The organism is Achromobacter ruhlandii (assembly GCF_002082135.1).
Taxonomy (GTDB): Bacteria; Pseudomonadota; Gammaproteobacteria; order Burkholderiales; family Burkholderiaceae_B; genus Achromobacter; species Achromobacter ruhlandii.
In genome coordinates this window covers 346916-403752 of record NZ_CP017433.1, presented here as the reverse complement: position 1 = coordinate 403752, position 56837 = coordinate 346916, and the positions used below count along the sequence as shown (strand labels likewise).

At 68.5% G+C, this 56837-nt stretch carries 50 protein-coding genes (1 of these 50 cut by a window edge); 22 read left to right on the top strand and 28 right to left on the bottom strand.

Annotation, left to right across the window (positions count from 1 at the left end):
* The 3 genes in view from panC to AruCF_RS01800 are tightly spaced (at most 43 nt apart) and all read right to left on the bottom strand, a layout consistent with a single transcriptional unit that may run on beyond the window.
* Positions 1-412, bottom strand: the 5' end (the start) of a protein-coding gene (panC, locus tag AruCF_RS01810; protein WP_049071004.1) for a pantoate--beta-alanine ligase. It extends 443 nt beyond the left edge of the window; only the first 412 of its 855 coding nucleotides appear in the window; its start codon is at positions 410-412; its stop codon lies beyond the left edge, outside the window.
* 43 nt (positions 413-455) lie between these two features.
* Positions 456-1346, bottom strand: coding sequence for a segregation and condensation protein A (locus tag AruCF_RS01805; RefSeq protein ID WP_049071003.1), 891 nt, complete (start codon positions 1344-1346; stop codon positions 456-458).
* Between the two features lie 16 nt (positions 1347-1362).
* Positions 1363-1551: a DUF3460 family protein gene (locus AruCF_RS01800; protein ID WP_006386935.1), complete on the bottom strand. Its 189-nt coding sequence runs from the start codon at positions 1549-1551 to the stop codon at positions 1363-1365.
* A 98-nt stretch (positions 1552-1649) separates the two neighbouring features.
* On the opposite strand from AruCF_RS01800, the gene AruCF_RS01795 reads away from it, so the two are divergent.
* Both AruCF_RS01795 and glpK read left to right on the top strand, forming a co-directional pair.
* Positions 1650-3104: a DHA2 family efflux MFS transporter permease subunit gene (locus AruCF_RS01795; RefSeq protein WP_049071001.1), complete on the top strand. Its 1455-nt coding sequence runs from the start codon at positions 1650-1652 to the stop codon at positions 3102-3104.
* Positions 3091-4614: a glycerol kinase GlpK gene (gene glpK / locus AruCF_RS01790; protein ID WP_049071000.1), complete on the top strand. Its 1524-nt coding sequence runs from the start codon at positions 3091-3093 to the stop codon at positions 4612-4614. Before AruCF_RS01795 ends, glpK begins: the two co-directional genes overlap by 14 nt.
* 107 nt (positions 4615-4721) lie before the next feature.
* On the opposite strand, the gene AruCF_RS01785 is transcribed toward glpK, so the two are convergent.
* Both AruCF_RS01785 and AruCF_RS01780 read right to left on the bottom strand, forming a co-directional pair.
* Complete coding sequence (locus AruCF_RS01785) at positions 4722-5279, bottom strand: hypothetical protein (RefSeq protein ID WP_049070999.1); 558 nt, start codon at positions 5277-5279, stop codon at positions 4722-4724.
* On the bottom strand, positions 5279-6214 hold the full coding sequence (locus tag AruCF_RS01780) for a LysR family transcriptional regulator (RefSeq protein WP_049070997.1): 936 nt from the start codon (positions 6212-6214) through the stop codon (positions 5279-5281). The genes AruCF_RS01785 and AruCF_RS01780 overlap by 1 nt, the downstream gene beginning before the upstream one ends.
* Before the next feature lie 169 nt (positions 6215-6383).
* Between AruCF_RS01780 and gtdA the strand changes: the two genes are divergently transcribed.
* The 8 genes from gtdA to AruCF_RS01740 all read left to right on the top strand — a co-directional run bounded on the left by gtdA (position 6384) and on the right by AruCF_RS01740 (position 14137).
* On the top strand, positions 6384-7436 hold the full coding sequence (gene gtdA, locus AruCF_RS01775) for a gentisate 1,2-dioxygenase (protein ID WP_049070994.1): 1053 nt from the start codon (positions 6384-6386) through the stop codon (positions 7434-7436).
* A 77-nt stretch (positions 7437-7513) separates the two neighbouring features.
* Complete coding sequence (locus AruCF_RS01770; RefSeq protein WP_049070992.1) at positions 7514-8212, top strand: fumarylacetoacetate hydrolase family protein; 699 nt, start codon at positions 7514-7516, stop codon at positions 8210-8212.
* A gap of 12 nt (positions 8213-8224) precedes the next feature.
* Positions 8225-8863: a maleylacetoacetate isomerase gene (maiA, locus tag AruCF_RS01765; protein WP_049070989.1), complete on the top strand. Its 639-nt coding sequence runs from the start codon at positions 8225-8227 to the stop codon at positions 8861-8863.
* The gene (locus AruCF_RS01760; protein ID WP_049070987.1) at positions 8860-9258 is read left to right on the top strand and encodes a chorismate mutase; all 399 of its coding nucleotides are present in this window, start codon (positions 8860-8862) and stop codon (positions 9256-9258) included. Before maiA ends, AruCF_RS01760 begins: the two co-directional genes overlap by 4 nt.
* The gene (locus AruCF_RS01755) at positions 9251-10255 is read left to right on the top strand and encodes a Bug family tripartite tricarboxylate transporter substrate binding protein (protein ID WP_049070985.1); all 1005 of its coding nucleotides are present in this window, start codon (positions 9251-9253) and stop codon (positions 10253-10255) included. Before AruCF_RS01760 ends, AruCF_RS01755 begins: the two co-directional genes overlap by 8 nt.
* 86 nt (positions 10256-10341) lie before the next feature.
* Positions 10342-11694, top strand: a complete 1353-nt coding sequence (locus AruCF_RS01750) for an FAD-dependent oxidoreductase (protein ID WP_049070983.1) — start codon at positions 10342-10344, stop codon at positions 11692-11694.
* Positions 11695-11713: 19 nt separating this feature from the next.
* Positions 11714-12934 carry a 3-hydroxybenzoate 6-monooxygenase gene (locus AruCF_RS01745; RefSeq protein WP_049070982.1) on the top strand — a complete coding sequence of 407 codons (1221 nt, stop codon included), beginning with the start codon at positions 11714-11716 and terminating at the stop codon, positions 12932-12934.
* A 27-nt stretch (positions 12935-12961) separates the two neighbouring features.
* Positions 12962-14137: an ABC transporter substrate-binding protein gene (locus tag AruCF_RS01740; protein WP_049070981.1), complete on the top strand. Its 1176-nt coding sequence runs from the start codon at positions 12962-12964 to the stop codon at positions 14135-14137.
* Positions 14138-14238: 101 nt separating this feature from the next.
* Here AruCF_RS01740 and AruCF_RS01735 read toward each other — a convergent pair whose 3' ends face one another.
* On the bottom strand, positions 14239-14601 hold the full coding sequence (locus AruCF_RS01735) for a glyoxalase superfamily protein (protein ID WP_049070980.1): 363 nt from the start codon (positions 14599-14601) through the stop codon (positions 14239-14241).
* Between the two features lie 84 nt (positions 14602-14685).
* Between AruCF_RS01735 and AruCF_RS01730 the strand changes: the two genes are divergently transcribed.
* Positions 14686-15045 (top strand): hypothetical protein, encoded by a 360-nt coding sequence (locus tag AruCF_RS01730; RefSeq protein ID WP_049070978.1) that lies wholly within the window; start codon positions 14686-14688, stop codon positions 15043-15045.
* 122 nt (positions 15046-15167) lie between these two features.
* Here AruCF_RS01730 and AruCF_RS01725 read toward each other — a convergent pair whose 3' ends face one another.
* From AruCF_RS01725 to AruCF_RS01705, 5 genes are all read right to left on the bottom strand, one after another.
* Entirely contained in the window at positions 15168-16184 is a 1017-nt protein-coding gene (locus AruCF_RS01725; protein WP_049070977.1) for a Bug family tripartite tricarboxylate transporter substrate binding protein, read from the bottom strand.
* A gap of 265 nt (positions 16185-16449) precedes the next feature.
* Entirely contained in the window at positions 16450-17190 is a 741-nt protein-coding gene (locus tag AruCF_RS01720) for an amino acid ABC transporter ATP-binding protein (protein ID WP_049070976.1), read from the bottom strand.
* 60 nt (positions 17191-17250) lie between these two features.
* Positions 17251-18354 carry an amino acid ABC transporter permease gene (locus tag AruCF_RS01715; protein WP_006386909.1) on the bottom strand — a complete coding sequence of 368 codons (1104 nt, stop codon included), beginning with the start codon at positions 18352-18354 and terminating at the stop codon, positions 17251-17253.
* A gap of 1 nt (position 18355) precedes the next feature.
* Positions 18356-19546: an amino acid ABC transporter permease gene (locus AruCF_RS01710; RefSeq protein ID WP_049070974.1), complete on the bottom strand. Its 1191-nt coding sequence runs from the start codon at positions 19544-19546 to the stop codon at positions 18356-18358.
* 125 nt (positions 19547-19671) lie between these two features.
* Positions 19672-20688 carry an amino acid ABC transporter substrate-binding protein gene (locus AruCF_RS01705; protein WP_006386905.1) on the bottom strand — a complete coding sequence of 339 codons (1017 nt, stop codon included), beginning with the start codon at positions 20686-20688 and terminating at the stop codon, positions 19672-19674.
* A 316-nt stretch (positions 20689-21004) separates the two neighbouring features.
* On the opposite strand from AruCF_RS01705, the gene AruCF_RS01700 reads away from it, so the two are divergent.
* From AruCF_RS01700 to cheD, 3 genes are all read left to right on the top strand, one after another.
* Entirely contained in the window at positions 21005-21718 is a 714-nt protein-coding gene (locus AruCF_RS01700; RefSeq protein WP_049070973.1) for a cell division ATP-binding protein FtsE, read from the top strand.
* Positions 21715-22623, top strand: coding sequence for a cell division protein FtsX (locus AruCF_RS01695; RefSeq protein ID WP_049070971.1), 909 nt, complete (start codon positions 21715-21717; stop codon positions 22621-22623). Before AruCF_RS01700 ends, AruCF_RS01695 begins: the two co-directional genes overlap by 4 nt.
* 414 nt (positions 22624-23037) lie before the next feature.
* A complete protein-coding gene (gene cheD, locus AruCF_RS01690) occupies positions 23038-23814 on the top strand; it encodes a chemoreceptor glutamine deamidase CheD (RefSeq protein ID WP_049070970.1) in 777 nt (258 codons plus the stop codon).
* Between the two features lie 120 nt (positions 23815-23934).
* On the opposite strand, the gene AruCF_RS01685 is transcribed toward cheD, so the two are convergent.
* Positions 23935-27546 carry an indolepyruvate ferredoxin oxidoreductase family protein gene (locus AruCF_RS01685; RefSeq protein WP_049070968.1) on the bottom strand — a complete coding sequence of 1204 codons (3612 nt, stop codon included), beginning with the start codon at positions 27544-27546 and terminating at the stop codon, positions 23935-23937.
* A gap of 161 nt (positions 27547-27707) precedes the next feature.
* Here AruCF_RS01685 and mutY point away from each other — a divergent pair, with 161 nt between their 5' ends.
* A complete protein-coding gene (gene mutY / locus AruCF_RS01680) occupies positions 27708-28793 on the top strand; it encodes an A/G-specific adenine glycosylase (RefSeq protein ID WP_100509300.1) in 1086 nt (361 codons plus the stop codon).
* Positions 28794-29156: 363 nt separating this feature from the next.
* Here the strand turns inward: mutY and AruCF_RS01675 are convergent, their stop codons facing one another.
* Entirely contained in the window at positions 29157-29975 is an 819-nt protein-coding gene (locus AruCF_RS01675) for a helix-turn-helix transcriptional regulator (protein WP_049070965.1), read from the bottom strand.
* A gap of 205 nt (positions 29976-30180) precedes the next feature.
* On the opposite strand from AruCF_RS01675, the gene iaaH reads away from it, so the two are divergent.
* Positions 30181-31626: an indoleacetamide hydrolase gene (gene iaaH / locus AruCF_RS01670; RefSeq protein WP_049070964.1), complete on the top strand. Its 1446-nt coding sequence runs from the start codon at positions 30181-30183 to the stop codon at positions 31624-31626.
* A 13-nt stretch (positions 31627-31639) separates the two neighbouring features.
* Here the strand turns inward: iaaH and AruCF_RS01665 are convergent, their stop codons facing one another.
* The 10 genes from AruCF_RS01665 to metH form a co-directional block, all read right to left on the bottom strand.
* A complete protein-coding gene (locus AruCF_RS01665; RefSeq protein WP_049070962.1) occupies positions 31640-33202 on the bottom strand; it encodes a mannitol dehydrogenase family protein in 1563 nt (520 codons plus the stop codon).
* The gene (gene manD / locus AruCF_RS01660) at positions 33190-34401 is read right to left on the bottom strand and encodes a D-mannonate dehydratase ManD (RefSeq protein WP_049070960.1); all 1212 of its coding nucleotides are present in this window, start codon (positions 34399-34401) and stop codon (positions 33190-33192) included. The genes AruCF_RS01665 and manD overlap by 13 nt, the downstream gene beginning before the upstream one ends.
* 27 nt (positions 34402-34428) lie before the next feature.
* Positions 34429-35160 carry an amino acid ABC transporter ATP-binding protein gene (locus AruCF_RS01655; protein WP_049077414.1) on the bottom strand — a complete coding sequence of 244 codons (732 nt, stop codon included), beginning with the start codon at positions 35158-35160 and terminating at the stop codon, positions 34429-34431.
* Positions 35161-35285: 125 nt separating this feature from the next.
* On the bottom strand, positions 35286-35945 hold the full coding sequence (locus AruCF_RS01650) for an amino acid ABC transporter permease (RefSeq protein ID WP_049070959.1): 660 nt from the start codon (positions 35943-35945) through the stop codon (positions 35286-35288).
* The gene (locus AruCF_RS01645; protein ID WP_006392647.1) at positions 35942-36607 is read right to left on the bottom strand and encodes an amino acid ABC transporter permease; all 666 of its coding nucleotides are present in this window, start codon (positions 36605-36607) and stop codon (positions 35942-35944) included. The genes AruCF_RS01650 and AruCF_RS01645 overlap by 4 nt, the downstream gene beginning before the upstream one ends.
* A 33-nt stretch (positions 36608-36640) precedes the next feature.
* The gene (locus AruCF_RS01640; protein WP_049070958.1) at positions 36641-37678 is read right to left on the bottom strand and encodes an L-idonate 5-dehydrogenase; all 1038 of its coding nucleotides are present in this window, start codon (positions 37676-37678) and stop codon (positions 36641-36643) included.
* 12 nt (positions 37679-37690) lie between these two features.
* Complete coding sequence (locus tag AruCF_RS01635; protein ID WP_049070957.1) at positions 37691-38524, bottom strand: substrate-binding periplasmic protein; 834 nt, start codon at positions 38522-38524, stop codon at positions 37691-37693.
* A gap of 131 nt (positions 38525-38655) precedes the next feature.
* The gene (locus AruCF_RS01630; RefSeq protein WP_049070956.1) at positions 38656-39522 is read right to left on the bottom strand and encodes a substrate-binding periplasmic protein; all 867 of its coding nucleotides are present in this window, start codon (positions 39520-39522) and stop codon (positions 38656-38658) included.
* A gap of 83 nt (positions 39523-39605) precedes the next feature.
* Positions 39606-40334, bottom strand: a complete 729-nt coding sequence (locus AruCF_RS01625; protein ID WP_006386875.1) for a FadR/GntR family transcriptional regulator — start codon at positions 40332-40334, stop codon at positions 39606-39608.
* A gap of 179 nt (positions 40335-40513) precedes the next feature.
* A complete protein-coding gene (gene metH, locus AruCF_RS01620; protein ID WP_049070955.1) occupies positions 40514-44287 on the bottom strand; it encodes a methionine synthase in 3774 nt (1257 codons plus the stop codon).
* A 448-nt stretch (positions 44288-44735) separates the two neighbouring features.
* On the opposite strand from metH, the gene AruCF_RS01615 reads away from it, so the two are divergent.
* The 6 genes from AruCF_RS01615 (at position 44736) to AruCF_RS01590 (ending at position 52073) form a co-directional block, all read left to right on the top strand.
* Positions 44736-46775 carry a TonB-dependent receptor gene (locus AruCF_RS01615; RefSeq protein WP_049070954.1) on the top strand — a complete coding sequence of 680 codons (2040 nt, stop codon included), beginning with the start codon at positions 44736-44738 and terminating at the stop codon, positions 46773-46775.
* 54 nt (positions 46776-46829) lie between these two features.
* A complete protein-coding gene (locus tag AruCF_RS01610) occupies positions 46830-47762 on the top strand; it encodes a cobalamin-binding protein (protein WP_049070953.1) in 933 nt (310 codons plus the stop codon).
* A 305-nt stretch (positions 47763-48067) separates the two neighbouring features.
* Complete coding sequence (locus AruCF_RS01605) at positions 48068-48877, top strand: thiazole synthase (RefSeq protein ID WP_006386872.1); 810 nt, start codon at positions 48068-48070, stop codon at positions 48875-48877.
* Positions 48874-49716, top strand: coding sequence for a bifunctional hydroxymethylpyrimidine kinase/phosphomethylpyrimidine kinase (thiD, locus tag AruCF_RS01600; RefSeq protein WP_049070952.1), 843 nt, complete (start codon positions 48874-48876; stop codon positions 49714-49716). Before AruCF_RS01605 ends, thiD begins: the two co-directional genes overlap by 4 nt.
* Before the next feature lie 243 nt (positions 49717-49959).
* Complete coding sequence (locus AruCF_RS01595) at positions 49960-50640, top strand: protein-L-isoaspartate O-methyltransferase family protein (RefSeq protein ID WP_006386870.1); 681 nt, start codon at positions 49960-49962, stop codon at positions 50638-50640.
* A gap of 101 nt (positions 50641-50741) precedes the next feature.
* Complete coding sequence (locus tag AruCF_RS01590; RefSeq protein ID WP_083036502.1) at positions 50742-52073, top strand: TolC family outer membrane protein; 1332 nt, start codon at positions 50742-50744, stop codon at positions 52071-52073.
* Positions 52074-52088: 15 nt separating this feature from the next.
* Here the strand turns inward: AruCF_RS01590 and AruCF_RS01585 are convergent, their stop codons facing one another.
* From AruCF_RS01585 to AruCF_RS01565, 5 genes are all read right to left on the bottom strand, one after another.
* The gene (locus AruCF_RS01585) at positions 52089-52577 is read right to left on the bottom strand and encodes an adenylyltransferase/cytidyltransferase family protein (RefSeq protein ID WP_049070948.1); all 489 of its coding nucleotides are present in this window, start codon (positions 52575-52577) and stop codon (positions 52089-52091) included.
* 89 nt (positions 52578-52666) lie between these two features.
* Positions 52667-53545 (bottom strand): ferritin family protein, encoded by an 879-nt coding sequence (locus AruCF_RS01580; protein ID WP_049070947.1) that lies wholly within the window; start codon positions 53543-53545, stop codon positions 52667-52669.
* Between the two features lie 183 nt (positions 53546-53728).
* Complete coding sequence (gene ubiB / locus AruCF_RS01575) at positions 53729-55282, bottom strand: ubiquinone biosynthesis regulatory protein kinase UbiB (protein WP_049070945.1); 1554 nt, start codon at positions 55280-55282, stop codon at positions 53729-53731.
* A 3-nt stretch (positions 55283-55285) separates the two neighbouring features.
* Positions 55286-55924, bottom strand: a complete 639-nt coding sequence (locus tag AruCF_RS01570) for a ubiquinone biosynthesis accessory factor UbiJ (RefSeq protein ID WP_049070944.1) — start codon at positions 55922-55924, stop codon at positions 55286-55288.
* A 195-nt stretch (positions 55925-56119) separates the two neighbouring features.
* Positions 56120-56837: Tim44 domain-containing protein (locus AruCF_RS01565; RefSeq protein ID WP_254431165.1), on the bottom strand; the 718-nt coding region annotated here is incomplete at its 5' end.

The following is a 56837-nucleotide window of genomic DNA, read 5'->3' as shown; positions in this document are numbered from 1 at the left end:
GCACGCAGGAGAACAGCTTGAGCACCACGGTGCTGACGCCGGCGAAGAAGCCCGGTCGGAACTCGCCTTCGAGGATGTCGCCCAGGTCGTCCGGCGGCTGCACGCGGTAGTTCTGCGGTTCGGGGTACATCTCGCGCTCGTTGGGCGCGAACAGCACGTACACGTCGCGCTCGCGTTCGAGCTTCTCGATGTCGGCGGCCAGGGTGCGCGGGTATTGGTCGAAATCCTCGTTCGGCCCGAACTGCAGGCGGTTCACGAAGATGCTGGCGACCACCGGGTCGCCGTGCTGGCGCGCCAGCTTCATCAGCGCCAGGTGGCCTTCGTGCAGGTTGCCCATGGTGGGCACGAACGAGACGCGGTTCTGGCCGCGCAGGTGGTCGCGCAATTCCTGGATGGTGTGGACGACTTTCAAGGGGGATCTCCGGGATTGGGCGCGCAGCCCGGGGGGAATCGGATCAGGCCGCGACCGCCGCGACGCTGGTGTAGGCCAGGCGCACGTAGATGGGCGCGTAAGGCTCGGCCTGCGTTATTTCCAGCAGCGATTCGCGCGCCAGTTCCAGCATGGCGATGAAGTGCACCACCACCACCGCGGCCGGCGCGCCCTCGCGCACGCGTTCCATGAACAGGTCGCCGAACTCCATGAAGCGCACGTCGTTCAGGCGCCGCAGGATGTGCGTCATATGGTCGCGCACCGACAGCTGTTCGCGGGTGATGTGATGGTGCTGGTTGAGCTTGGCCCGCTTCATGATGTCGGCCCACGCGGCGCGCAGGTCGTCGACGCTGACCTCGGGCAGCATGCGTTCGACGCTCAGGTCGGCGACCGCGTGGCTGCTGACGAAGTCGCGGCCCAGCTGCGGCATGGCGTCGAGCTTCTGCGCGGCCAGCTTCATCTGTTCGTATTCGAGCAGGCGGCGCACCAGCTCGGCGCGCGGATCCTCGGGCTCTTCGCCGGTGTCGGTCTTCTTGACCGGCAGCAGCATGCGCGACTTGATCTCGATGAGCATGGCCGCCATCAGCAGATATTCGGCGGCCAGCTCCAGATTGTGGATGCGGATCTGTTCCACATAGGACAGATACTGCCGCGTGACATCCGCCATGGGGATGTCCAGCACGTTGAAGTTCTGCTTGCGGATCAGGTACAGCAGCAGGTCCAGCGGTCCCTCGAAGGCTTCGAGGAACACCTCCAGCGCGTCCGGCGGGATATACAGATCCGTCGGCATCTGGAACAGCGGCTCGCCGTACAGGCGCGCGAACGCGACGCTGTCAACGGTGTCGGGCGTGCTGTCGACGGGGGGTTCCACTAGCGCGGCCAGGGCATCGCCCGGGACGGAGGGGGTGTGGGCCATGGCTGCCGCAACGGTATCAGTCGGCCTGATACACGTACGGCTTTTGCGGCACGCGGGCGGCGCGGAAGCCTTCCAGCAGTTCCGCGTCCTGCGGCTTGTCCCACAGACGGGCGCGGCCCTCGCGCTGGCGCTCTTCGGTGCCAGGGTGCGACTGCTTGTAGTCTTTGAGGAACTTGGTGATCTCGGATTCGTAGTTGGTTGCCATGGCACCAATTTCAGTGGGTTTCGGATACCCGGAGTTTACTGCACGCGGGGCCGGGAGCCGGCGTTACAATCTTCCGGGTCCCACCGCCCCCCTCCGCCATGTCAGCCGAATCCGCAGCCGCAGCCAATCCCGCTCCTCCCTCGACCCCGGACGCGGTGCGCGCGGCGCGCATGATTCCCTTCATCGTCGGCTGTGCGCTGTTCATGCAGATGCTGGACGCCACGGTGGTCGCCACCGCCCTGCCGGCCATGGCGCGGGCCCTGGGATCGACCCCGGTACGGTTGAACGTGGCCATCACCTCCTACCTGCTGTCGGTGGCCGTGTTCGTGCCGGTCAGCGGCTGGGCCGCCGACCGCTACGGCGCGCGCCGCGTCTTTATCGCCGCCATCGGCCTGTTCACCCTCAGTTCCGTGGCCTGCGCCCTGTCGCAGGACCTGCCGCAACTGGTGATCGCCCGGGTGGTGCAGGGCATGGCCGGGGCCATGATGGTGCCGGTGGGCCGCATCATCCTGCTGCGCACGGTGCCCAAGCAGGATCTGTTGAAAGCCATGTCGTTCCTGTCGATCCCGGCGCTGCTGGGGCCGGTGATCGGGCCGCCGCTGGGCGGTTTCATGGTCACGTACATGTCGTGGCACTGGATCTTCCTGATCAACATTCCCATCGGCGTGCTCGGCATCGCGCTGGTGCTGCGCTACGTGGCCGAGATCAAGGAAGAATCGGCGCCGCGCCTGGACTGGCTGGGCTTCCTGCTCAGCGCGGTGTGCCTGGCCACGCTGGTCAGCGGCTTCGAGGCCATCGGCCGCGACGTCATGCCGCTGCCGATGCTGCTGGGCCTGATCGCGGTCGGCATCGTCTGCGGCCTGCTCTACGGCTGGCATGCGCGCCGCACCGAACACCCCATCATCGATCTGGCGCTGATGCGCATCCCGACCTTCGCCATCTCGACGCTGGGCGGCAACCTGTGCCGCTTCGCGGTCGGCGCCACGCCCTTCCTGCTGGCCATGCTGCTGCAGGTGGGCTTCGGCCTGTCGCCGTTCTCGGCCGGCCTGATCACCTTCGCCAGCGCCGCCGGCGCGCTGCTGATGAAATTCGTCGCCACGCCCATCGTCAGGCATTTCGGCTTTCGCCGCGTGCTGACCGTGAACGCGGTGCTGACCGGCGCCTTCATCGTGGTCTGCGCCACGTTCACCCCTACCACCCCGGTCTGGCTGATGATCGCCATCCTGCTGGTCGGCGGCTTCTTCCGCTCGCTGCAGTTCACCGGCGTAAATACGCTAACCTATGCCGACATTCCCCCGGCCAAGATGAGCCGCGCCAGCAGTTTCGCCGCCATGGCGCAGCAGCTCGGCATCAGCCTGGGCGTGGGCGTGGCCGCGGTGACCCTGAACATCAGCATGACCCTGCGCGGGGCGGAAAGCCTGGTGGTGGGCGACGTGATCGTCGGCTTCATCGTCATCGGCCTGCTGTGCGCGGCTTCGGTCTTTTCCTTTAGACGCCTCGACCCGCTGGCCGGGGCACACCTGAACGGCGCCAAGAACAGTGACGACGAATGAATTTGTCCTAGCCCTGGACCAGGGCACCACCAGCTCCCGCGCCATCGTGTTCGATCGCGACGGCGTGGTGCGCGGCATCGGCCAACGTGAATTCCGCCAGCACTATCCGCGGCCGGGCTGGGTCGAACATGATCCCGGCGAGATCTGGCACAGCCAGCTGGACGTGGCGCGCGAGGCCTTGCGCAACGCCGCCGCCAGCGCCGCCGACGTAGCCGCCATCGGCATCACCAACCAGCGCGAAACCACCCTGATCTGGGACCGCGCCAGCGGCCGCCCCCTGGCCCGCGCCATCGTCTGGCAGGACCGCCGCACCGCGCCGATGTGCGACCAGTTGCGCCAGGACGGCCACGCCGACTTCCTGCAATCGCGCACCGGGCTGGTGCTGGACGCCTATTTCTCGGGCACCAAGCTGGCCTGGCTGCTGGATCACGTGCCCGGCGCGCGCCAGAAGGCCGAGCGCGGCGAACTGGCCTTCGGCACCGTCGACACCTGGCTGATCTGGCAGTTGACCGGCGGCGCGGTGCACAGCACCGACCCCAGCAACGCCTCGCGCACCATGCTGTTCGACCTGCACACGCAGGACTGGAACGACGAGATCCTGGCGCTGCTCAACATTCCGCGCAGCGTGCTGCCCTCCATCGCGCCCAGCAGCGCGGTGGTGGGCGAGTCCCTGCCCGAATGGCTGGGCGGCTCGATTCCCATCGCCGGCGTGGCCGGCGACCAGCAGGCCGCCACCTTCGGCCAGGCCTGCTTCAAGCCGGGCATGGCCAAGAACACCTACGGCACCGGCTGCTTCATGCTGATGAACGTGGGCGACAAGCCGGTGCAGTCGCACAACCACCTGCTGTCGACCGTCGGCTGGGGCCTGCCGGCGCAGGGCCAGCCAGGCTGGCGTCCGGCCTACATGCTGGAAGGCGGCGTGTTCGTCGCCGGCGCCGCGGTGCAATGGCTGCGCGACGGCCTGGGCATCATCCAGCGTTCCGAGGAAATCGAATCGCTGGCCGCCAGCGTGGCCGACACCGATGACGTCTTCATGGTGCCGGCCTTCGCCGGCCTGGGCGCGCCGCACTGGGACCCCTACGCCCGCGGCACCCTGGTGGGCCTGACGCGCGGCACCACCCGCGCCCACATCGCCCGCGCCACGCTCGAATCCATCGCCCTGCAGAGCGCCGAACTGCTGACCTGCATGAACGGCGACAGCGGTATCGCGCTGACCGAGCTGCGGGTGGACGGCGGCGCCGCCCGCAACGACCTGCTGATGCAGATGCAGGCCGACCTGTTGGGCGTGCCGGTGGTGCGCCCGCGGGTGCCCGAATCGACCGCGCTGGGCGCGGCCGGCCTGGCGGGCCTGGCGGTCGGCTTCTGGTCGGACCAGGACGAGTTCGCCTCCAAGTGGCAGGCCGAACGCACCTTCGAACCGTCCTGGCCGGACTCGGTGCGCGAGGCCCGCATGCGGCGCTGGCGCCAGGCGGTGGAACTGTCCAAGGGCTGGTCCAACACCGCGAAGTGAACGGAGGCCGCCCGGCGCGCCGCTGACACGCGCCGGTTGCCTGCGCGCGGATCGCCGCGAGGCATCGGCGCTCCCCCGCCGCCCATCAGGCGCACGCAGCCGGCCGCTTACGGCCGCCGCGCCTGCGCCTGCATCACTCGCAACGCCACGCGATAGCCGGCGAACACATAGAACGCATTGCTGTTCATCAGCAGCCACGCGCCGGCGCCGCCCAGCAGCGCGACCACCGGGCCGACCGCGCGCATGTCGCCCTGCGACCAGGCGATCAGGCCCAGCACGCCGGCAGTGGCCAACGCCAGCGCGGTGCGCTTGAGCAGCACCAGCCCCAGGCTGTAGCCGCCCATGAAGGCCACCACGCCGATCGCCAGCGCCAGGGCCGTGACGGCGCAGGCCAGCACCAGCGCAAAGGCCGCCAGCGCCGGGCCGGCCGGCCGCAGCAACAGGCTCAGCAGGCCGATGCCGACGCCGATGCCGCCGACCATGGTCAACACCGCCAGCGCCAGCGGCGACCACAGCCCCGGCGGCGCGGCGCGCGCATCCATCTCGGCAACGAAACGGTGCATGGACGCGGATGCGTCCGGCGCGCCCGCCTCGTCGCGCAGCGCCGCCTCCAGGCGGCGGCATTGCGCGATCAGCGCATTCAGGCCGGGGCCGGACGGCGCCATCACAGCCTCGTCACGCCCGGGGCGTGTTCGGCCACCGTGTTGCGCAGCGCGGCCATCGCCTCCTGCACGGCGGTCGGCCGGAACGCATCCTCGCGCCAGTACATGGCCACCGAACCGAAGCCCGACAGGCGCATCGGAATGATGCGCATCGCCTTCATCTGCGTGAAGCGCAGCGCGGCGCGGTGCGAAGCCACGCCGATCATGTCGCTGTTGTTGATCAGCGTGAGGTTGATGGTGACCGAATTGGATTCGATATGGTCGGCCGGCGGCGCCTGGCCGGCCGCGGCCAGCGCGGCGTCGACCGCGTTGCGGATCGGCGTGCCCTTGGGCCACAGGATCCAGCGGTATGACAGCAGCTCCGGCCAGCCCGGCTGCTCCCGCGCGAACAGCGGATGGCGCGGCCGCGCCACCAGGTGGATCGGCTCCAGGTACAGGGCCTCGAAGCGGATGGCCGGATCGTGATGCTCGGGCGCCGAGCGGCCCACCACGATGTCCAGGTCGCCCTGCGCCAGTTGCGCCAGCAGGCGGTCGGTCGTGCCTTCCACCAGTTTCACGCGGGCCTGCGGCATGCGTTCGAGCAGCTTCATCACCGCCAGCGGCACGGTGTCGGAGGCCGAGGCGCCCGAGGCGCCGATCACCACCCGGCCGCCGCCGCCCTCGCGCAGCGCGGCCATGTCGGCGCTCGCGCGGTCCAGCTGCGCCTCGACCCGCTGCGCGTGCGCGATCAGCACATCGCCGTGCGGCGTCGGCCGCAGGCCGCGCGCATGGCGCTCGAACAGCGGCAGGCCGATGTCGTCCTCCAGATCCTTCAACCACTTCGACAACCCCGGCTGGGTCGTGTTGAGCATCGCGGCCGAGTGGCTGATGTTGCGGGTCTGGGCCAGGCTGAGCAGCATTTTCAGATTGCGCAGGCGTAACCGGTGAGTCCAGTCCATGGAGCCCCCTTTTGTCTCTTATCCATATTGTTATTGGTATGGATAATAAGATAATTTCATTTCAAAACACATAGCTCGTTCCGCATAATCGTCTCCATATCAGGCCCCGCCGCGCCCGCCGCGACGGGCCCACAGAAGCCGGCCCCGACGCCGGCCCCAGGAGACAAACATGCCCGACGGTCACCCCCCCGGCGCGGATCGCGCCGCCTATTACGCCCGCATCGCCCAGAAGCACATGGCCCCGCTGTGGGAGTCGCTGCACAACCTGGTGCCGCGCCAACCCGCGCCGCGCTGCGTGCCCGCCATCTGGAAATACGACGAGGTGCGCGACGACGTGCTGGCCTCCGGCTCGCTCATCAGCGCCGAGGAAGCCGTGCGGCGCGTGCTGATCCTGGAGAACCCGGGCCTGCCCGGCCAGGCCAGCATCACGCAGAGCCTGTACGCCGGCCTGCAGCTGATCCTGCCGGGCGAGATCGCGCCCAGCCACCGCCACACCCAGTCGGCCCTGCGCTTCATCGTCGAAGGCCGCGGCGCCTACACCGCCGTCAACGGCGAGCGCACCACCATGCACCCGGGCGACTTCATCATCACGCCGTCTTGGACCTGGCACGACCACGGCAACGCCGAGACCGTCGACGGCGGCGAACCGGTGGTCTGGCTCGACGGCCTGGACATCCCGCTGCTGCGCTTCCTGGACGCCGGCTTCGCCGAGAACTATCCCTGCGCCACCCAGCCGGTCACGCGCCCGGAAGGCGACAGCATGGCGCGCTACGGCCACAACATGGCGCCGGTGCGGCACCGCGCCACCAGCGGCACCTCGCCGATCTTCAACTATCCCTACGAGCGCAGCCGCGAGGCGCTGGACGCGCTCTACCGCCACGGCGAACTCGACCCCTGGGACGGCGTCAAGCTGCGCTACCTGAACCCGGCCACGGGCGGCTATCCCATGCCCACCATGGCCACCTTCATGCAGCTGCTGCCGGCCGGCTTCCAGGGCAAGCCCTATCGCAGCACCGACTCCACCGTCTACAGCGTGGTGGAAGGCCGTGGCATTGCCCGCATCGGCGACGCCGAATTCCATTTCGGCCCGCGCGACGTGTTCGTGGCGCCGTCGTGGCAGCCGGTGCAGCTGGCGGCGCTGGAAGACGCCACCCTGTTCAGCTATTCCGACCGCCCGGTGCAGGACGCGCTGGGCCTGTGGCGCGAAGAACGCACCGCCTGAAGGCGGCTACCTCCCTTCATTTCCATTCCGGCCAGGGCCCGCGCGGGCCCTGGCGCCGCATTCCAGAAAGGTGACCCATGTCTTTTGTGTTTGATCCCGCCGCCCCCGTTGCCGTGCCCGTCGCCGGCAGCCAGGACAGCTTCCCGGTGCGCCGCGTCTATTGCGTCGGCCGCAACTACGCCGCCCACGCCCGCGAAATGGGCTTCGATCCCGACCGCGAACCGCCCTTCTTCTTCTGCAAGCCGGCCGACGCCGTGGTGCCGGTGGCCGAGGGCAGCACGCTGTCGCTGCCCTACCCGCCCGAGACCGCCAACCTGCACTACGAGATCGAGCTGGTCGCGGCCATCGGCAAGGGCGGGGCCAACATCGCGGTCGAATCCGCGCTGGAACACGTGTGGGGCTACGCCGTCGGCCTGGACATGACGCGCCGCGACCTGCAGATGAAGATGCGCGAGGCCGGCCGCCCCTGGGAACTGGGCAAGGCCTTCGACCAGAGCGCCCCCATCGGCCCCCTGCGCCCGGCCAGCACGGTGAAGGACATCGACCGGGCCGGCATCTGGCTGCAGGTCAACGGCGCCGACAAGCAACGCAGCGACATCGGCAAGCTGATCTGGTCCGTTGCCGAAACCATCGCCTATCTGTCCCGGTACTTCCGCCTGGAAGCGGGCGACCTGATCTATACCGGCACGCCGGAAGGCGTGGGCCCGGTGGTGCGCGGCGACACGATGGTCGGCGGCGTCGACGGCCTGGGCACGCTGAGCGTGCGGATCGCCTGAGGAAACCCGCCCATGCAACTGCACAGCTTCTTCAACAGCTCCACCTCGTACCGCGTGCGCATCGCGCTGGCGCTCAAGGGCCTGCCGTTCGACGTCGTGCCGGTGAACCTGCGCAAGCAGGAACAGCGCGCCGCCGATTACGTCGCGCGGAATCCGTCGGCCGGCGTGCCGCTGCTGACCGACGGCGATTTCCAGCTGTCGCAATCGCTCGCCATCATCGACTACCTGGACGCCACCCACCCCGAGCCGCGCCTGATCCCGGCCGCGCCGCGCGAACGCGCCCGCGTGCTGGAGCTTTCCAACGCCATCGCCTGCGACATCCATCCGGTCAACAACATGCGCATCCTGCGCTACCTGCAGGAAGAGCTGGGCGCCACCGACGCGCAGAAGAATGCCTGGTATCACCACTGGATCCGCGAAGGCCTGACCGCGGTCGAATCCCTGTTGACGCGCCATGGCCACGGCGCCTATTGCTTTGGCGACGCGCCGACGCTGGCGGACTGCTGCGTCGTGCCGCAGGTCGCCAACGCCCAGCGCATGGGCTGCGACCTGTCGGCCTACCCGCGCCTTGTGGGCGTCTACGAACATTGCCTCGCGCAACCCGCCTTCCAGCAGGCCGCGCCCGCCAACCAACCGGACTACATCAAGTGACCTCGCAAGCTTCCCCGGGCCAGGAGCCCGACACCCTGGGCGCGCCGCTGCGCGAATACACCGATCCGGCCTACCGCCCGCTGTGCGCCAACCTGGCCGAGGTGCGCGCCAACATCGACCGGCTCGACGACGAAATCGTGCGCCTGATGGCCGAGCGCGCCATGTACGTCAAGGACGCCGCGCGCTTCAAGCGCGACGCCTTCCAGGTCAGCGCGCCGGCGCGCCAGGCCGAGGTATTCGAGAAAGTGCGGCGCCTGGCCGAGCGCCACAACCAGGGCTTCGAGAACCTGGACCAGGTGGTGGACGCGGCCTACCGCGCCATGGTGGCGGCCTTCATCGCCAATGAGCAGACCTATTTCAACAATATGAAGATCGCGGGAGACAAGCATGCATAAGCCTTCAACCCTGGCGCGGGCGCGCGCTTTGACGGCGCGCGCGCTGGCGCTGGGACTGGTGGCCCTGGCGCCGCTGGGCGCGGCGCAGGCCGCCGACGCCTGGCCGTCGCAGCCGCTCAAGGCGCTGGTGCCGTTCGGTCCGGGCTCCAGCCCCGACCAGGTGGCGCGCATCGTCGGCGAGAAGGCCGGCGCCATCCTCGGCCAGACCGTGGTGGTGGAGAACAAACCGGGCGCCAGCGGCAACATCGGCACCTTCGCCATCGCCAACGCCAAGCCCGACGGCTACACCTTCGGCGTCTCGATCACCGGCCCGCTGGTGAACAACACGCTGCTGTTCGACAAGCTGCCCTACGCGCCGGCCACCGACCTGGCGCCGCTGACGCTGGCGGTGCACCAGCCCAACGTGCTGGTGGTGCCGGCCAACTCCGGCATCGACAACGTCGGCCAGTTGCTGGAGGCGCTCAAGAAGAACCCGGACAAGTACAACTTCCCCTCGCCCGGCGCCGGCACCGTCTCGCACCTGGCGGTGGAACTGCTGCTGCAGCGGATCGGCGCGCGCGCCACGCACGTGCCGTATCCGTCGTCGCCGGCCGCGCTGACTTCGCTGCTGTCGGGCGATACGCAGTTCGCCGCGCTGCCGCCGATCGCGGTCATGAGCATGGTCAAGGACGGCCGCCTGAAGGCGCTGGCCGTGACCTCGTCCAAGCGTTCCACCCTGCTGCCCGAGATCCCCACGCTGGCCGAAGTCGGCGTGCCCGGCATCGAGGGCTCGGCCTGGATCGGTTTCGTGATTTCGTCCAAGGTGCCCGCCGACATCCAGAAGAAGCTGTCGGACGCGCTGATCCAGGCGATCCGCGACCCCGAGGTGGTCAAGCGCCTGCAGGCGCAGTTCATGGATCCGGTGGGCAGCACACCGGCCGAGTTCCGCGCCTACATGGACGATGAGCTCAAGCGCTGGGAACCGCTGATCACCAAGCTCGGCATCAAGAGCCAATAAGCAGGCCTGTGAACGGGCGGCCTCGCCGCCCGGCATTTCGCATTTCGCAACACCAGACAGTCAAGCAGGACAGCAAGGAGACAAGCATGACCCTCACCGAACCCGCCCGCCAGGTACCGCTCTACGGCGAATACGACGTCGTCGTACTGGGTGGCGGCCCCGCCGGCATCCTGGCGGCCGCCAGCGCCGCCCGCAACGGCGCCAGCGTGCTGCTGGTGGAACGCTATGGCTTTCTCGGCGGCATGGGCACGGCGGCGGGCGTCTCCAACTTCTGCGGCCTGCACGCCAATGTGCGCGGCGCCATCCGCCAGGTGGTGCACGGCATGACCGATGAGCTGCTGGACCGCATGCGCGCGCTGGACGGCCTGAACGACCCGCACCTGATCCTGGGCAAGATCCACGCCCAGGCCTACGACATCTCGGCCTTCAAGTGCGCCGCCGACGGCATGGTGCAGGACAGCGGCGCACAGATCCTGTTCCACGCATTGGCCACCGGCCTGGCGCGCGACGCCGCCGGCAATGTCGACGCGCTGTTCCTGGAGACCAAGTCCGGCCGCTGCGCGGTGCGCGGCAAGGTCTTCATCGATTGTTCGGGCGACGCCGACATCGCGCAATGGGGCGGCCTGCCGTTCGAAAAGGGCGACGCGCACGGCCACATGCTCTATCCCACGCTGATGTTCAAGGTCGGCAACGTCGACGGCGTCCGCGCCCAGGAGGCGTGGAAGACCATCCCACAGCTGATGGACCAGGCCGCCGCCAGCGGCGAATTCACTTTCCCGCGACGCGGCGCCATCGTGCGGCCGCAAAAGCATGACTACGAGTGGCGCGTCAACGTGACCCAGCTGGCCAACGCCGATGGCAGCGCGGCCGACGGCACCGACGCCGCCTCGCTCTCGGCCGGCGAGCTGGAAGGCCGCCGCCAGATCACCGAATACCTGAAGTTCCTGCGCGCCAAGGTGCCGGGCTTTGAGAACGCCTATGTGCTCGACATCGCGCCGCAGCTCGGCATCCGCGAAACCCGCCGCATCGTCGGCGAGGCCATGCTGACCAAGGAAGACGTGCTGGGCTGCGCCGACTTCGAGGACAGCATCGGCGTGAACGGCTGGCCGCTGGAAATGCACACCGCCGGCGACGTGCAATGGCTGTGGCCGCCGATTCCCGAATCGCGCGGCTACAACCAGCTGCCGTTCCGCATGATGGTGCCGCGCCGCGGCCCCGGCGTGGCCGGCAACGTGCTGGTGGCCGGCCGCTGCGCCTCGATGACGCACGAAGGCCAGTCGGCCGCCCGCGTCAGCGGCAGCTGCTTCGTCATGGGCGAGGCCGCCGGCACCGCGGCCGCCATGGCGCTGCGCGGCGGCCACGCGCCCGCCGACGTGCCGGTGACGGCGCTGCAGGCGCAGCTGCAACGGCAAGGCGCCTTCCTCGGCCGCCAAGAATGAACACGCAAGGAACCTGGCAATGAATGCAACCCCCGCAAAGAACCCGCCCCAATCCGTCATCGTCGTGGGCGGCGGCATCGGCGGCCTGGCCGCGGCGCTGGCGCTGACGCGCCAGGGCATCGCCGTGCAGTTGCTGGAACAGGCCGCGCACATCGGCGAGATCGGCGCCGGCATCCAGCTCGGCCCCAACGCCTTCGCCGCGCTCGACGCGCTGGGCGTGGGCGCCACGGCGCGCCAGCGCGCGGTGTTCACCGACCACATCATCATGATGGACGCGGTCGACGCGCGCGAAGTGGTGCGCATCGACACCGGCGACGCTTTCCGCGAGCGCTTCGGCGGCCCCTACGCCGTGATCCACCGCGCCGACATCCACCTGTCCATCCTGGAAGCGGTGCAGCAGAACCCGCTGATCCGCTTTCGCACCTCGACCCAGATCGCCAGCGTCGCGCAGGACGGCAAGCGCGTGGACGTCACGGATACCGAAGGCAACCGCTACCAGGCCGACGCGGTGGTGGGCGCCGACGGCGTCAAGTCCGTGATCCGCGAACACCTGATCGGCGATCCGCCGCGCGTGACCGGCCACGTGGTCTACCGCGCCGTGGTCGAGCGCGACAACATGCCCGAGGAACTGCGCATCAACGCGCCAGTGCTGTGGGCCGGCCCGCACTGCCACCTGGTGCACTACCCGCTGCGCGGCGGCCAGCAATACAACCTGGTGGTGACCTTCCACAGTCGCGAGCAGGAACAATGGGGCGTGCGCGAAGGCAGCAAGGAGGAAGTGCTGTCGTACTTCCAGGGCATCCACCCGCGCCCGCACCAGATGCTGGACCGCCCCACGTCGTGGAAACGCTGGGCCACCGCCGACCGCGAGCCGGTCGAACAGTGGGGCCAGGGCCGCCTCACCATCCTGGGCGACGCCGCCCACCCGATGACCCAATACATGGCCCAGGGCGCGTGCATGGCGCTGGAAGACGCGGTGACCTTGGGCGAGGCCGTCAAGCGCTGCGACCACGACCTGGAAGCCGCCTTCCGCCTGTACGAATCGGTGCGCATCCCGCGCAGCGCGCGCGTGGTCTGGTCGACCCGCGAAATGGGGAGGCTCTATCACGCGCGCGGTGTCGAACGCACCGTGCGCAACATGCTGTGGACCGGCCGCGGCCAGTCCCAGTTCTACGACGCGTTGCAGTGGCTCTACGGCTGGAAGGTGGAGAACTGTCTCGCGGGACCCATCCAGCCATAAAAAAAGCAGGCACAGGAGGAGACAACCATGACGACACGCATCACCCGCGGCGGCGCCGCGCTGCTGCTGGCACTGGCCGCCGGCGGCGTCCAGGCCCAGCAGAAACCCGTGGACATCGGCTTCATCGGCACGCTGTCCACGCCCGCCGGCTACATCGGCGAGGACGAGCGCGACGCCTTCATGCTGGCGGTCAAGGAAGGCGGCGGCAAGCTCGGCGGCGTGCCGGTCAACGTGCGCGTGGAGGACGACGCGCTCAAGCCGGCCAACGCCAAGCAGATCGCCGACAAGATGGTGCAGGGCGGCGTGCGCCTGTTCACCGGCGTGAACTTCTCCAACGTCATGGCGGCGGTCGGGCCGACGGTGCTCAACGCCGGCGGCTTTTACGTCAGCCTGAACGCCGGTCCCTCCAACTACGCCGGAAAGGCCTGCAACCCCAACTACTTCGCCGTCGCCTTCCAGAACGACTCGTACGCCGACACCGCCGGCATCGCCGCCAACGAGCTGGGCGCCAAGCGCGTCGTCGTCATGGCGCCGAACTACCAGGCCGGGCGCGACGCCGTCGCCGGCTTCAAGCGCACCTACAAGGGCGAGATCGCCGAGGAGATCTACACCAAGCTCGAACAGGCCGACTTCTCGGTCGAACTGGCGCGCATCCGCGCGCTCAACCCGGACGCCATCTTCCAATTCCACCCGGGCGGCGCCGGCATCAACCTGACCAAGCAATACGCCAACTCCGGCCTGGCCGACAAGATCAAGATGATCACGCCCATCTACTCGATGGACGAACGCATGCTGGCCGCCACCGGCACCGCCGGCAAGGGCTTCTACCTGAGTTCGCTGTGGAGCGCGGACCTGGACAACGCGCAGAACAAGCACTTCGTCGAAGCCTTCACCAAGGCCTACAACCGCGCGCCCACCGCCTATGCGGCGCAGGCCTACGACACCGCCAACCTGATCGCCTCGGGCCTGAAGGCCGTGGACGGCGACATCACCGGCAAGGCCGACGCGTTCCGCGACGCGCTGCGGCGCGCCGACTTCCCCAGCGTGCGCGGCAAGTTCAAGTTCGGCCCCAACCAGCATCCGGTACAGGACTGGTATCTGCTGCACATCGAGGCCGGCGCGGACGGCAAGCTGGTCTACAGGAATCTGAAGGTCATCGCCCGCGACCACACCGACGTGCACGCGGCCGACTGCAAGATGTAGCAGCCAAGGACCTGGCGTCGCGGATCCGCCGGGAACGCTGGAGCGCGCGCGGCGCTACCTGGACGTGTGCGCCACGCGCCCGGGTAGCGCGGCTCACGGACTCAGTCTTGCGATTCGCAGAACGTCAGGCGGTTGCCGAACGGGTCGGTGACCTTCAGCAGCCGGCCCCAGGGCGCGTCCTCGACGCCCGGGCGGGCGTAGCCGTATTGCTTGCCGATCAGCTCGGCCTGGTAATCGTCAACGCCGGTGGTACGCACGAAGATGGCCGCGCCCGGCGTGGCATCGCCGTAGTGCTCGCTCAGGTGCAGCACCAGCTCGCCCCGATGCACCTGCGCGTACAGCGGCAGGCCCGGTTCGAAGCGATGTTCCCAGTCCCACTCGAAGCCGAGGAAATCCAGGTAGAACTCGCGCGCCTTCTCGACCGAAAAGATGCGCAGGATGGGAATGGCAGGGGACAAATGCATGATCAGGCCTTAGTATTCAAGGGGTCGCGCAGGCTGACCATCGTGCATGCGCGCATCTTGCCAGCATAAATCAAACCGCTCGCCATGCCCGACGCCCAAGCCGCATCCTGGAAACACCTGCCCGCGCCGAAGAAGCGCGCCAAGCTGCCGTTCGACGCCGTCTACACGGCCGAGCAATACGCGCGGCTGCGCCAGGGGCGCATCCCCGCGGAGATGGAAGACAAGTGGTTCATCTACCTGGATGATGGCGTGCTGCGTTTTCATCGCAGCTGGACCGGCATCTGGATCTACGCCCTGCGGCTGGACGCCGTGGGCGACCAGTGGCGCGCGCATGACGCGTGGGTGAACCGCGAGGCCGACCAGTACGGCTGCACCGACCTGGAAACCGACCGCAAGCTGCTGGCGCGGCTGGTGGACGGCCTGCTGGCCCCCCCGCGCGGATAACCGCAAGACAGGAACAAAGCGCGAGGGCCGCGATCGCGGCCCCCGGCGGACGCATCGCCCGCTCGCGGCGGGCGTCATACGGACAGGCGCGTTCCCGACGGAACGCGCCAGGCGCGCCGGCCTCAGTTCAGGCTGGCGCCGGAGATCTTCACGATCTCCTGGTACTTGGCCTTCTCGTTCTTGACGAACTCGGCGAAGGCTTCGGGCGTCATGGGCGGCGCTTCCGAACCCATCGTCAGCAGGCGCTGCTTGACGTCGGGCTGCTGCATCGCTTCCGCGTAGGCCTTGTTCAGCTTGGCCACCACCGGCGCCGGCGTGCCGCCGGTCGTGAAGACGCCGAACCAGGTGCCCAGGTCGAAGCCCTTGATGCCCGACTCTTCCACCGTCGGCACGTCGGCCAGCAGCGACGAGCGCTTGGCCGTGGTCACGGCCAGCGCCTTGACCTTGCCGTCCTTGATCAGCGGAGCCGAGGCCGCCAGGTTGTCGAACATGAAGTCCGATTGGCCCGACAGCAGCGCCAGCTGCGCCGGGGCCGCGCCCTGGTAGGGAATGTGCTCGACGTTGATGCCGGCGCGCGCCTTGAGCAGTTCGCCCGACAGGTGGCCGGCGCTGCCGTTGCCGCCGGAACCGTAGTTCAGCTTGCCCGGATTCTTCTTGGCGTACTCGATCAGGTCCGACAGCTTCTCGATCTTGTTCTTGGCGGCGAACTCGACGTTCATCACCAGCACGTTCGGCACCGACGCCACGATGGTAACCGGGGCGAAGTCCTTCACCGGGTCATAGGGCAGGTTGGCGAACAGCCAGGGGTTGATGGCGTGGGTCGCGACGGCGCCCATCACCAGGGTGTAGCCGTCGGCCGGGGCCTTGGCCACCAGGTCGGCGCCGATGTTGCCGCCGGCGCCCGAGCGGTTTTCCACCACGACGGGCTGGCCGAGCGAGCCGCGCACCTTCTCGGCCAGCATGCGGGCCATGGTGTCGAGCGGGCCGCCGGGCGGGTAAGGCACCACGAAGCGCAGCGGCTTGGTGGGGAAATCGGTGTTCTGGGCCAGCGCGGGCGCGCCCAGGGCCAGCGTGGCGGCCAGGGCCGCGGCGCCGCCCAGCAGGACGCGGCGCATCGCGCCGCGGGGGGTCTGTTTCATCTAGTTTGCTCCTCTCATTGCATCGATGGCGGTCGGTAGCATACCGCAGCGGGATGAACGGCGTAACAAAGGGCTACCGGGAGAACCGAGCGCTTTTCCCGTGAACGGCGCGCCCCGGCCGACTGGAAACAACGTGCGCCGGCCACCCCGGCGTGCTCGGCGCCTTCCCTTTCGCGCCGCCTCGCCAACGGCCGGCGCCCAAAGAAAAGCCGCCTTCCAGGGAAGGCGGCTTTGGTCGGGTCGCGGCGCGCGGCGGCGCCCGGCCTCAATGCAGGATCTGGCTCAGGAACAGCTTGGTGCGCTCGTTCTGCGGGTGGTCGAAGAACTCGTCCGGGCTGTTCTGCTCGATGATCTCGCCGCGGTCCATGAAGATGACGCGGTTGGCGACCTTGCGCGCAAAGCCCATTTCGTGGGTCACGCACAGCATCGTCATGCCGCTTTCCTGGGCCAGGTTGACCATCACGTCCAGCACTTCCTTGACCATTTCCGGATCCAGCGCCGAGGTCGGCTCATCGAACAGCATGATCTTGGGGCTCATGCACAGCGAACGGGCGATGGCCACGCGCTGCTGCTGGCCGCCCGAGAGCTGGCCGGGGAATTTCTTGGCCTGGTCCGGGATGCGCACGCGCTCCAGGTATTTCATGGCCGTGGCCTCGGCTTCGGCGCGCGGCTTCTTCAAGACCCACATCGGGCCCAGCGTCAGGTTCTCCAGCACCGTCAGGTGCGGGAACAGGTTGAAGTGCTGGAACACCATGCCGACGTCCTTGCGGATGGTCTCGATGTGTTTGAGGTCATTGGTGAGCTCCGTGCCGTCCACGATGATGTGGCCTTTCTGGTGCTCTTCGAGCCGGTTGATGCAGCGGATCATGGTGGACTTGCCCGAGCCGGACGGCCCGCACACCACGATGCGCTCGCCCGGCGCCACGTCCAGGTTGATGTTGCGCAGCACGTGGAACTGGCCGTACCACTTGTTCACGTCCTGCAGTCGAATGATGGCATCAGACATGCCTGTACTCCCGTAAATATCGCGTTGCGGGCCCGCCCGTGGCGGGCCCGCGGCAAGGTTCTATCGTGCGTGACCGGTGGCCAGGCGTTTTTCCAGCGCCTGGCTGTATTTGGACATGGAGAAGCAGAAGACGAAGTAGATCAGCGAGATGAACAGATACGCCTCCACCCCGAATCCGCGCCATGCCGCGTCGGACAGGGCCGCCTTGGCCGCCAGCGTCAGGTCGAAGATGCCGATGATCACCACCAGCGAGGTGTCCTTGAACAGCGCGATGAAGATGCTGACCAGCGGCGGGATCACGATCTTGAGCGCCTGCGGCAGGATGATCTTGCGCATCTGCTGCCAGTAGTTCAGGCCGAGCGAATCGGCGCCTTCGTACTGGCCCTTGGGGATCGCCTGCAACCCGCCGCGCACCGTTTCGGCGATGTACGCGGCCGCGAACATGATGATCGCGATCTGCGCGCGCAGCAGCTTGTCGATGGAGAAGCCTTCGGGCAGGAACAGCGGCAGCATCACCGACGACATGAACAGCAGGCTGATCAGCGGCACGCCGCGGATCAGCTCGATGTACACGACGCACAGCGCCTTGATGGCCGGCATCTTCGAGCGCCGGCCCAGGGCCAGCAGCACGCCGATCGGGAAGGCGAAGGCGATGCCGAACGTCGACAGGATCAGCGTCAGCGGCAGGCCGCCCCAGCGCGCGTTCTCGACGTAGGTCAGGCCCAGCACGCCGCCCCACATCAGGATCGCCACGGCGGTCAGGCCGACGGTCCAGATGATGGCGAGCTTCCAGTTCCAGAAACGGCGGATGCCGCTGCACACGATCACCGCGACCAGGATGATGGTCGCGATCAGCGGCCGCCATTGTTCGTCGTAGGGATAGGTGCCGAACAGGATCAGCCGGTGCTTCTCGATGATGAAGGCCCAGCAGGCCCCGCCCACCGAGGCGCGGCATTCCTGCGCGTTGGCGGCGGTGAAGTTGGCCTTGATGAAGGCCCACTCGACCAGCGCCGGCACCGACATCAACAGGAACCACGCCAGCAGCACCGTGATCAGGATGTTCAGCGGCGAGGAAAACAGGCGCGAGCGCAGCCACGCCCACGCGCCGACATGGGTCTTGGGCGGCGGCAGCCCTTCGCTGGGGGTATGCGTAGTGCTGCTCATATCAACGCTCCACCAGCGCGATGCGCTTGTTGTACCAGTTCATGAAGATCGAGATCGACAGGCTGACCGTGAGGTACGCGCCCATGATGATGAGAATGCCCTCGATGGCCTGCCCGGTCTGGTTCAGCGTGGTGTTGACCACCGACACGATGTCCGGATAGCCGATGGCCACGGCCAGCGAGCTGTTCTTGGTGAGGTTGAGGAACTGGCTGGTCATCGGCGGGATGATCACGCGCAGCGCCTGCGGCAGCACCACCAGGCGCAGCACCTGCTTGCGGCGCAGGCCCAGGGCCCCGGCCGCTTCCCATTGGCCATTGTTGACCGCCTGGATGCCCGAGCGCACCACTTCGGCGATGAAGGCCGAGGTGTAGATCACCAGGCCCGCCAGCAGCGCGGCGAACTCCGGCGACAGCGTCAGGCCGCCGCTGAAGTTGAAGCCCTTCAGCTCCGGCATGTCCAGCGTCAACGAAGCGCCGCTGACCAGCCAGCCGATCACCGGCAGGCCGATCAACAGGCCGATGGCGGCGCGGCCCAGCGGGAACACGTGGCCGGTGGCTTCCTGGCGCTTCTTGCCCCAGTGGCCCAGGAACAGGATGGCGACGATGGCCAGGCCCAGGCCGGCCAGCATCCAGTCGAGCGAGTTGCCCTCCAGCGCCGGCACCTTCAGGCCCCGGTTGGAGATGAACACGCCCGGCAGCGGGTTGTGCGCCTGGCGCGGACCCGGCATGTTCTCGGTGATCAGCGCATACCAGAAGAACAGCTGCAGCAGCAGCGGCACGTTGCGCATCACTTCGACGTAGACCGAGGTGATCTTGGCCACGAGCCAGTTCTTGGACAGCCGGCCGACGCCGATCAGCGTGCCGAGGATGGTCGCCAGCACGATGCCGAGCACGGCCACGCGCAGCGTGTTGAGCAGGCCCACCCAGATGGCGCGGCCATACGTGTCGGCGGGGGTATAGGCGATGGGCGTTTCGCCGATGGCGAAGCCGGCCTCGCGTTGCAGGAAACCGAAGCCCGTGGCGATGTTGCGCACGGACAGGTTGTGAAGCGTGTTTGAAACCAGGAACCACACCGCCAGCGCGACGGCGGCCAGTGCGATCACTTGATAAACCACGGCGCGCACGCCGGGATCGTTCCAGTTCAGACGCCGGGGGGGTGCCGAAATCGGGGCGTTTTTATTGGGAGTCGTCATGAATGAATCTACAGAAGTCGGACACCGGGCGGCTGGCCCGAAATACCGCGCCGCCCACTCCTGCCGCCCGCTCGAGGGCGGGCTAGGCATGGCGCCACGCGGACGCCATGCCGGGCAGCCGTGTGTTAGCGCACCGGCCAGCCGTACATCAAGCCACCTTGCTTGTAGCTGGCGTTCAGGCCGCGCTCCAGCTTCATCGCGCTGCTCTTGCCGAGCGTGGCTTCGAAGCTTTCACCGTAGTTGCCGACCTGCTTGATGATGTTATACGCCCACTTGTCGTCCACGCCCAGGTTCTTGCCCATGCCCGGGGTCACGCCCAGGATGCGCTGGATGTTGGGATTGGTGCTCTTGGTCATTTCATCGACGTTCTTGGACGTGATGCCGTATTCCTCGGCTTCCAGCATCGCGTTCAGCGACCAGCGGATCACGTTGAACCATTGCTCGTCGCCCTGGCGCACCATGGGGCCCAGCGGCTCCTTGGAGAAGTCTTCCGGCAGGATGATGTACTTGTCCGGATTCTCCAGCGTGGTGCGGGTCGAGGCCAGCTGCGACTTGTCGGTCGTGAAGGCATCGCAACGGCCGGCCGAGAAGGCGCGGATGATTTCGTCGTACTTGTCGATCACGACGGGCTTGAATTCGATCTTCTGGCCACGGAACCAGTCGGCCAGGTTCAGCTCGGTGGTGGTGCCCGGCTGCACGCAGATGGTGGCGCCGTTCAGTTCCTTGGCGCTCTTGACGTTCAGGTCCTTCGAGACCATGACGCCCTGGCTGTCGTAGTAGTTCACGCCCACGCCGATCAGGCCCAGGGTGGTGTCGCGCGTCAGCGTGACGGTGGTGTTGCGGGTCAGCACGTCCACTTCGCCCGATTGCAGGGCGGTGAAACGCTGCTGCGTGTTCAGCGGCGTGACCTTGAACTTGCTGGCGTCGCCGAACATGGTAGCGGCGACGGCGCGGCACAGATCAACGTCCAGGCCCTTGTATTCACCCTTGCTGTCCGCGATCGAGAATCCCGGAATGCCGGTCGAAACGCCGCATTGGACAAACCCTTTTTTCTTGACGTTATCGAAGGTCGCACCCGCATTGGCAGCCGCGGACGCAGCGAACAGGGCGGTGCCAATGGCAGCGAGTTTCAGTACTTTCATCTTGATCTCCGTAGGGGTGTTGCGAAGCCGAACGCAAGGCCGGGTTGGGCTTTACGCATGGGGCGGATGGTAGCGTCCGCAAAGCGGCCTCCGCATCCGGGAATTCCCTTGAAATATAGGGACACTGGATGAAATCAAACGGGGTTTGGCACCAAAAACGGGGACGATCTTAAATCCGCGAAGAACGTGTCCAACTGGTCACCTTTTCCGGCCCGATGCCGTCACATCGGGACACTTTTTCCCGCGTGCGCGCCACGCCGTTTTAGGCCAGCTTACTGTCCCCGAGTTACTATTGCGGCTTCATCCGACAGCCGCCATGATCGAATTCCAGCACGTCTTCAAATCGTATGGCCGCGGCCGCAATATCCTGGCCGACATCAACTTCCGCGTCAGCGCGGGAGAGTTCGTTTTCGTGTCCGGCCCGTCCGGCGCCGGCAAGTCCACCCTGCTCAAGCTGATCGGCGGGCTCGAGCCTGCCAGCCGCGGCTCGATCCAGGTCAACGGCCAGCGGCTCGACAAGCTGCCCGCCCGCGCCCGGCCTTACCTGCGCCGCGCTGTCGGCGTGATCCTGCAGGACACCCACCTGCTGTTCGATCGCAGCGCCTTTGAAAACGTGATGCTGCCGCTGGCGGTCACCGGCCACCCGCGCGACTCGGCCGCCGCGCGCGCCCGCGCCGCGCTGGACAAGGTCGGCCTGTCGGGCAAGGAAGACCTCAACCCCATCGAACTGTCGGGCGGCGAGCAGCAGCGCCTGGCGATCGCGCGCGCCATCGTCAACCGGCCCGCCATCCTGATCGCCGACGAACCCACCGCCAACCTCGACCACGACAACGCCCAACGCATCATGAATGTGTTCCGCGACTTCAACCGCGTCGGCGTCACCACGCTGATCGCCTCGCACGACCAGGAACTCATGGCGCGCTACGCCACCCGCACCTTGCGCATCGACCCGGGCAAGTTCGCCGATTCGCACGGCCCGGCCACGCCGCCGGCCGAGGCCGGCCACGGCATCGCCGGAGAACCGGCATGAACGCCTGGCTGCGGCAGCATCGCTATGCCCTCATGGTCACCCTGCGCCGGCTGCTCAAGCAGCCGTTCTCCTCGCTCGCCAACCTGCTGGTGATGGCGCTGGCGCTGGCCCTGCCGCTGCTGGGCAGCGCCATCCTGGTGTCGGTGCAGCCGGTGGCGCGGCAGATGTCCGTCACCCCCGAGGTCACCGTCTTCCTGCGGGTCGACGCGCCGGCCGGCGCCGCCGCCGACATCGCCAAGCGCATCCAGGGCGAGTACGCCAGCGACGTGCGCGCGGTGCGCGTGGTCGGCCGCGACGACGCCCTGGCCGACCTGCGCGCCAATCCCGCCTGGCAGCAGGCGCTGGCCGTGCTGCCAGGCAATCCCCTGCCCGACGCGGTGGTGGTGACGCTGGCCGACGGCGAAGATCTGGCCGGCCGCGCCGACAAGCTGGCGCGCGCCTGGAAGCAATGGGACCAGGTGGATCTGGTGCAGCTGGATAGCGCCTGGGTCCAGCGCCTCGAGGCCATCCTGCGCTTCGCCCGCATCGGCCTGGGCTTCCTGGCCGCCTGCGTGGCGGTGGTGGTGCTGGCTACGGTGTTCAACACGGTGCGCATGCAGGCGTTGTCACAGCGCGAAGAGATCGCCGTGGCGCGGCTGGTGGGCGCCACCGAGTCGTTCGTGCGGCGGCCGTTCCTGTACCTGGGCGCGCTGTCCGGCGCCCTGGCCTCGCTGCTGGCCATCGGCGTGGCGGCGGTGGCGCTGTCGCCGCTGAACAACGCCCTGCTCGGCCTGGCCCGCAGTTATGGGGCTGAATTCGCCTTGCATTTGCCCGGCGCCCCCGTGCTGCTGGCGGCCATCGTCGCCTCGGCCGCCCTGGGCGCGCTGTCGGCGCGCTGGTCCGTTACGCGCAGCACGCGCTTCTGAAAGGCATCGGTCTTCGTCCGATTTCCCTGAAGACCGATCCGCCTAAAGCCACGTATAGCCCCCGTTCGTCCCCGTGATCCGGGGAACGGCCGCGCCCCGCCGTGGGTACGATGGCTGCACCTGCCCCGTCGTGGCCCCATCCGGCCCGACGCCGGGATCGTGGCTCCCGCATGAGGCGCTCCGCTTCGGGGCCCCAGGGACGCGCCAGGACAGGCGCGGAAAGGCTCGCGCCGCGTGCAAACCACCATATTTTTCAGGGACATAACAAAGTTGCGGTTACACAGGTTTTCACCCCATTTCAGGACAAATGTGTAAGAATAAAGCGACATTTTTTTACATATTTTGAAACGTTTCCCGTCCTACCGAGCGCCGCCTTCGTGTTCCAACCGTTGTCCTTGCCCTTGATTCCGCCCCATGGTCGCCCGTCTTGAAGCCCGCGCGACGCGCCACTATTTCGATAGCGCGTTCCAGTCCCAGGCGGTGAAAGTACTCCCCAACGAGTACTACGTCACCGACGAAGACATCATGATCTCGACCGTGCTCGGTTCGTGCGTGGCCGCCTGCATCCACGACCCGGTCAACGGGGTCGGCGGCATGAACCACTTCATGCTGCCCGAGGGCGACATGCAGTCGCCCGCCTCGGCCACCATGCGCTATGGCGCCTTCGCCATGGAAGTGTTGATCAACGAACTGCTCAAGGCCGGCGCGGTGCGCGACCGCCTCGAGGCCAAGGTGTTCGGCGGCGGCGCGGTGCTGTCGGCCATGCAGCAGATGAACATCGGCGAACGCAACGGCCAGTTCGTGCTGAACTACCTGCGCACCGAAGGCATCCCGGTCAAGGCCCAGGACCTGGGCGACGTGCACGCCCGCCGCATCAACTATTTCCCGCGCGACGGCCGCGTGATGGTGCGCAAGATGGCGCCGCACCACCAGCGCGCCGAAGAAATCATCGCCAAGCGCGAACAGGCCGCCGCCGAAAGCGTGCAGGCCAAGACCCAGAGCCCGCCGCGCGTCGAACGTTTCACACGGCCCGGCGTGGAACGCTTCGACCGCCCCGCCACGCGCCCGGGCGTGGAGCGCTTCGATCGTCCTGGCGTCGAACGTTTCGACCGCCCCGCCACGCGCCCCGGCGTCGAACGCTTCGACACCGGCGTCACCCGCCGCCGCAAGCCCGAGACCGCGGGCGGCTGATCCGCGTCAACGGCCGGAGCTGGCGCGGCGTTGGCTGGACGGCACGCCCGGCCGCCGCAGGAAACTTCGCGCAAGCCGCGATAAAAGGCCACGGCCTTGAGCGGCGCCGGCCCGCGTGTCTCACGCCGCCCGCGCGCCCCCGATCGACACCACGCTGGCGCTGAAGTCCTTGAGCAGCGCCTCGCGCCGCGCGGCGGCCTTCTCCATCGCCGCCTCTTTCACGTGGCCGTAGCCGCGGATCTCCTCCGGCACGCTGGCCAGGGCGACCGCGCGATCCAGGTTGCCGCGATTGAGCTTGGACAGGATCGCGCTCAGCGTCTCGCGATACTCGCGCGCCAGCTCGCGCTCGGCGCGGCGCTCGCGGGTGTAGCCGAACGGATCGAAGCGCGTGCCGCGCAGGCGCTTCATGCGCGCCAGCAGGCGGAACACCCGCAGCATGCCGGGACCGTAGGCTTTCTTGACCAGATGGCCGTCCGCGCCGCGGCGCGCGAACAGGGGCGGCGCCAGGTGGAAGCGCAGCTTCCAGTCGCCCTCGAACTGCTCGCCGATGCGCTTGAGGAACTCCCCGTCCGTGTACAGCCGCGCCACCTCGTACTCGTCCTTGTAGGCCAGCAGCTTGAAGTAGTAGCGCGCCACTGCCAGCGCCAGGCGCTGGGTGCCGGTGGCCTCGCGCTCGGCGTGCGCCACCTTGTCCACCAGGTCGGTGTACTGCTTGGCGTAAGCCGCGTCCTGGTACTGCGTCAGGAACGCGCGGCGCGTTTCGACCAGGCGCGCCAGCTCGCCAGCCGGCTTCTTCAGTTCCGCCACGGGTTGGGCCACGCGCGGCCGGCGGATCTCGATGATGCCCTCCGGATGCGCGGGCGCGCCGCCGCTTGCCAGCAGGCGCGTCACGCCGGCCAGGTCATGCGCCGCGCGGCGGCCCCAGGCGAACGCCGCCAGGTTGTTGGGCACCTGCTGGCCGTTCAGTTCGATGGCGCGCAGCAAGGACTCGCGCGACAGCGGCAGCCAGCCCTTCTGGTAGGCGTAGCCCATCATCAGCGGGTTGGAATAGATGGCGTCGCCCAGCAGGCCCACGGCCAGCGCCGACGCGTCCACCGTGTGCAGGTTGTCCTTGCCGCAGGCGGCCTGCAGGTCGGCCGTCAGGTTGGCGCCCGGCAGCGTCCAGTCGGGATTGGTGACGAAGGCGGCGGTGGGCGCGGTGTCGCTGTTGAGCAGCGCGCGCGAGCGGCCCGGACGCAGCCGCGCCATGGCGTCGGCGCTGGTCGCCACCACCAGGTCGCCGGCCAGCATCAGGTCGGCCTCGCCCATCGCCACGCGCGTGTTCATCAAGTGGTCCGGCGTCTGCGCCAGCACCACGTGCGAATACACCGCGCCGCCCTTCTGCGCCAGGCCGGCCATGTCCAGCACCGAACAGCCCTTGCCTTCCAGGTGCGCGGCCATGCCCAGCAACTGGCCGATGGTGACCACGCCGGTGCCGCCGACGCCGGCGATGAACACGCCATAGGCCTGCGCCAGCGCCGGCAGCGCCGGTTGCGGCACGTCGTCGTCGACCGCGCCTTCCGGCGCCAGCGCACGCGGCTTGCGCAGCTTGCCACCTTCCACCGTGACGAAGCTGGGGCAGAAGCCCTTCAGACAGGAGAAGTCCTTGTTGCAGCTGGACTGGTTGATGGCGCGCTTGCGGCCGAACTCGGTCTCCAGCGGTTCCACCGACAGGCAGTGCGATTTCTGCGAACAGTCGCCGCAGCCTTCGCACACGCGCTCGTTGATGACCACGCGCCGCGCCGGATCGGGATAGGCGCCGCGCTTGCGGCGGCGGCGCTTCTCGGTGGCACAGGTCTGGTCATAGATCAGCACCGACACGCCGGGGTGCTCGCGCAACTCGCGCATTACCGCGTCCAGCTCGTCGCGGTGTTTCACCGGCACGCCCGGCGCCATGCCGGCCATGCCCTGGTATTTCTCCGGCTCGTCGGTCACCACCACGATCTTGTCGATGCCCTCTGCGGCCACCTGACGGCTGATCATCGGCACGCTGATGGGGCCGTCCACCGGCTGCCCGCCGGTCATGGCCACCGCGTCGTTGAACAGGATCTTGTAGGTGATCGGCGCCTTGGCCGCCACCGCCGCGCGGATCGCCAGCAGGCCGGAATGGAAGTAGGTGCCGTCCCCAAGGTTGGCGAACACGTGCTTCTCTTCGGTGAACGGCGCCTGCCCCAGCCACGGCACGCCCTCGCCGCCCATCTGCGTGTACACCTGCGTGTTGCGGCCCATCCAGGTGACCATGTAATGGCAGCCGATGCCGGCCATGCCGCGCGAGCCTTCGGGCACCCGCGTCGAGGTATTGTGCGGACAGCCCGAACAGAACCACGGCTTGCGGTCTTCCACCACGCGCGGGCGCGCCAGCGCCTGCTCACGCTCGGCGATAAAGGCCAGGCGCGCCTCGATGCCGGCGCGCACGTCGGCCGGCAATTCGAAGCGCAGCAGGCGCGCGGCGATGGCCTTGGCCACCATCGCCGGCGAAAACTCGTAGTGCGCCGGCAGCAGCCAGTTGCCCTGCGGCACCGCCCACTCGCCGCCATCCTTGTCGTCGAACTTGCCGACCACGCGCGGGATCTTCTTGCCGCTGCCGATCCAGCTGAACAGTTCCTCCTTCAACTGGTATTCCAGCACCTGGCGCTTTTCCTCGACCACCAGGATCTCGTCCAGGCCATCGGCGAAGCGCGCCATGCCGGTGGACTCCAGCGGCCACACCATGCCCACCTTGAACAGCCGCAGGCCGATGCGCTGGCACACCGCCTCGCTCAACCCCAGGTCGGACAGCGCCTGGCGCGTGTCCAGGTAGGCCTTGCCCGAGGTCATGATGCCAAAGCGCGCGTCGCGCGCCGGCACCTGCCACAGCTCGCGGTTCAGGTTGTTGGCGCGGGCGTAGGCCAGCGCCGCGTACAGCTTGTAGTCCAGCAGCCGCGCCTCCTGTTGCAGCGGCGTGTCCGGGATGCGGATGTTCAGGCCGTCCGGCGGCAGCTGGAAATCCCCGGGCAGCACGATCTGCACACGGTACGGATCCACGTCCACCGAGGCCGACACCTCGACGATGTCGGTGATGCACTTCATGCCGACCCAGACGCCGGCATAGCGGCTCATGGCCCAGCCGTGCAGGCCGTAGTCCAGTACCTCCTGCACGCTGGAGGGGAACAGCGCCGGGATCATGCAGGCCTTGAGGATGTGGTCGCTCTGGTGCGGCAGCGTCGACGACTTGGCCGGATGGTCGTCGCCGGCCACCACCAGCACGCCGCCGTGCGGCGACGTGCCGGCGGCGTTGGCGTGCTTGAACACGTCGCCGCAGCGGTCCACGCCCGGCCCCTTGCCGTACCACATGCCGAACACGCCGTCGTACTTGGCGCCCGGGAACAGGTTGACCTGCTGCGTGCCCCACACCGCGGTGGCCGCCAGGTCCTCGTTGATGCCCGGCTGGAACTCGACGTGGTGCGCCTTCAGGTACTTGGCCGCCTTCCACATGTTCTGGTCGACCCCGCCCAGCGGCGAGCCCCGGTAGCCCGACACGAACCCGGCCGTGTTCAGCCCCGCGCGCAGGTCGCGCAGCCGCTGCATCATCGGCAGGCGCACCAGGGCATGGATGCCGCTCATCCAGGCGCGGCCGCTTTCCAGGGTGTATTTGTCGTCCAGCTGGACGGATTCGAGCGCCGCGCGCAGCGCGGGCGTGAGGGGGGCATTCATGTCTACTCCGAGGGTCGTGGAACGCCCGCGGCAGCCAACGCACCACGCCCTCTTGAAGCGCATGCAGGCAAGCGGCGGGAGGTGAATTCCGGGCGCTCGATGCGCCTCTGTCCCACGGTTGTAACCGCTCGCCCCACCCCCGGCAATAGGGCGATGCGATAATTGCGGGCATGGACTTCGCCCCTCGCATCGTCGCCTGGCAACGCCAGCACGGCCGCCACGATCTCCCCTGGCAAAACACCCGGGATCCCTACCGCATCTGGCTCTCCGAGATCATGCTGCAGCAGACGCAGGTGGCCACGGTGATCCCCTACTACGAACGCTTCCTGCAGCGCTTCCCCGACGTGGCCGCGCTGGCCGCCGCCGCCCAGGAAGAGGTGATGCCCTACTGGGCCGGCCTGGGCTACTACGCCCGCGCCCGCAACCTGCACCGCTGCGCCCAGGAAATCGCGCGCGACTGGAACGGCCGCTTCCCGCCCAGCGCCGAAGCCATCGCCACGCTGCCCGGCATCGGCCGCTCGACCGCCGCCGCCATCGCCGCCTTCGCCTACGGCGAGCGCTCGCCCATCCTGGATGGCAACGTCAAGCGCGTCTTCACCCGTCACTTCGGCATCGCCGGCGACCCCGCCAGGCGCGAGGTCGAACAGCGCCTGTGGGCCCTGGCCGACGCCCAGGTCGAGGCCGCGCCCGGCCTGGACATGGCCGCCTACACGCAGGGCCTGATGGACCTGGGCGCCACCCTCTGTACGCGCGGCAAGCCCGCCTGTGAACGCTGCCCGGTCGCCGACACCTGCGTCGCCAAGCGCGACGGCCGCCAGGCCGAACTGCCCACGCCCAAGGCGCGCAAGGCGATCCCGGAACGCGAGACCGCGATGCTGGTGCTGCAGCACCAGGGCGCCTTCCTGCTGCAGCAACGCCCCGAACCCGGTATCTGGGGCGGCCTCTGGAGCCTGCCCGAATTCGACGCCGCCGGCGACCCCCTGGCCGCCTCGCGCGCCCTCGGCCTGGACCCCGAACAGCGCTTCGAACTCGCCGCCTTCGCCCACACCTTCACCCACTACCGCCTGCACATCCGCCCCTGGTATGTGCCCGTGCGCAGCGCCTCGCTGCGCCAACCCACGCAACCCGAACGCTGGGTCACCCAGGCCGAACTCCCCGACACCGCCCTGCCCGCCCCCGTCAAGAAACTCCTGCTGGGCCTGATCGACGCCGGCCTCCCAGGCGACCTGCTGGCCAACAGCAAGTAGCGCCCTCCGACCGCCCCCCGCGCGCAGCGTCACCACCCCGACGCCAGACACCCAAACGCCAAAGAAGGCCGCCCGCGCGGCCGCCTTTGGCGACCCCGCAAACCCTTTCCGCCGAAGATTGCTGGCAAGAACGCCAAGCACACCGCCCGCCCCAACAGCCGCCGTTAAGTCACGACGCGAGCGAGTGGCGGGGCAGGCGGGGGATGGCGGGGCGTGTAGATGCGCCCGGCGGAAACCGAAGGCAGCCGCCGTAGGCGGCAACGAGGTTGAGCACGGGGCAGTCCGGAGCGAACGCTCCGGACCGCAATCGTAGCCCCGCCAGCCCCCGCCTGCCCCGTCACTCGCGCCTCAAGAACCCACCCGTCACTCATCCCCCAGCAACATCACCAGCTTCAGGTCCAGGTGAGTCGCCAGGCGGAAGGTAATCTGCTGAAACGCCATCCGCCCCCGCCGCGGATGCGCGAATTCACGCAGGCCGCCCTCGCGCTCGACCACCGCGTGCCGGTTCCACCAATGCGCGAACACCGCGCTCTGCCGGTTCAGGGCATCGATCAGCGCCAGCACCGCCGGCTCATCCAGATGCGCGCCCGCGTCCGCCCGAAACTCCGCCACCACGCGCCGCGCCCGCTGCTCCCAGTCCACCACCAGCTCGCGCGCCGCCGGGTCCAGGAAGATGTAGCGCAGCAGGTTGGGCTCCGGATCCCGGGTCGGCCAGTCGTCGAACAGTTCCCGCAGCGGTTCATTACAGGCCAGCACGTTCCAGGCCCGGTCCAGCACGTAGGCCGGCGCGGTGATGGCGTCCACGCACTCGCGCAGCGAACCCGGCGCCCCCATCGCATCGTCGCGCGCATGCTGCGGATCGGCGCAGTCGGCCAGATCGAACAGATAGGCCCGCTCGGCGCGCGCCAGTTGCAGCACGCCCGCGATGCGCGACCAGACCGAGGGCGATACCGACACCTCGCGCCCCTGCTCGATCCAGGTGTACCAGGTGACGCTGATGCCGCACAGCTGCGCCACCTCTTCGCGCCGCAGCCCCGGCGTGCGCCGGCGCATGCCTTCGGGCAGGCCTGCCATCTGCGGCGTGATGCGCGATCGGGCGCTGCGCACGAATTCGCCCAGCGCCTGGCGGCGCAAGCGGGAGCCTTCGTGGCCGGCGACGCCGGCCTGGGGGGAAGTGTTCATACCAGGATAAGAGAGGAACTTGTACGTGTATAAGCGCCATCTATCTTAGCGCCTGGCCACCCCTGCGGTACCGCGCCCCGCCCGCGGGCGACCACGGGCCGGACCGGCATATCGACGAACGGCGCCCGGCCGCGCTACGGTCAACCCTGTACAGAACGGTATCGACCCGACGCAACCGCCCCAAAACCAAGGAGACAACCCCGCCATGACCGCCCACCAGACGTCCTCGAGCTGCCCCACCGTGACCGAGGCCGCGGCGCTGTTCCGCGACGGCCAGATCACCAGCGAGGCCCTCACCCGGGCCTGTCTGGACCGCATCGCGTCCCGCCAGGACCTCAATGCCTTCATCACCGTCGACGCCGAGGGCGCGCTGGCCCAGGCAAGGGCCGCCGACGCCGGGCGCGCCGCCGGCCGCGCGCCCCGGCCGCTGGAGGGCGTGCCGTTGGCGATCAAGGACAACATCCATGTGGCGGGGCTGCCCAACACCGCCGGCACCCCGGCCCTGCATGGCTTCATCCCCAAGGAAGACGCACCGGTGGTGCGCCGGTTGCGCGAGGCGGGCGCCGTCATCGTCGGCAAGGCGCACATGCATGAACTGGCCTTCGGCGTGTCCGGCTACAACACCGCCTACCCCGGCCCGCGCGGCGCGGGCACGCGCAACGCTTATGACGCCGAACGCATCGCCGGCGGCTCATCCTCGGGCAGCGGCGCGGCGGTGGGCGCGCGCCTGGTGCCGGCCGCGCTAGGCACCGACACGGGCGCTTCCGTGCGCCTGCCCGCCGCCCTCAATGGCGCCGTCGGCTTCCGGCCTTCCGTGGGTCGCTATGACGGTTCGGGCATTACGCCGATTTCGCATACCCGCGATACGCCCGGCCCCATCGCCACCGGCATGGCCGACATCGCGCTGCTGGATGCCGTCCTGACCGGCGATGACACGCCGCTGCCGGCGCTGCGCGCCGCCGACCTGCGCCTGGGCCTGCCCGGCTATTTCTGGCAGGACCTGGACCCGCGGGTAGAGGCCACAGCGCAGGCCGCCCTGGAGCGTCTGCGCGCGGCCGGCGTGACCCTGGTCCCGCTGGACCTGCCCGGCCTGGAAGCCAGCAACGCCGCGACCGGCATGCCGCTGTGCCTGTACGAGCAGAAGCACGATCTGATCGCCTATCTGCAACGCCACGACGCGGGCGTGTCATTCGAGGAACTGGTGGCTCGGATTTCCAGCCCCGACGTGAAAGCCATCTTCGACGACCTGGTCGTGCCGGGCGTGCTGCCCACGCCATCGGGCGAGCTGCTGCCGCTGCAACCGCTTTACGACAGCGCCATCGCGGAACATCGCAACGCGCTCATCGACGTCTACCGCCGCGCGTTCGCGCGGCACGGGCTGCACGGGCTGCTGTTCCCCACGGTGCCGGTGCTGGCGCCGCTCGCCGCGCCCGAGGCCAGCAGCCTGGAGTCGTTCCTGCGGCTGGCGCGCAACGTCGATCCCGGCAGCAACGCGGGCCTGCCCGGCCTGAGCCTGCCCGCCGGCCTGTCGGACGGCGGCCTGCCGATCGGATTGGAAGTGGATGGCCTGCCCGGCGAGGACCGCCAGATCCTCGCCATTGGCATGGCAATCGAACCATTGCTGGGCCGGCTGGCGCCGCCGGCTGCCTGACGCGGACGCCGCCCTAGCCGGCGTCCGCGCGCATCGCGGCCAGGGTCGCCTCCAGCGCGCCCGCCACGCCCAGCGTGCGCAACGACTGCGCTGCTTGCGCCACCTCGCGCACGAAACGCTCGTCGCGGCCCAGGTCGCCGAACACGGCGGTCAGGGCCGTCATCTCGCGCGCCCAGGCCAGCGCGGCGGCCGGTCCGGGCGAAGCATCGCGCGCCGCCTGCTCGGCCTGCGCCAGCCGCTGCGCCAGCGTCTCGGCCAACGGGTCATCGATGGGATAACGCCGTCCTGCCTGATCCACCCCGCGCAGGAAATGCAGCCAGCCGGCCAGCGCCAGCGCCAGCCCGGCGATCGGCCGGTCCGCCGCCAGCCGCGCCCGCACCGTGCCCAGCAGGCGCTGCGGCATCTTCTGCGACCCGTCCATGGCGATCTGCCGCGTCTGGTGCCTTAGCGCCGGATTGGCGTAGCGTTGCAACAGCCGCTCCTGGTAAGCCGCCAGGTCCAGGCCCGGCAGCACCGGCAGGGTCGGCGCGATTTCCATGCACATCAGGTCCGCCAGATAGCGCCGCAGCGCCGTCTGCGCCACGGCCTGGTCCACCGTGCCCCACCCCGCCATCACCGACAGGTAGGCCAGCGCCGAATGCGCGCCGTTCACCATGCGCAGCTTGAGGGTCTCGAACGGCGCCGCCTCGGCGACAAAGCGCGCGCCGCCCACGGCCCAGTCCGGCCGGCCGGCGGCAAAGCGATCTTCCACCACCCATTCCAGGAATGGCTCGGCCTGCACCGGCCAGGCATCCGTCATGCCCAGCGCCTGTGCCACGGCGGCGCGATCCTCATCGGTGGTGCGCGGCACGATGCGGTCCACCATGGAGCACGGAAACGTGCAGGCCTGGCCGATCCATTCGGCCAGGCGGGCGTCCACCTGCGCGGCGAACGCCAACACCAGGCCGCGCAGCAGATGGCCGTTGCCGGGCAGGTTGTCCAGCGACAGCAGCGTCACCGGGCCCAGGCCCGAGGCGCGGCGCCGTTGCAGCCCCCACACCAGGAAGCCGATGGTGCTGCGCGGCGCCAGCGGTTGGCCCAGGTCGTGCACGATGTCGGGATGCGCCAGGTTCAACGCGCCGCTGGCCGGATCGTGGCAATAGCCCTTCTCGGTCACGGTCAGGCTCACGATGCGCGTGTACGGACTGGCGATGCGCGCCAGCACCGCCTGCGGATCCTCCGGCGCCACCAGCGTCTCCAGCAGGCAGCCGATCACGGCCAGCTGCTGTTGCGGCCGGCCCTCGGCGTCGGCGCTGCGCAGCGCCAGCGTGTAAAGCCCGTCCTGCGGCGCCAGCGCGTCGCGGGTGTCGGCCTGGCGCAGCGACACGCCGCAGATGCCCCAGCGCGGGTCGCCGCTGGCATGGATGGCCGCCTCATTCACCGCCGCCAGATGGCCGCGCGCGAACGCGCCCAGCCCCAGGTGCACGATGCCGGCGCGCAACGCGCCCCTATCGTAGGCCGGCCGCGCCACGCCCCGCGCCAGCGCGGGCAGGCGCGCCGGATGCAGCCTGACAGCCGCGGGGGCTACCAATTCCATAGCGTGCCGTCCTGCTGCAATCGGTTCACCGGCAGGTAAGCGCGCTTGTACGGATACTTGGCGGCCAGCTTCTCGTCGATGTCCACGCCGTGACCCGGCACGTCGCCCGGATACAGCATGCCCTGCGAGAAGGTGTAGGCGTGGGGGAACACCGCGTCCGTCTCCTCGGTGTGGCGCATGTATTCCTGGATGCCGAAGTTCGGCACCCACAGGTCGAAGTGCAGCGCCGCGCCCATGCACACCGGCGACAGGTCGGTGGCGCCATGGCAGCCGGTGCGCACCTGGTACAGCGAGGCCAGGTCGGCGATGCGGCGCAGGTGCGTGATGCCGCCGGCGTGCACCACGGTGGTCCGGATGTAGTCGATCAGCTGGTGCTGCACCAGATCCTTGCAGTCCCAGATTGAATTGAAGATCTCGCCCACCGCCAGCGGCGTGGTGGTGTGCTGGCGGATCAGGCGGAAGGCCTCCTGGTTCTCGGCCGGCGTGGCGTCTTCCATCCAGAACAGGTTGTACGGCTCCAGCGACTTGCCCAGCCGGCCGGCCTCGATCGGCGTCAGGCGGTGGTGCACGTCGTGCAGCAGGTGGTGCTCGAAGCCGAGCTTTTCGCGGATGCGATCGAACAGCTTGGGCGTGTGCCGCAGGTACTTCTCCGTGGACCAGTCGTGCTCGCTGGGCAGGTCGGCGTCGGCGGGCTCGTAGAACAGGTTGCCGCGGCCCACGCCGTAGACCTTGTCCAGCCCCGGCACACCGCTCTGCGCACGGATCGCGCGGTAGCCCATGTCGGCATAGCGCAGCACCTCGTCGACGGTGTGCTCGATGTCGCTGCCGTTGGCGTGGCCGTAGACCATGACGCCGGTGCGGCTCTTGCCGCCCAGCAGCTGGTACAGCGGCAGGCCGGCGGCCTTGGCCTTCAGGTCCCACAGCGCGGTGTCGACCGCGGCGATGGCGGTCATGGTGACCGGACCCCGGCGCCAGTAGGCGCCCTTGTACAGGTATTGCCAGATATCCTCGATCTGGTGCGCGTCGCGGCCGATCAGGCAAGGCACCACGTGTTCGGTCAGGTAGGCCGCCACGGCCAGCTCGCGTCCGTTCAGGGTGGCATCGCCGATGCCGGTCAGGCCCTGGTCGGTCTCGATCTTCAGGGTCACGAAATTGCGGCCCGGCGAACAAACAATGACGCGTGCGTTCGTAATTTTCATCATGGATTCCGTGAAACGGGAGGGTGTTCAGCCTTCCCAGCCCAGGTGGCTGAGGAAGTCGCGGGTACGGGCGACCTGCGGGTTGTCGAAAATCTGCGCGGGCGGGCCCTGTTCCAGGATGGCGCCGTTCTCGAACACCACCACCCAGTTGGCCACGCGCCGCGCGAAACTCATTTCATGCGTGACCACGATCATGGTCATGCCTTCCTGCGCCAGCTTCTTCATGACGTTCAGCACCTCGCCCACGGTCTCGGGGTCGAGCGCCGAGGTCGGCTCGTCGAACAGCATCACTTCCGGCTCCATCGCCAGGGCGCGGGCGATGGCCACGCGCTGCTGCTGGCCGCCGGACAGGTTGGCGGGAAAGTTGCCGGCCTTGTTGGCCAGGCCGACCTTCTCCAGCAGCGCCATGGCGCGGGCGCGCGCCAGTTCCGGCGCCATGCCGAGCACGGTGATCGGCCCCATGGCGACGTTGTCCAGCGCCGACTTGTGCGGGAACAGCTCGAAGCTCTGGAACACCATGCCCATGCGCTGGCGCACCTTGCGCACTTCCGATTCGGCCTCCGGCACCGCCACGCCATCCAGCAGCACGCGGCCGCCGTCGATCTTCTCCAATGCATTGGTGCAGCGCAGGAGCGTGGACTTGCCCGAGCCGGACGGGCCGATCAGGCACATCACCTCGCCCTTGTTGACCTGCAGCGAGACGTCGTTCAACGCCACGAAATCGCCAAAGACCTTGCGCACGTGCTCGTACACCAGCACCGGCGGCTGGTCGGCGCCCTTGCGGGTGGCAGCCGATGTCGCGGCGGCCGTTGTTGCGGCAGGCGTTGCTGCGGCGGCCGCCGCCGCGCCGGCCGTGCCGGCCACTTGTTCCAGGATCATCTCGTTCACTCCTTGACTCCGTATTTGCGGTGGATCCAGTCGACCAGCTTGGCCTGCGGATAGCCCATCAACCAATAGATCACCGCCATCGCGGTCAGCATTTCCAGCACGCGGAAGCTCTGCGCGCGCACCTGCATCGAGGCATAGGCCAGCTCGCTGACGGCGATCACCGACACCAGCGAGGTATCCTTGAACAGCGAGATCCAGGTGCTGGCCAGCACCGGCAGGATGCGCCGCGCCGCCTGCGGCACCAGCACCTTGAACATGGCCTGGCGGCGCGACATGCCCATCGCCAGCGCCGCTTCCATCTGGCCCTTGCGGATCGAATTGATGCCGGCGCGGAAGGTTTCCGAGTTGTAGGCCGACACGTTCAGCACCAGCGCCACCAGCGCCGTGGTCACCGCCGAGAACTGCACGTCCAGCGCCATCGGCATCACGTAGAACGCCCAATAGATCACCAGGATCAGCGGCAGGTTGCGGAAGAACTCGACGATCGCCACCGCGATGCCATTGGCCACGCGGTTCGACGACAGCCGCATCAGCGCCAGCACCATGCCGCCGGGCACCGCCAGCGCCATCGTCACCACCGTCAGCATCACGGTCATGGCCGCGCCCTGCAGCAGCACCTGGCGCGAGTCCCAGATAATTCCCCAGTCCAGATTCATGAGCGCCCCAGGTGTGCGTAACGTTGGTACAGCCGGTCCACGCCGCGCGTCACCGGGAACAGGATCACGAAGTACGCCACGATCACCGCGGTGAACACCTCGATCGGCCGGTAGCTCTGCCCGGCGATGGTCTCGGCCTTGTGCATCAGCTCGGGCACCGCGATCACCGTGGCGATGGCGGTGTCCTTGATCGCCACCGTCAGCACCGAGCCGAAGGCCGGCAGCATGCGGATGGTGGCCTGCGGCAGGATGATCTTGCGCAGCGCCTGGGCCCGCGACATGCCGAGCGCCAGGCCGGCGCGCATCTGCCCCGGGCGCACCGACTCGATGCCGGCGCGGATCACCTCGGCCGAATAGGCCGCGATGTGCAGCGTCAACGCCACCAGCGCCGCCCAGAACGGCGCGAAGGTCACCCCGGCCAGCAGCGGGAAGGCGAAGTAGATCCACACCAGCACCACCAGCACCGGGATGGCGCGCATGCTGTCGATGTAGAACACCAGCAGCACCCGCAGCCAGCGCGGCCCGTACAGGCGCAGCAGCGCGATCACCAGGCCCAGCAGGATGCTGGACACCGCCGTGACGGCGCTCAGCGCCACCGTGATGCCCAGGCCGCTGGCGAAGAAGCGCCAGTTATCGACGATGGGGGAAAAATCGAAGTCCATGGAATCTCCGTGCGGTCGCGAACGCGGCCGGGCTCAGAACGTCACCATCACTTTCATGGCCTGGCGCCGGTCGGCCGCCAGCGCGAAGGCTTCGTGCGCCTGGCGCGCCGGCACCGCCGCCGTCAGCAGCGGCGCCACGTCCACCAGGCCGCGGCCCAGGTAGTCGACCGCCCAGGCGTATTCATCGACGAAGCGGAAGCTGCCGATGACGTTCAGGCTCTTGACCATGATCTGGTTGAACGGACACGGCTCGCTGCTGCCATTGAGCGTGCCGACCGTGACGATGGTGCCGCGCGGCCGCGTGGCGCGGATGCAGTTGGCCAGCCCGGCATAGTTGCCGGAGGCCTCGAAGCACACATCGACCGTGCCCTTGCCCGCCGCCAGCTCGTCCAGCGCGGCCGGCTCGGTGGCGGCGTTGATGGTGCGGGTGGCGCCGACCTTGGCGCAGGTCGCCAGGGTCTGGTCGACGATGTCGACCACGATGACCTGGCTGGCGCCGGCCAGGCGCGCCGCCATCAGCACCAGCGCGCCGATCGGCCCGGCGCCCACCACCATCACCGTCTTGCCCAGCAGCGTGCCGGCGCTGCGCACCGCGTGCAGCGCCACCGCCAGCGGCTCGCCGAAGGCGGCCAGCTCGAACGACAGGCTGTCCGGGACCGGCACGCATTGCTTTTCCTGCACCACCACCTGCTCGCGCATCGCGCCCTGCATATGCGGATAGCGGCTGGCGCTGCCGAAGAAGAACACCGCCTCGCAGTGGTTGGAATCGCCCTGGCGGCAATAGCGGCACACGCCGCAGGTGCGGGCCGGATCCAGCGCCACGCGGTCGCCGGGTTTGACGGCGGTGACCGCCGAACCGACCTCCAGCACCTGGCCCGAGGCCTCGTGGCCCGGCGTCAGCGGTTCGCGGATGATGAAGTCGCCGACCCGGCCGTGGCGGTAGTAATGCAGGTCCGAACCGCAGATGCCGACCGCCTTGACGCCGACGCGCACCTGCGTCGGGCCCAGCGGCTCGGGCGCCTGTTCCACCAGCCGCAAGTCCTCGGCCCCATGAATCGCGCAATTGAGCATGGTGTGTCCGCCTTACTTCAGGTTCTGCGTCATGCGGCGCTCTTCGGCCACCAGTTCGGGATGCATGCGCGCTTCCACCTTGCGCAGCCACTCCAGGTACACCGGCTGGTTCTTGGCCACGCCCATGCCCGCGTCGATCGCGAAGATCTTGCTGTCCTGGCAGTCGTTTTCCTTGGGAAACACGGCCAGGCCCTTGACCTTCTTGCTGATGTTGGGCCACAGCATGCGGTTCAGCGGCGCCACGTCGGAGCGGCCCGCCAGCACTTCCTCGATCGGCGCCACCGAACCCGAGTTGGTCACGCCGCGCAGCTTGGCCTTGGGGAAGTTCTCCAGCACCAGCGGCTCTTCGCCCGCGCCCGAGAAGTAGGCCATGGTGATGCCGGGCTGGTTGAAGTCCTCGACCTTGGTGGCGCTGGTGAACTTGGGATTGGACGCCAGGCCGAACATGCAGACGCTGGTGTTCGAGAAGGTGACGAAGTCGATGATCTTGGCGCGCTCGGCGTTCTGGTTCAGCGGCCCGATCATGATGTCCATCTGGTTGGCGATCAGCGCCGGCACCTTGGTTTCGTGGCTGACCTGCACCGGCACGATCTTCACGTCCAGCAGGCGCGCGAATTCCTTGCCCAGCAGCCACGACGAGCCCATCCAGGGCTCGCCCGAGCCGGTGGTGTTCTGCACCAGCCACGGCGGGTTGTTGACCACGCCCACGCGCAGCACGCCGGCCTTGCGGATGGCGTCGATGCGCGGGCTCTCGCCGGGCGCGGGCGGCGTTTGCGCCTGGGCGGTGGCGGCGCCGGCCAGCAGCAGGGCGGTGGCGGCGAAACGGGTGAGGAAGGACGGTTGCATTGCGGTCTCCTTGGAGGCAAGCCCGGCGGCGGACGCCGGATGCGGGCGCGCGAGGCCGCGGGCTGTCGCCCGGGCCGCGCGCCTTGCGCGGGGTCGGTGAATCCAGTGGGGTGGGGAAAGGCCGGAGCGGCCTACGGGGTCTGTTCGATGATGCGCATTTCGTCGGCGTCCAGGCGCGTCTTCATGCCGGCGGCCACCTGCCGCAGCCAGGCCAGGTATTCGGGTTGGTTCTTGTCGATCGCCAGGCCCACCGGCGAGGCCTTTTCGGTGCTCTGCTGGCAGTTGGCCTCGGCGGGCAGCGCGGTCAGGCCGCGCACCTTGCGGCTCAGGCCGACCCAGGGCACGCGGTTGATCGGCGCCGCGTCGGCGCGCTTGGCCATGATTTCCTCGATCGGCGCGGTGGCGCCCGAGTTGGCCACGGCGCGCAGCGTGGCGTTGGGAAAGCGCTGCTTGACCCAGGCTTCCTCGGCGCCGCCGGTGAAGTAGGCGATGGTGACGCCGGGCCGGTTCAGGTCATCGACCGACCTGGCCGCGGCCATCCTGGGATTGGACGCCAGGCCGAACAGGCAGACGCTGGTGGACGAATACAGCACGAAGTCCACTACTTTCAGGCGCTCCGGCGTTTCGGCCAGCGGGCTGATAGTCATGTCGACCTGGTTGGCCGCCAGCACCGGCACCTTGGTCTCGTGCGAGACCTGCACCGGCGTCAGCTTCACGCCCAACAGGCGGGCGTATTCCTTGGCCAGCAGCCAGGCCGGGCCGCTCCAGCCCTCGCCGCCCTTGCCGGACACGTCCTGCAGCAGCCAGGGCGCATTCTGCAGCACGCCGACGCGCAGCTCGCCCGCCTTGCGGATCGCATCGATGCGCGCGCTCTGGCCCGCCGCGGGCGCTTCCTGCGCCATCGCCGGCGCCGCCAGCGCATAGGCCGCCAGCGCGCACGCCGACAGCATCGCCGCCGCCCTGTGCCAGGCGCGGCTCCCCTTGTTCCTTTGCTGCATCCTGTTGTCTCCTGATGTGTGTCGCCCGGTTCCGGGGCACGGTATCTTCCGCGCTCAGCCGGGGGCCGCCTGCCGGTATTACGTCAACGCCACCCCTGCGCGAACTCGCCGATCACGCGTTCGAGGTGATTGCGCATTGCCTGCCGCGCGCCATCCGCATCGCGCGCCACCAGCGCGCTGAAGATGCGCTGATGGTCTTCCTGCGAGGCCTGGCGCAATTCCTGCGTATGGAAATGCTGTTCGATCTTTTCCCAGATAGGGCCTTGCGCCTGGTCCCACATGGCCGTCACCGTGCCCAGCAGCACGCTGTTGCCGGTGGACTGCGCGATGTACAGGTGGAAACGGCGGTCGGCCTCCTGGTTCTCTTCCTTGTGCATCATCTGTTCGCGCATGGTGGTCAGCGCCTCGAAGATGCGGTCCAGGTCGGCATCGTTGCGCGTCGTGGCCGCCAGCGCGGCGATCTCGGATTCCACCAGGCAGCGCGCGCGCAGCAGTTCGAACGGACCGGCGCCCGGCTCCTGCGCGGCCGGCAGCCGCGCCACGCCCGGCTTGGGTTCACAGACGTAGATGCCCGAACCGCCGCGCACTTCCACCACGCCCTGCAGTTCCAGCGCGATGATGGCCTCGCGCAGCGAGGTGCGGCTGACGTCGAAGCGCTCGGCCAGCGCGCGCTCGGCCGGCAGGCGCTTGCCCACCGCGAACTCGCCCTGCGCGACCAGCGCCTGGATCTGCGCGGCCAGCCGCAGGTAGGCGCGGTCGGCCACCGGCTTGCTGGCGGGTTCCTCGGGCTTGGGGATCAGTTGTAGTGTCATGGCGTTGAAAGTGGTTGGACCAAATATTATGTGGTTTACCAATTTGGCACATCATGGTTTACCACTATCCATTTGGTAAACCGTCCGAATAAAACAAAGCGCCGCGCCGGACGAGCCGGGGCGGCGCTGGGGTGACACTGAGATGCCGGGCGGGCCCGGCGCGGCGGCGGAACCGGCCGTCAGCCCAGGTTCGGCGCCAGCGTGCGCTTCAGATCCTCGATGCTGCGGCCGCTGCGCGCGGCGTAGTCCTGCAACTGGTCTTCGCCGATGATGCCGACGTTGAAGTACTGCGACTGCGGATGGCTGAAGTAGAAGCCCGACACGCTCGAGGCCGGGAACATGGCGTAGCTGTCGGTCAGCATCATGCCGATGTCGGCGCCGTCCAGCACGCGGAACATGTCGGTCTTGACCACATGCTCCGGGCAGGCCGGATAGCCCGGCGCCGGGCGGATGCCGACGTACTTCTCGGCGATCATGTCGTCGTTGGACAGCGCCTCGTCCGGCGCGTAGCCCCACAGGTCCTGGCGCACGCGGGCGTGCAGGCATTCGGCGAAGGCTTCGGCCAGGCGGTCGGCCAGCGACTTGAGCATGATGCCGGAATAGTCGTCCAGCGCCTTCTCGAACTCGGCTTCCTTCTTCTCGATGCCGATGCCGGCCGTCACCGCGAACATGCCGATGTAGTCGAGCTTGCCGCTGGATTTGGGCGCGATGAAGTCCGACAGCGACTTGTTGCTGACGCCCTCGCGCTTGGCGCCCTGCTGGCGCAGGTTGCGATAGGTGAACAGCACCTCGCTGCGGCTCTCGTCCTTGTAGACCTCGATGTCCTCGTCGTTGACGCTGTTGGCCGGATAGAAGCCGACCACGCCGTTGGCGGTCAGCCAGCGGCCCTCGACGATGCGTTTCATCATGGCCTGGCCGTCGGCGTAGACCTTGCGCGCCTGCTCGCCCACCACCTTGTCGTCCAGGATCGCCGGGAACGGGCCGAACAGGCTCCAGGTCTGGAAGAACGGGCCCCAGTCCACGTACTTGGCAATCTCGGCCAGGTCATAGCTCTTGAAGGTGCGGCGGCCGATGAACTTGGGGCGCGGCGGCGTGTAGCTGTCCCAGTCGATCCGCGGGCGCGAGGCGCGCGCCTCGGCCAGCGGCAGGATCGGCGCGGCCTTGCGGTTGGCGTGGCGGCGGCGCACGTCCTCGTATTCCTCGGCCAGCTCCGCCAGGTAGGCGTCCGCCTGGTCGGACATCAGGCTGGTGGCCACGCCCACCGAACGGCTGGCGTCCGGCACGTAGATCACCGGGCCTTCGTAGTTGGGCGCGATCTTCACGGCCGTGTGCACGCGGCTGGTGGTGGCGCCGCCGATCATCAGCGGCACCTTGCGGCTGCGGAAATACTCGTCGCGCTGCATTTCCGAGGCGACGTAGGCCATCTCTTCCAGGCTGGGCGTGATCAGACCGGACAGGCCGACGATGTCGGCATTCTCTTCCTTGGCCTTCTCCAGAATCTGGGCGCAGGGCACCATCACGCCCATGTTCACCACTTCGAAGTTGTTGCACTGCAGGACCACCGACACGATGTTCTTGCCGATGTCGTGCACGTCGCCCTTGACGGTGGCGATGACGATCTTGCCCTTGGCGCGCACGTCGCCGCCGGCGGCCGCGATCTGGCGCTTTTCCTCTTCGATGAAGGGGATCAGGTGGGCCACGGCCTGCTTCATCACGCGCGCCGACTTCACCACCTGCGGCAGGAACATCTTGCCGGCGCCGAACAGGTCGCCCACCACGTTCATGCCGTCCATCAGCGGGCCTTCGATCACCTCGATCGGACGGCCGCCGCGCGCGGCGATCTTCTGGCGCACCTCTTCGGTGTCCTCGACGATGAACGCGGTAATGCCGTGCACCAAAGCGTGCGACAGGCGCGCCTCGACCTCCGCATTGCGCCAGGCCAGGTCTTCTTCCTTCTTGGCGCCCGAGCCCTTCACCGTGTCGGCGAACTGCACCAGGCGCTCGGTCGGCGTGCGTTCGTCGGCCGGGTCGGTCTTGCCGACCGGCTCGGCGCGGTCCAGCACCACGTCCTCGACCAGGTCGCGCAGCTGGGGATCCAGATCGGCGTAGACGCCCAACTGGCCGGCGTTGACGATGCCCATCGTCATGCCTTCCTTGACCGCGTAATACAGGAACACGGTGTGGATGGCCTCGCGCATCGGCTCGTTGCCGCGGAACGAGAAGCTCACGTTCGAGACCCCGCCCGAGATGCGGGCGTGGGGCAGGTTCTCGCGGATCCAGCGCGTGCCCTCGATGAAGTCGACGGCGTAATGGTTGTGCTCGTCGATGCCGGTGGCGACCGCGAACACGTTGGGATCGAAAATGATGTCTTCCGGCGGGAAACCCTCTTCCTCGACCAGGATCTTGTAGGCGCGGCCGCAGATTTCCTTGCGGCGCTCCAGCGTGTCGGCCTGGCCCAATTCGTCGAACGCCATCACCACCACCGCCGCGCCGTAGCGGCGGCACAGGCGGGCGTGGTGGCGGAACGGCTCCAGGCCTTCCTTCATCGAGATCGAGTTGACCACCGGCTTGCCCTGCACGCACTTCAGGCCGGTCTCGATGACGTCCCACTTGGAGCTGTCGATCATCACCGGCACGCGCGCGATGTCGGGTTCGGAGGCGATCAGGTTCAGGAAGCGGTGCATGCACGCCACCGAATCCAGCATGGCCTCGTCCATGTTGATGTCGATGATCTGCGCGCCGTTCTCGACCTGCTGGCGGGCCACCGCCAGCGCCTCGTCGTATTTCTCTTCGCGGATCAGGCGCGCGAACATCTTGCTGCCGGTGACGTTGGTGCGTTCGCCCACGTTCACGAACAGCGTGTCCTCGTCGATGTTCAGCGGCTCCAGGCCCGACAGGCGGGTCTTGACCGGGATCTCCGGCACCACCCGCGGCGTCAGCGCCGCAACCTTGTCGGCAATCGCGCGGATGTGGTCGGGCGTGGTGCCGCAGCAGCCGCCGGACATGTTCACCAGCCCGGCGCGGGCGAATTCCTCCAGCAGCGCGGAAGTGTCGGCCGGGGTCTCGTCAAAGCCGGTCTCGGCCATCGGGTTGGGCAGGCCGGCGTTGGGGTAGACACAGACGTAGGTGTCGCAGATCTTGGACAGCTCGGCCACGTACGGGCGCATCAGCGCCGCGCCCAGCGCGCAGTTCAGGCCGATGGTGACCGGCCGCGCATGGCGCACCGAGTTCCAGAAGGCCTCGACGGTCTGGCCCGACAGGATGCGGCCGGAGGCGTCGGTGACGGTGCCCGAGATCATCACCGGCAGGCGGATGCCGCGCTGCTCGAACACTTCCTCGGTGGCGAAGATCGCCGCCTTGGCGTTGAGCGTGTCGAAGATGGTTTCGATCAGGACGATGTCGATGCCGCCATCGAGCAGGCCGTTGAGCTGTTCAACGTAGGCCACGCGCAGCTCGTCGAAGGTGACGTTGCGCGCGCCCGGGTCGTTCACGTCGGGCGAGATCGACGCCGTCTTGGGCTGCGGGCCGAGCGCGCCGGCCACGAAGCGCGGCTTGTCCGGCGTGCTGTACTGGTCACAGGCCTGGCGCGCCAGTTGCGCGGACACCAGGTTCAGCTCGTAGGCCAGTTCCGGCAGGTCGTAGTCGCCCTGCGCGATCGAGGTGGCGCCGAAGGTGTTGGTCTCGATGACGTCGGCGCCGGCTTCCAGGTACTGGCGGTGGATCTCCGAGATCACGTCCGGCCGCACCAGCGACAGCAGTTCGTTGTCGCCCTTCAGGTCCTTGCCATGGCCGGCGAAGCGCTCGCCGCGGAAATCGGCCTCGCCCAGCTTGTAGCGCTGGATCATCGTGCCCATGGCGCCGTCCAGGATCAGGATGCGCTGGCCCAGCAGGCGGGCGAAATCGCCGCCGCGGGTGAAGCTCTCGGGCGGGTAAGGCAGGCGGGGATACGACACGTTCAGGTCCGAAAGGAGGGTTGGGCAACGAAAGCGGCCGCGCAAATGTCGCTAAAAAGCGATAAAGGCCGAAAAATCAACCCCTGATCGTAACAAATCGGACCCCGCTAGGGCCCGCGGTGATACAGTTTCGGCCCCGAACCGGTGCTTTCGGCGCACTGGGACAGGCAAGAACGCAACACTTGCCGGTCCGCGCGCGAAAGGTAAACGGGAAACAGGAAGACGCCCGCCCCGCCGCCCACAAGGCCGGCTGGCCCGGATATCCAGCCTGTGCTGCCCCCGCAACGGTCCCCATGCGCGCGATGCGCCCATGGCAGCCCGATACCGGCCTGTTCGATCGCCAGGACGCCCGTCCGGCGCCCGCTCCCCAGGGATCGCGGCGTGGCCCCGGGTTTCCTCCCCATCGTGATTGACCTGCGGGGTCGCGGGTCGCATCGAGGTCTTGTAGATGAAATCCCGCTCCATCCGGCGCTACGCTGGCGCCCTGCTCTGTTCCGCCCCGGCCCTCTCGGCCGCCCAGCAAGCCGCCACTCCCGAACTCGACACCGTCACCGTCACCGCCCAGCGCGTGCCCAGCGATGGCCGCACCCTGCCAGTGTCGATCTCCGTCATCACCGCCGAAGACATCGCCGCCAGCAGCGCCCGCACCATGCAGGACCTGCTGTCGACGCAGGCCGGCATCCACCTGGTCAACACCACCAGCGCCAGCGACAACGCCATCGTCGACCTGCGCGGCTTCGGCATCACCGGCGCCAGCAACACGCTGATCATGATCGACGGCGTCAAGCAGAACACCAACGATCTGTCCGCCCCCAGCCTGGGCGTGGTGCCGCTGGACCAGGTCGAACGCGTCGAAATCGTGCGCGGCAGCGGCTCGGTGCAATACGGCGGCGGCACCACCGGCGGCGTGATCAACATCATCACCCGCAAGGACTTCGCCAAGGAGCCGGTAACGGCCCGCGCCACCGCCACCTTCGGCAGCTACGGCCTGCGCCAGTACGACGCCGCCGTGGCGCTGAACAACCAGAAGGTGGGCGTGGACGCCTACATGCAGTCGCTGCACAGCGACGGCTACCGCGAGCACAGCGGCGAGAGCCGCGAGGGCGGCGGCGGCAGCATCACTTTCCGCCACGACAACGGCTCGATCCGCCTGTATGGCAACACCACCACGCAGAAGCTGGACCTGCCGGGCCCGCGCCTGATCAACCCGACCACGGGCGAGAACCAGTTCGAAAGCGACCCGCGCGGCGCCAAGAACAAGGTCGACTTCGTCAAGACCACCACCACCACCTTCGGCCTGCAGGTCGAGCAGCAGCTCGGCGTGGGCACGCTGTACGCCGACGCCTCGACCCGCGAGAAGAAGCTCAACGGCCTGTCGTACGACGGTTTCGGCGACACGCTGCGCCAGCAGAAGCTGGAAGAGAACCTGGCCAGCCTGCGCTACCGCCTGCCGATCAACGGCGGTCACAGCGTGGTGTTCGGCGCCGACGCGCAGGAAGCCAAGACCTCCGCCGACCAGAACGCCTACTACGACTTCGCCCCCTCCAAGTGGCAGTCGCGCCAGCATCAGTACGGCCTGTTCGCCGAAGGCCAGATCCGCGCCACCGACAGCACCTACGTCACCCTGGGCGCGCGCCGCCAGTACGCCTCCGACAAGCTGGAAGTGATTTCCGGCTCGGGCGAGGAATCCGACAAGGGCCACCACCTGACCGCCTGGCAGCTCGGCGTGCGCCAGGACCTGCCGGCCGGCTTCGGCCTGTACGGCAAGGTCGGCCGCAGCTTCCGCCTGCCCAATGCCGACGAAGCCCTGTCGGTGCAATCGCCGCTGGCGCCGCAGACGTCCACCGACAAGGAACTGGGCGTGACCTGGGCCTCGGACAGCACCAGCGCGCGCCTGTCGTGGTTCCGCTATGACCTGACCAACGAGATCCAGTACAACCCGCTGGCCGACGGCATGTGGGGTCCGGGCACCGGCGCCAACACCAACCTGGATCCGACCCGTCGCCAGGGCATCGAACTGGAAGGCCACCACAAGCTGACCAGCAGCCTGACGCTGGACGCCAACCTGACCTGGATGGAAGCGCAATTCCGCTCGGGCACCTATGGCGGCGTCGACCTGGCGGGCAAGACCGTGCCGCTGGCGCCCAAGTGGCTGGCCAACGCCGGCGTGACCTGGCGCCCCACCGACGCGTTCCTGTGGAACGTGACGGCGCAGTACGTGGGCAAGTCGCGCATGGACAACGACCAGGCCAACCAGTTCGACACGCAGCTGGACGCCTACGTGCTCTTCAATACCAAGGTGGCCTACAAGTTCACCCGCAACATCGAAGGCGCGTTCGGCATCAACAACCTGCTGGACCGCAAGTACGCCACCTACGGCATCCGTGGCGGCGATGCCTCGTTCCAGATGCTGGGCCCGGTTGCCAACTACAACCTGTACCCCGCGCCCGGCCGCAACTTCTACGCCTCCCTCACGGTGCGCTACTAAGCAGCGATCCGATATAGTCGGCGTTCCTCCACGCCGACCGTATCGATCCCTCGCATGACGTTCGTCCGCGCCGTTCCGTTCGCCGTCCTGGGGCTGCTGTGCGCCCCGGGGCCGGCGGCGGCCGCCCCCTCGCCCAAGACTGCAGCCGCGACCTCGGTCGAAGCTCCGGCGGCGATCCACGCGCGCGACGACCGCGGCCGCGACGTCACCCTGGCCGCCCCGGCGCGGCGCGCGGTGACCCTGGCGCCGCACGCCACCGAACTGGTCTACGCGGCCGGCGCAGGCGCCTACCTGGTCGCCACGATCCGCGGCAGCGACTATCCGCCCGCGGCCCGCGCCCTGCCGGTCATCGGCGACGGCACCCAGCCCGATCCCGAGCGCGTGGCCGCCACCCGTCCGGACCTGGTGATCGCCTGGCAGCCGTCCGCCGCCGCGCCGCTGGCGCGCGTGATGGACAAGCTCGGCGTGGCGGTCTACTACAGCGACCCGCAGACGCTCGCGGCCATTCCCGACGCGGTCGAACGCCTGGGCGTGCTGTTCGGCACCGAGGCGCAGGCCGGCCCCGCCGCCCAGGCCCTGCGCGCGCGCCTGGACGCGCTGGCCGCGCGCTACGCCGGCCGCGCGCCGGTGCGGGTCTTCGTGCAGGCGGGCCTGGACCCCATCTACACGCTGAACCACGCCAGCATCGTCAGCGACGCGCTGCGCCTGTGCGGCGGCGTCAACGTCTTCGCCCAGGCGCCGGTGGTGGCCCCGCAGGTCGGCCTGGAAAGCGTGCTGGCGGCGCGGCCCGATGCGGTGCTGGCCGGCGTCTCCGCGCCCGCCGACACCGCCCGCAACCTGGCCGCCTGGCGCGCCATGGGCCTGCCGGCGGCGTTGGCGGGCCACGTCTACGGCATCGACGCCGACGCGCTGTACCGCCCCGGTCCGCGCCTGATCGATGCGGCCGAACAGTTGTGCGCCGACCTGGACCGGTTGCGCCAGCCCTGAGGCGTAGGGGCATCCAGGGGCGTCTCGCGCAGGCCCTGGACATCGCGGCACGCGCGGCCGAGCTATCGCCATCCCCATGCGGCGCGGCGCGCTCCCCGGATACCCCTGCCCGCGCCCCGGTCATTCGCACCGGCCACCGCTGCGCGGCAAGCGCGATTTCTGGAACGCGCCAACGTGGCCTTTCGCGCAGGCGCGCCGCGCCGTGCTTTATGATTCGCCTAACCGGGATCAACCCATTGATCCGCCCGATGATCAGCCAGCCCCCGCGGGTCCCGCTGCGCGCGCCCGCCCTTTGAAGCATCGCCATGACCACTCAAGACACTCTCACCATCGCCGGCCGCGCCTACTCGTCGCGCCTGCTCGTCGGCACCGGCAAGTACAAGGATTTCGAACAGACCCGCGCGGCGCTGGATGCCAGCGGCACCGAGATCGTCACGGTCGCCATCCGCCGCACCAACATCGGCCAGAACCCGGGCGAGCCCAATCTGCTCGACTACGTGCCGATGTCCAAGTTCACGCTGCTGCCCAACACCGCCGGCTGCTATTCGGCCGACGACGCCGTGCGCACGCTGCGCCTGGCGCGCGAGCTGCTGGACGGCCACGCCCTGGTCAAGCTGGAAGTGCTTGGCGATCCGCACACGCTGTTCCCCAACATGCCCGAAACCCTCAAGGCCACCAAGACGCTGGTGGATGAGGGCTTCCAGGTCATGGTCTATTGCACCGACGATCCCATCCAGTGCCGCATGCTCGAAGACATGGGCGCCGTGGCCGTGATGCCGCTGGCCTCGCTGATCGGCTCCGGCATGGGCATCCTGAACCCCTGGAACCTGCGCCTGATCATCGACCAGGCGCGCGTGCCGGTGGTGGTGGACGCCGGCGTGGGCACCGCCTCGGATGCCGCCATCGCCATGGAACTGGGCTGCGACGCCGTGCTGATGAACACCGCCATCGCCGCCGCGCGCGACCCGGTGCTGATGGCCAGCGCCATGAAAAAGGGCGTCGAGTCCGGCCGCGAGGCATTCCTGGCCGGCCGCATGCCGAAAAAGCTCTACAGCGGCGCGCCCAGCTCGCCGACCGAAGGCCTGATCACCGCCGCCCCCGGCGCCGCCAAATGAGCAGCCGCCAGCCGGCCGCCACTGGCCGCCCGATCCCCAACGCGCTGACCATCGCCGGCGTCGACCCGTCCGGCGGCGCCGGCATCCTGGCCGACGTCAAGGCCATGAGCGCCCTGGGCGCCTATGGCTGCGCCGTCATCGCCGCGCTCACCGCGCAGAACACCCAGGGCGTCAGCGGCATCTCGCCGGTGCCGCCGGCCTTCGTCGGCCAGCAGATCGACACCCTGTTCGCCGACGTGCGCATCGACGCGGTCAAGATCGGCATGCTGGGCCAGCAGCCGGTGATCCAGGTGGTGGCCGAGAAGCTGGCCAAGTGGACCCCGGTGCACGTGGTGCTGGACCCGGTCATGGTCGCCAAGAGCGGCGACCTGCTGCTGGAACGCGATGCCGTCGGCGCCATGCGCGAAGCGCTGCTGCCGCAGGCCACGCTGCTGACCCCGAACCTGCCCGAGGCCGGCGTGCTGCTGGAAGAGCGGCCGGTGGAGACGGTCAAGGAAATGCGGCGCGTGGCCGAGCGCCTGCGCAACAAGCTGGCGCATTCCGGCCAGCGCTGGGTCATGGTCAAGGGCGGCCACCTGCCCGGCAACGACACCATCGACCTGCTGCACGACGGCGACCGCATGATCGAGCTGCCGGGTCACCGCATCGAGACCGCCAACACCCACGGCACCGGCTGCACCCTGTCGGCCGCCCTGGCCGCCCTGCTGCCCCAGGTCGAGGACGTGCCCGAGGCGGCGCGCCGCGCCAAGGCCTACCTGACCGAAGCCATCCGCCACGCCGAGCGCCTGTCGGTCGGCTCCGGCCATGGCCCGGTGCACCACTTCCACGCCTGGTGGTGAGACCGGCGGGGCGGAATCGGACTTCGCACCCGGTCCCCCGCCCCGGCCGGCCGCCAGGGCCGATGTAACCCGACTCCCCGCACTCTCCTCCCGTCCGCCCGGCTGGCCGGGATTGCGTCCGAAAGCGCCGCGACCGCCGGCCCGTTTCCGGGCGTGTAACCAGGCGGCCCGCTCCCCGGCGTCACAGGACGCTACGAATCGGTACAATGGTCGGCTGATTCCTCCGCTTTTTTCCTGACCGTCATGAACGCTTCGACCCTGCCCGACGTAGAACAAGCCCGCTTCAACATGGTGGAACAGCAGATCCGCCCGTGGGACGTCCTGGACGCCAACGTGCTGCAAGCACTGTTCGATGTGCGCCGCGAACAGTTCGTTCCGCCGGCCCTGCGCGCCCTGGCGTTTTCCGACCTGGAACTGCCGCTGGAAATCAACGCGGTCAATACCCGCCAGACCATGCTCGCCCCCAAGGTCGAAGCCCGCCTGGCCCAGGAACTGCAACTGAGCAAATCCGACTGCGTGCTGGAAATCGGCACTGGCTCCGGCTATCAGGCCGCGCTGCTGGGCTACCTGGCGCAGCAGGTCACCTCGGTCGAGATCGACAGCCGCCTGGTCACGTTCGCGCAGCAGAACCTGCAGATGAACAACGTCACCAACGTCAAGGTCGAAACCGGCGACGGCCGCAACGGCTGGGGTTCCACCGAATATGACGCGATCCTGGTGACGGGTTCGGTGCCGGTCGTGCCCGACGCGCTCAAGTACCAGCTGCGCGTGGGCGGCCGCCTGGTCGTCGTCGTCGGCCAGGCCCCCGTCATGACGGCCTGTCGCATCACCCGCACCACCGCCGCCAGCTTCGAGACCGTCAATCTGTTCGAAACGGTCATCAAGCCCCTGCGCGGCGCCACGGTGTCGCAGTTCAAGTTCTGAGTTCCCAGGCGGGGCCGTGCGGCCCCGCCACGCCGGCCCGCCCGGCCACACGGGCTCCCGCCCTGGATTCCCTGGAGCAGCACCCCTCCCCCTGACAGATCATGCGCGTCCGACTGCTTACGGCTTTACTGGTTTTTACCTCCGCCGCAAGTGTCGGCCCGTCTGTCGCGTGCGCGCAGAATCTGCTGCAGGTGTGGCAATCCGCCCTGGGCAATGACCCCATCTATGCGGCGGCCCGCGCCAATTACCGCGCCGGGCTGGAAAAGGAACCGCAGGCGCGCGCCCTGCTGCTGCCCGAGGTCTCGGCCGGCGTCGGCGGCGCCTACCAGGAAACCCGCAGCACCCGCGGCCTGAGCATGGCCTACAGCGGCGGCCGTGGCGTCTGGGACCTGGCGCTGACCCAGCCGCTGTTCGACTGGGGCCGCTGGCAGAACCACGAACAGTCCAAGCTCATCGTCGCCGATGTCGAGGTGCAATTGCAGCAGGCCTACCAGGACCTGCTGCTGCGCGTGGCCGACGCCTATTTCAACGTGCTGTATGCCCAGGACGCCCTGACCGCCACCGAGGCCGAAAAGGCCGCCGTGGCCGGCCAGCTGGAGTCGGCCAAGCGCAACTTCGAGCTGGGCAACGCCACCATCACCGACACCTACGAGGCGCAGGCGCGCTACGACCTGGTGGTGGCGCAGGAACTGCGCCTGCAGAACGACCTGGACGTGCGCCGCGATGAACTGGCCAGGATCATCGGCACCGCCCCCGGCGCGCTGGCCGAACTGCCTCCGGGTGTGCAGTTGCCCGCGCCGCAGCCGGCCCGCGTGGCCGACTGGAGCAACCAGGCCGAATCCTCCAGCCTGGAGGTGCTGCGCGCCCAGCTGCTGACGCGCATCGCCGGCCGCGAGATCCAGATCGCCAAGAGCGGCCACTACCCCACCCTGAACCTGCGCGCCACCAGCGGCAGCGCCAGCGACGCGGTGATGCGCAATGCCACCCCCGGCAAGCCGATCGACAGCACCATCGGCGTGGTGCTGTCGATTCCCTTGTATTCGGGCGGCGGGGTGTCCTCGCAGGTCACGGAAAAGGTGCAGCTGGAGCAGAAGGCCCGCCACGATTTCGAGGCCGCGCGGCGCCAGGCGGTGCAGGCCGCGCGCCAGTACTACACCGGCGTCACCAGCGGCCTGGTGCGCATCCAGGCGCTGGAAGCCGGCGAGAAGTCCAGCCGCGCCGCGGTCGAGGCCAACCGCACCGGCTACGAGGTGGGCGTGCGCATCAACCTGGACGTGCTCAACGCCCAGCAGCAGCTCTACGCCACCCAGCGCGACCTGGCGCTGGCGCGCTACAGCACGGTGCTGTCGGGGCTGCGCCTGAAGGCCACCAGCGGCATCCTGGCCGAGTCCGACCTGGAAGCCATCAACCGGTTGCTGCGCGAACCGCGCTAAGCGCGCGGCAGCGTCTCAGGCGCCCTGGATCTTCTTGACCAGCGCCGTGGTGGAACGCTCGAACTCGAACGGAATGGCCACCGCGCGGCCGCCCCAGGTCTTGACCAGGGCGGTCTCGGGCAGCTTTTCCATGTCGTAGTCGCCGCCCTTGACGATCAGGTCCGGCTTGAGCTGGCCGATCAGGGCCTCGGGCGTGTCCTCGTGGAACGAGGTGACCACGGTGACAAAGCCCAGCGCCGCCAGCAGCGCGGCGCGGTCTTCCATGCGGTTCAACGGGCGCTCGGCGCCCTTGCCCAGGCGGCGCACCGATTCATCGGTGTTGACCGCCACGATCAGCGTGGCGCCCAGTTGGGCGGCCTGGTCCAGGTAGGTGGCGTGGCCCCGATGCAGGATGTCGAAGACGCCATTGGTGAACACCAGCGGCCGCGGCAGGCGGCCGGTGGCAACGGCGGCGACGCAGTCGTCGCGGGACAGGACTTTGGATTCGAAACGGGCGGCTGGCATGCCGCGATTGTACGACGGCGGCCGTGGCCGCCGTCATCGGTCATCTGACGCTCCCGGACAGGGCCGGCGCGCGCCGCCGTGGCGCCCGGTCAGGCGCCGGCCAGCACGATTTCCTTTTCCTTGGGCACGATCAGCGCCGTCATTTCCTTGCGGTAGCGGTTCAGGTCCTTGACCGTCTCGAAGCTGCGGTCCATCAGCTTGGACAGGATGTGCAGGATGCGGGTGGCGACCTTCTGTTCCCACACGCCGTCAAAGCGGATCTGGGTGTCCAGCCAATGCTCCAGCCAGCCCGGCTCGGGCAGGCGCGACTGCACCGTGTCGTTGGGGAACAGGTCCTTGTTGACGTGCAGGTTGGTCGGGTGCAGCGCCTGCTGGGTGCGGCCAGCCGAGGCCATCAGCACGCCGATCTTGGAGAACGCCAGGCGCGCCTGGACGCTGGTGTCCTCGCCACGGTTGTGCAGGGCGCGGCGCATGTACTGCAGGTAGGCGCCGGCATGGCGGGCCTCGTCCTGCGCCACGGTCTTGTAGATGGCCTTGATGACCGGCTCGGTATGCCATTCGGCGGCGCGGCGATACCAGTGGTTCAGGCGCACTTCGCCGCAGAAATGCAGCATCAGCGTTTCCAGCTCGGGCGCGACGTCGAATTCGAAGCGCACGTTGTGCAGCTCTTCCTCGGTAGGCACCAGGTCGGGACGGAAGCGGCGCAGGTATTCGATCAGCACCAGGGAATGCTTCTGTTCTTCGAAGAACCACACCGACATGAACGCGCAGAAATCGCTGTCGCCGCGATTGTCGCGCAGGAACATCTCGGTGGCCGGCAACGCGGCCCATTCGGTGATGGCGTTCATCTTGATCGTATGCGCCTGCTCGTCCGAGAGCTTGCTGCGATCGAAGTCGCCCCAGGGAATATCGTGCGCCATGTTCCAGCGCACCGCTTCCATGGTCTTGAAGAGTTCAGGATAAAGCATGTTCTGCCCTTGTTTTCGTCCCGCTAGTGGGGCTATAGAAATTGATGAATGGCGCACGCGCTTGCCGGCGCGACGCTGCACAGAGGTCTGCCCAGCGCTATTTTTCGCCGTCTCCCGCGAAGCTATGATGACCGTTTCATGAATGAAACATGACAGGGGATCGCACTTACACCATCGCGCCGCCTATCGGGTCAATGCCCACAACGCCACCCCGATGGCCAGGGCCAGCACGCCAACCAGCGCCGCGACGAGCCGGTTGTTCTGTTCCTGGGCCCGCCGCAGCTGCGCCATCTCGGCCAGCAGCGCCGGCGAGAGGTTCGGGCGGTTCAGGTGGTCGTGGACCAGCCTGGGAAGCGCCGGCAGCATCTGCGACCACTGCGCGGCTTCTTTTTCCAGGCTCTGCCGCAGGCCCTTGATTCCGACACGCTGGCGCATCCAGCGTTCCAGATAGGGCTTGGCGGTCTTCCAGAGATCCAGGTTGGGGTCGAGCTGCCGCCCCAGGCCTTCGACGTTCAGCAACGTCTTCTGCAGCAGCACCAGCTGCGGCTGGATCTCCACATTGAACCGGCGCGAGGTCTGGAACAGGCGCAACAGCACCTGGCCCAGGGAAATCTCGGACAACGGCCGGTCAAAATAGGGTTCGCAGACGGCGCGCACCGCGCCCTCCAGTTCTTCCTCGCGCGTGTCGGGCGGCACCCAGCCGGACTCGATATGCAATTGCGCCACGCGGCGGTAGTCGCGGTGGAAGAAGGCCAGGAAGTTCTGCGCCAGGTAGTTCTTGTCGAATTCCGACAGCGAGCCGACGATGCCGAAGTCCAGGGCGATGTAGCTGCCCAGCGTCTCGGGTCGGTCGGACACGTAGATGTTGCCCGGGTGCATGTCGGCGTGGAAGAAGCCGTCGGTGAACACCTGGGTGAAGAAGATCTCGACGCCGGTGCGCGCCAGGGTCGGAATGTCGATGCCGGCGGCGCGCATGCGCTCGACCTGGCCCACCGGCACGCCATACATGCGCTGCATGGTGAACACGGTGGACGCGGTGTACTCCCAGATCACCTCGGGCACCATCAGCATGTCGCCGCGGCCCGATTCCGGGCCGAAGTTGCGGCGCAACTGGCTGCAGTTGGAAGCCTCGCGCACCAGGTCGAGTTCGTCGTGCAGGTATTTGTCGAACTCGGCCACGACTTCGCGCGGCTTGAGCCGGCGGCCATCGGCGCCCAGGCGCTCGATGATGCGGGCCACGATCTTGAGCAGCGACAGGTCCTTCTCGATGATGCTGAGCATGCCCGGGCGCAGCACCTTGACCGCCACCTCGCGGCCGTCGTGCAGCACCGCGAAGTGCACCTGGGCGATGGAGGCCGACGCCACCGGGTCCACCTGGAACTGCGCGAACAGCTTTTCGGGCGGCGCGCCCAGCGCGGCCTCGATGCAGGCAGCGGCCTGGGCCGACGGGAACGGCGGCACGCGATCCTGCAGCAGCGCCAGTTCGTTGGCGATGTCGGCCGGAATCAGGTCGCGGCGGGTGGACAGCACCTGGCCGAACTTCACGAAGATCGGGCCCAGCGATTCCAGCGCCAGGCGCAGCCGCAGGCCGCGCGGCTGGCGCGGCCGGGTGCCCAGGCGGATGACGCGCAGCAGGCAGGTGGCCAGCGGATGGTTCAGGCTGGACAGCACCAGCTCGTCCAGGCCATAGCGCAGCGAAACCAGAATGATGCGGAACAGGCGCAGCAACGGAAACATAGGTCAGGCGCCCCGCTTGGCGGCGGCCGAGGCCAGCCGGTTGGTCAGGGTGGCGGCCGAGCGCGCCAGCGCATCGGCGCGGGCGTTCAGCTCGGCCAGGTCCAGGCGCCATTGCTCCAGCGCCGGGCGGCCCAGCAACATGCCGCTTTCCTCGGCCAGGTACTCGGACACGTTCTCGGCCATGCGCTGGCCGGCCTGGCGCGCGCCGCCGGCGGCCGCGCGCAGCCCGCCGGCGATGCGCAGCGCGGGAATGTCGCCCACCAGCCGGGCCAGGCTGTCTTCCGGGTCCCAGCGCAACTGCCTGGACAGGTCCGCCACCACCTGCGCCAGCGCGGCGTCGCCGGAGATGTGCGTGGCTTCGGCGAAATCGGGCGCCGCGCCGCCCGCGCCCAGGCGCGGCAGCGGCAGCTTCTCGGGCGCCACCGTCAGGGTCACGTCGGGCACCACGGCGGCATCGGCCTGGGCCGCCAGCCCCTCGCTGTCGATGGTCAGGCCCAGGGTGAAGCCGCCCAGCGCGAAGCGCACGGTCTTGCCGGCGTGGCGGGCCAGGCGTTCGCGCGCCCAGTCCTCACGCTTCAACAGGGCGTTGAGCGCGCCGACGGCCAGCCGTGCAGGAGTGGGCAGAAACGAAAAAGGCAACATGACAGTCCGCGACCCCGCGCAACGGGGCTGACGAAGTTGATGGGTAAATCGGGAGTGTACCGGGTTGGATGGGGGTGTGTTCCGGGCAGTCTGGGCGCGGTTTGCGCCCGCGCATGGAAAAACCGGCCCTGAGGGGCCGGTTGGAACGGACGGCCGCGAGGCCGCCGCGATATCAGGGAGATGGCGCCAGCCGGATCAGCTGGCGTATTCCACCGGGATCTGCTGGATGCCGGCCAGCAGCCAGCCGCCGTTGGCGGGCTTGAACAGGTTCCAGACTTCCTCGAAGCGGAAGGCTTCGGCGCCCGGGGTTTCGCGCAGCATGCCCGAGAAGCGCACGCTGGCCAGGTGACCGTCGGACACGGTTTCGATGCCCAGCAGCTCGGCGTTCAACAGCACCACTTCGGTCTTGTTGGGCGCGGCGCCACGCTCTGCCAGCTGCGGCTTGAGCTCGGTGATCAGGTCATCGGTCAGGTAGTCGCGCAGGCGGTCGGTGCTGCCGCTGTCCCACACGGCCTGGATGCGCACGAACTGTTCCTTGGCCTGCTTCAGGAAGTTGGGCGTATCGAAGTCGCCGGGCACGAACCAGTTGTTGTCGTCACCCGCTTTGGGCAGCACGGCGGCCGGGGCGGCAGCGGCGGCTGCGACCGGCGCCGCGGCCGGGGCGGCCGGCTTCAGCGCCTCACGCCACATGGGCTGCTGCTGCGGTTGGCCAGGCGCGTTGTTGGCGCCGCCGAAGGCGCCCTGCGTGGCCGGACGCGGCGCCGCGCCGCGCAGGCGGCGGATGATGAACATCACGGCGAACACGACCACGGCGATCAGCAGCGCGGACGACAGGAACTCGGCGAAGGCGCCCGACAGGCCCATGCTCGAGAGCAGCGCGGCGATGCCCAGGCCGGCGGCGATGCCGGCGATG

What these genes read in the sequence shown, in the direction of transcription:
- AruCF_RS01805 (WP_049071003.1), bottom strand. Translation starts at nt 1,346, where the DNA reads ATGGCCCACACCCCCTCCGTCCCGGGCGATGCCCTGGCCGCGCTAGTG.
- AruCF_RS01800 (WP_006386935.1), bottom strand. Translation starts at nt 1,551, where the DNA reads ATGGCAACCAACTACGAATCCGAGATCACCAAGTTCCTCAAAGACTAC.
- AruCF_RS01795 (WP_049071001.1), top strand. Translation starts at nt 1,650, where the DNA reads ATGTCAGCCGAATCCGCAGCCGCAGCCAATCCCGCTCCTCCCTCGACC.
- AruCF_RS01785 (WP_049070999.1), bottom strand. Translation starts at nt 5,279, where the DNA reads ATGGCGCCGTCCGGCCCCGGCCTGAATGCGCTGATCGCGCAATGCCGC.
- AruCF_RS01780 (WP_049070997.1), bottom strand. Translation starts at nt 6,214, where the DNA reads ATGGACTGGACTCACCGGTTACGCCTGCGCAATCTGAAAATGCTGCTC.
- gtdA (WP_049070994.1), top strand. Translation starts at nt 6,384, where the DNA reads ATGCCCGACGGTCACCCCCCCGGCGCGGATCGCGCCGCCTATTACGCC.
- AruCF_RS01770 (WP_049070992.1), top strand. Translation starts at nt 7,514, where the DNA reads ATGTCTTTTGTGTTTGATCCCGCCGCCCCCGTTGCCGTGCCCGTCGCC.
- maiA (WP_049070989.1), top strand. Translation starts at nt 8,225, where the DNA reads ATGCAACTGCACAGCTTCTTCAACAGCTCCACCTCGTACCGCGTGCGC.
- AruCF_RS01755 (WP_049070985.1), top strand. Translation starts at nt 9,251, where the DNA reads ATGCATAAGCCTTCAACCCTGGCGCGGGCGCGCGCTTTGACGGCGCGC.
- AruCF_RS01750 (WP_049070983.1), top strand. Translation starts at nt 10,342, where the DNA reads ATGACCCTCACCGAACCCGCCCGCCAGGTACCGCTCTACGGCGAATAC.
- AruCF_RS01745 (WP_049070982.1), top strand. Translation starts at nt 11,714, where the DNA reads ATGAATGCAACCCCCGCAAAGAACCCGCCCCAATCCGTCATCGTCGTG.
- AruCF_RS01740 (WP_049070981.1), top strand. Translation starts at nt 12,962, where the DNA reads ATGACGACACGCATCACCCGCGGCGGCGCCGCGCTGCTGCTGGCACTG.
- AruCF_RS01735 (WP_049070980.1), bottom strand. Translation starts at nt 14,601, where the DNA reads ATGCATTTGTCCCCTGCCATTCCCATCCTGCGCATCTTTTCGGTCGAG.
- AruCF_RS01730 (WP_049070978.1), top strand. Translation starts at nt 14,686, where the DNA reads ATGCCCGACGCCCAAGCCGCATCCTGGAAACACCTGCCCGCGCCGAAG.
- AruCF_RS01725 (WP_049070977.1), bottom strand. Translation starts at nt 16,184, where the DNA reads ATGAAACAGACCCCCCGCGGCGCGATGCGCCGCGTCCTGCTGGGCGGC.
- AruCF_RS01720 (WP_049070976.1), bottom strand. Translation starts at nt 17,190, where the DNA reads ATGTCTGATGCCATCATTCGACTGCAGGACGTGAACAAGTGGTACGGC.
- AruCF_RS01715 (WP_006386909.1), bottom strand. Translation starts at nt 18,354, where the DNA reads ATGAGCAGCACTACGCATACCCCCAGCGAAGGGCTGCCGCCGCCCAAG.
- AruCF_RS01710 (WP_049070974.1), bottom strand. Translation starts at nt 19,546, where the DNA reads ATGACGACTCCCAATAAAAACGCCCCGATTTCGGCACCCCCCCGGCGT.
- AruCF_RS01705 (WP_006386905.1), bottom strand. Translation starts at nt 20,688, where the DNA reads ATGAAAGTACTGAAACTCGCTGCCATTGGCACCGCCCTGTTCGCTGCG.
- AruCF_RS01700 (WP_049070973.1), top strand. Translation starts at nt 21,005, where the DNA reads ATGATCGAATTCCAGCACGTCTTCAAATCGTATGGCCGCGGCCGCAAT.
- AruCF_RS01695 (WP_049070971.1), top strand. Translation starts at nt 21,715, where the DNA reads ATGAACGCCTGGCTGCGGCAGCATCGCTATGCCCTCATGGTCACCCTG.
- cheD (WP_049070970.1), top strand. Translation starts at nt 23,038, where the DNA reads ATGGTCGCCCGTCTTGAAGCCCGCGCGACGCGCCACTATTTCGATAGC.
- AruCF_RS01685 (WP_049070968.1), bottom strand. Translation starts at nt 27,546, where the DNA reads ATGAATGCCCCCCTCACGCCCGCGCTGCGCGCGGCGCTCGAATCCGTC.
- AruCF_RS01675 (WP_049070965.1), bottom strand. Translation starts at nt 29,975, where the DNA reads ATGAACACTTCCCCCCAGGCCGGCGTCGCCGGCCACGAAGGCTCCCGC.
- iaaH (WP_049070964.1), top strand. Translation starts at nt 30,181, where the DNA reads ATGACCGCCCACCAGACGTCCTCGAGCTGCCCCACCGTGACCGAGGCC.
- AruCF_RS01665 (WP_049070962.1), bottom strand. Translation starts at nt 33,202, where the DNA reads ATGGAATTGGTAGCCCCCGCGGCTGTCAGGCTGCATCCGGCGCGCCTG.
- manD (WP_049070960.1), bottom strand. Translation starts at nt 34,401, where the DNA reads ATGAAAATTACGAACGCACGCGTCATTGTTTGTTCGCCGGGCCGCAAT.
- AruCF_RS01650 (WP_049070959.1), bottom strand. Translation starts at nt 35,945, where the DNA reads ATGAATCTGGACTGGGGAATTATCTGGGACTCGCGCCAGGTGCTGCTG.
- AruCF_RS01645 (WP_006392647.1), bottom strand. Translation starts at nt 36,607, where the DNA reads ATGGACTTCGATTTTTCCCCCATCGTCGATAACTGGCGCTTCTTCGCC.
- AruCF_RS01640 (WP_049070958.1), bottom strand. Translation starts at nt 37,678, where the DNA reads ATGCTCAATTGCGCGATTCATGGGGCCGAGGACTTGCGGCTGGTGGAA.
- AruCF_RS01635 (WP_049070957.1), bottom strand. Translation starts at nt 38,524, where the DNA reads ATGCAACCGTCCTTCCTCACCCGTTTCGCCGCCACCGCCCTGCTGCTG.
- AruCF_RS01630 (WP_049070956.1), bottom strand. Translation starts at nt 39,522, where the DNA reads ATGCAGCAAAGGAACAAGGGGAGCCGCGCCTGGCACAGGGCGGCGGCG.
- AruCF_RS01625 (WP_006386875.1), bottom strand. Translation starts at nt 40,334, where the DNA reads ATGACACTACAACTGATCCCCAAGCCCGAGGAACCCGCCAGCAAGCCG.
- AruCF_RS01615 (WP_049070954.1), top strand. Translation starts at nt 44,736, where the DNA reads ATGAAATCCCGCTCCATCCGGCGCTACGCTGGCGCCCTGCTCTGTTCC.
- AruCF_RS01610 (WP_049070953.1), top strand. Translation starts at nt 46,830, where the DNA reads ATGACGTTCGTCCGCGCCGTTCCGTTCGCCGTCCTGGGGCTGCTGTGC.
- AruCF_RS01605 (WP_006386872.1), top strand. Translation starts at nt 48,068, where the DNA reads ATGACCACTCAAGACACTCTCACCATCGCCGGCCGCGCCTACTCGTCG.
- thiD (WP_049070952.1), top strand. Translation starts at nt 48,874, where the DNA reads ATGAGCAGCCGCCAGCCGGCCGCCACTGGCCGCCCGATCCCCAACGCG.
- AruCF_RS01595 (WP_006386870.1), top strand. Translation starts at nt 49,960, where the DNA reads ATGAACGCTTCGACCCTGCCCGACGTAGAACAAGCCCGCTTCAACATG.
- AruCF_RS01590 (WP_083036502.1), top strand. Translation starts at nt 50,742, where the DNA reads ATGCGCGTCCGACTGCTTACGGCTTTACTGGTTTTTACCTCCGCCGCA.
- AruCF_RS01585 (WP_049070948.1), bottom strand. Translation starts at nt 52,577, where the DNA reads ATGCCAGCCGCCCGTTTCGAATCCAAAGTCCTGTCCCGCGACGACTGC.
- AruCF_RS01580 (WP_049070947.1), bottom strand. Translation starts at nt 53,545, where the DNA reads ATGCTTTATCCTGAACTCTTCAAGACCATGGAAGCGGTGCGCTGGAAC.
- ubiB (WP_049070945.1), bottom strand. Translation starts at nt 55,282, where the DNA reads ATGTTTCCGTTGCTGCGCCTGTTCCGCATCATTCTGGTTTCGCTGCGC.
- AruCF_RS01570 (WP_049070944.1), bottom strand. Translation starts at nt 55,924, where the DNA reads ATGTTGCCTTTTTCGTTTCTGCCCACTCCTGCACGGCTGGCCGTCGGC.